53 protein-coding genes (2 of these 53 cut by a window edge) are annotated in these 57,671 nt (G+C 36.6%); 25 read left to right on the top strand and 28 right to left on the bottom strand.

Features of this window, described 5'->3' with window-relative positions; all coding sequences use genetic code 11:
• The 8 genes from B045_RS0100785 to B045_RS0100750 form a co-directional block, all read left to right on the top strand.
• Window positions 1–72, top strand: partial view of a hypothetical protein gene (locus tag B045_RS0100785; RefSeq protein ID WP_018462359.1) — the 3' end only. Its footprint begins 276 nt before the window's first position; 72 of the gene's 348 nt are visible here — the last part of the coding sequence; its start codon lies off the left edge, out of view; its stop codon occupies window positions 70–72.
• 2 nt (window positions 73–74) lie between these two features.
• Window positions 75–653, top strand: a complete 579-nt coding sequence (locus B045_RS0100780) for an ABC-three component system protein (RefSeq protein WP_018462358.1) — start codon at window positions 75–77, stop codon at window positions 651–653.
• Window positions 640–1,161, top strand: coding sequence for an ABC-three component system middle component 5 (locus B045_RS0100775; RefSeq protein ID WP_018462357.1), 522 nt, complete (start codon window positions 640–642; stop codon window positions 1,159–1,161). Before B045_RS0100780 ends, B045_RS0100775 begins: the two co-directional genes overlap by 14 nt.
• Window positions 1,148–3,064 (top strand): AAA family ATPase, encoded by a 1,917-nt coding sequence (locus tag B045_RS0100770; RefSeq protein WP_018462356.1) that lies wholly within the window; start codon window positions 1,148–1,150, stop codon window positions 3,062–3,064. The genes B045_RS0100775 and B045_RS0100770 overlap by 14 nt, the downstream gene beginning before the upstream one ends.
• A 120-nt stretch (window positions 3,065–3,184) precedes the next feature.
• Window positions 3,185–4,255, top strand: coding sequence for a DUF3800 domain-containing protein (locus B045_RS0100765; protein WP_018462355.1), 1,071 nt, complete (start codon window positions 3,185–3,187; stop codon window positions 4,253–4,255).
• Window positions 4,256–4,264: 9 nt separating this feature from the next.
• Window positions 4,265–5,257: a putative phage abortive infection protein gene (locus B045_RS0100760; RefSeq protein WP_018462354.1), complete on the top strand. Its 993-nt coding sequence runs from the start codon at window positions 4,265–4,267 to the stop codon at window positions 5,255–5,257.
• Window positions 5,258–5,450: 193 nt separating this feature from the next.
• Window positions 5,451–6,203, top strand: coding sequence for an HNH endonuclease (locus B045_RS0100755; RefSeq protein WP_018462353.1), 753 nt, complete (start codon window positions 5,451–5,453; stop codon window positions 6,201–6,203).
• 332 nt (window positions 6,204–6,535) lie between these two features.
• Entirely contained in the window at window positions 6,536–7,057 is a 522-nt protein-coding gene (locus B045_RS0100750; RefSeq protein ID WP_018462352.1) for a hypothetical protein, read from the top strand.
• Between the two features lie 239 nt (window positions 7,058–7,296).
• On the opposite strand, the gene B045_RS0100740 is transcribed toward B045_RS0100750, so the two are convergent.
• Window positions 7,297–7,740, bottom strand: a complete 444-nt coding sequence (locus B045_RS0100740) for a hypothetical protein (RefSeq protein WP_018462350.1) — start codon at window positions 7,738–7,740, stop codon at window positions 7,297–7,299.
• Between the two features lie 279 nt (window positions 7,741–8,019).
• Here B045_RS0100740 and B045_RS0100735 point away from each other — a divergent pair, with 279 nt between their 5' ends.
• The 5 genes from B045_RS0100735 to B045_RS0100720 all read left to right on the top strand — a co-directional run bounded on the left by B045_RS0100735 (window position 8,020) and on the right by B045_RS0100720 (window position 13,599).
• Complete coding sequence (locus B045_RS0100735) at window positions 8,020–8,352, top strand: nucleotide pyrophosphohydrolase (RefSeq protein ID WP_025882953.1); 333 nt, start codon at window positions 8,020–8,022, stop codon at window positions 8,350–8,352.
• 6 nt (window positions 8,353–8,358) lie between these two features.
• Window positions 8,359–10,878 (top strand): DNA/RNA helicase domain-containing protein, encoded by a 2,520-nt coding sequence (locus tag B045_RS14070; protein WP_025882951.1) that lies wholly within the window; start codon window positions 8,359–8,361, stop codon window positions 10,876–10,878.
• A gap of 129 nt (window positions 10,879–11,007) precedes the next feature.
• On the top strand, window positions 11,008–12,669 hold the full coding sequence (locus B045_RS15740) for a DNA/RNA helicase domain-containing protein (RefSeq protein WP_052328417.1): 1,662 nt from the start codon (window positions 11,008–11,010) through the stop codon (window positions 12,667–12,669).
• The gene (locus B045_RS15735) at window positions 12,629–13,192 is read left to right on the top strand and encodes a DNA/RNA helicase domain-containing protein (protein WP_202900284.1); all 564 of its coding nucleotides are present in this window, start codon (window positions 12,629–12,631) and stop codon (window positions 13,190–13,192) included. The genes B045_RS15740 and B045_RS15735 overlap by 41 nt, the downstream gene beginning before the upstream one ends.
• A gap of 17 nt (window positions 13,193–13,209) precedes the next feature.
• A complete protein-coding gene (locus tag B045_RS0100720) occupies window positions 13,210–13,599 on the top strand; it encodes a (deoxy)nucleoside triphosphate pyrophosphohydrolase (protein WP_025882949.1) in 390 nt (129 codons plus the stop codon).
• 80 nt (window positions 13,600–13,679) lie between these two features.
• Here the strand turns inward: B045_RS0100720 and B045_RS0100715 are convergent, their stop codons facing one another.
• Together B045_RS0100715 and B045_RS0100710 are read right to left on the bottom strand one after the other, a co-directional pair.
• Window positions 13,680–14,468, bottom strand: coding sequence for an MBL fold metallo-hydrolase (locus tag B045_RS0100715; RefSeq protein ID WP_025882947.1), 789 nt, complete (start codon window positions 14,466–14,468; stop codon window positions 13,680–13,682).
• 13 nt (window positions 14,469–14,481) lie between these two features.
• A complete protein-coding gene (locus B045_RS0100710; protein WP_025882944.1) occupies window positions 14,482–14,709 on the bottom strand; it encodes a hypothetical protein in 228 nt (75 codons plus the stop codon).
• Window positions 14,710–15,164: 455 nt separating this feature from the next.
• Here B045_RS0100710 and B045_RS0100705 point away from each other — a divergent pair, with 455 nt between their 5' ends.
• Window positions 15,165–15,725 carry a hypothetical protein gene (locus tag B045_RS0100705; protein ID WP_018462344.1) on the top strand — a complete coding sequence of 187 codons (561 nt, stop codon included), beginning with the start codon at window positions 15,165–15,167 and terminating at the stop codon, window positions 15,723–15,725.
• Window positions 15,726–15,873: 148 nt separating this feature from the next.
• On the opposite strand, the gene mnmE is transcribed toward B045_RS0100705, so the two are convergent.
• The 8 genes from mnmE to kdpA form a co-directional block, all read right to left on the bottom strand.
• On the bottom strand, window positions 15,874–17,247 hold the full coding sequence (mnmE, locus tag B045_RS0100700) for a tRNA uridine-5-carboxymethylaminomethyl(34) synthesis GTPase MnmE (protein WP_018462343.1): 1,374 nt from the start codon (window positions 17,245–17,247) through the stop codon (window positions 15,874–15,876).
• Entirely contained in the window at window positions 17,248–18,126 is an 879-nt protein-coding gene (locus B045_RS0100695; protein WP_018462342.1) for a nucleoside phosphorylase, read from the bottom strand.
• A 10-nt stretch (window positions 18,127–18,136) separates the two neighbouring features.
• A complete protein-coding gene (locus B045_RS0100690; protein ID WP_025882942.1) occupies window positions 18,137–19,294 on the bottom strand; it encodes a hypothetical protein in 1,158 nt (385 codons plus the stop codon).
• A 128-nt stretch (window positions 19,295–19,422) separates the two neighbouring features.
• Window positions 19,423–20,901, bottom strand: coding sequence for a sensor histidine kinase (locus B045_RS0100685; protein WP_018462340.1), 1,479 nt, complete (start codon window positions 20,899–20,901; stop codon window positions 19,423–19,425).
• Window positions 20,902–20,923: 22 nt separating this feature from the next.
• Window positions 20,924–22,057: a hypothetical protein gene (locus tag B045_RS0100680; protein ID WP_018462339.1), complete on the bottom strand. Its 1,134-nt coding sequence runs from the start codon at window positions 22,055–22,057 to the stop codon at window positions 20,924–20,926.
• Between the two features lie 10 nt (window positions 22,058–22,067).
• Window positions 22,068–22,655 (bottom strand): potassium-transporting ATPase subunit C, encoded by a 588-nt coding sequence (locus B045_RS0100675; RefSeq protein WP_154650070.1) that lies wholly within the window; start codon window positions 22,653–22,655, stop codon window positions 22,068–22,070.
• A gap of 50 nt (window positions 22,656–22,705) precedes the next feature.
• Window positions 22,706–24,748, bottom strand: a complete 2,043-nt coding sequence (kdpB, locus tag B045_RS0100670) for a potassium-transporting ATPase subunit KdpB (protein ID WP_018462337.1) — start codon at window positions 24,746–24,748, stop codon at window positions 22,706–22,708.
• Window positions 24,749–24,759: 11 nt separating this feature from the next.
• Window positions 24,760–26,466, bottom strand: coding sequence for a potassium-transporting ATPase subunit KdpA (gene kdpA, locus B045_RS0100665; protein WP_018462336.1), 1,707 nt, complete (start codon window positions 26,464–26,466; stop codon window positions 24,760–24,762).
• A 462-nt stretch (window positions 26,467–26,928) separates the two neighbouring features.
• Here kdpA and B045_RS0100655 point away from each other — a divergent pair, with 462 nt between their 5' ends.
• Entirely contained in the window at window positions 26,929–28,320 is a 1,392-nt protein-coding gene (locus B045_RS0100655) for a sigma-54-dependent transcriptional regulator (protein WP_018462334.1), read from the top strand.
• 15 nt (window positions 28,321–28,335) lie between these two features.
• On the opposite strand, the gene B045_RS0100650 is transcribed toward B045_RS0100655, so the two are convergent.
• From B045_RS0100650 to B045_RS0100610, 9 genes are all read right to left on the bottom strand, one after another.
• The gene (locus B045_RS0100650) at window positions 28,336–28,704 is read right to left on the bottom strand and encodes a DMT family protein (RefSeq protein ID WP_025882939.1); all 369 of its coding nucleotides are present in this window, start codon (window positions 28,702–28,704) and stop codon (window positions 28,336–28,338) included.
• Complete coding sequence (locus B045_RS0100645; RefSeq protein ID WP_018462332.1) at window positions 28,705–31,047, bottom strand: bifunctional dihydroorotate dehydrogenase B NAD binding subunit/NADPH-dependent glutamate synthase; 2,343 nt, start codon at window positions 31,045–31,047, stop codon at window positions 28,705–28,707. It lies immediately after the preceding gene.
• A 101-nt stretch (window positions 31,048–31,148) separates the two neighbouring features.
• Window positions 31,149–32,441: a serine--tRNA ligase gene (serS, locus tag B045_RS0100640; RefSeq protein WP_018462331.1), complete on the bottom strand. Its 1,293-nt coding sequence runs from the start codon at window positions 32,439–32,441 to the stop codon at window positions 31,149–31,151.
• Window positions 32,442–32,522: 81 nt separating this feature from the next.
• Window positions 32,523–34,187, bottom strand: a complete 1,665-nt coding sequence (locus tag B045_RS0100635; RefSeq protein WP_018462330.1) for an AMP-binding protein — start codon at window positions 34,185–34,187, stop codon at window positions 32,523–32,525.
• A 57-nt stretch (window positions 34,188–34,244) separates the two neighbouring features.
• Window positions 34,245–35,912 (bottom strand): AMP-binding protein, encoded by a 1,668-nt coding sequence (locus B045_RS0100630; protein WP_018462329.1) that lies wholly within the window; start codon window positions 35,910–35,912, stop codon window positions 34,245–34,247.
• A 168-nt stretch (window positions 35,913–36,080) separates the two neighbouring features.
• The gene (locus tag B045_RS0100625; protein WP_018462328.1) at window positions 36,081–37,328 is read right to left on the bottom strand and encodes an ABC transporter permease; all 1,248 of its coding nucleotides are present in this window, start codon (window positions 37,326–37,328) and stop codon (window positions 36,081–36,083) included.
• Window positions 37,329–37,332: 4 nt separating this feature from the next.
• Window positions 37,333–38,538: a pyridoxal phosphate-dependent aminotransferase gene (locus B045_RS0100620; RefSeq protein WP_018462327.1), complete on the bottom strand. Its 1,206-nt coding sequence runs from the start codon at window positions 38,536–38,538 to the stop codon at window positions 37,333–37,335.
• A gap of 96 nt (window positions 38,539–38,634) precedes the next feature.
• A complete protein-coding gene (locus B045_RS0100615; protein ID WP_018462326.1) occupies window positions 38,635–39,309 on the bottom strand; it encodes a YggS family pyridoxal phosphate-dependent enzyme in 675 nt (224 codons plus the stop codon).
• A gap of 10 nt (window positions 39,310–39,319) precedes the next feature.
• On the bottom strand, window positions 39,320–39,841 hold the full coding sequence (locus B045_RS0100610; RefSeq protein WP_018462325.1) for a DUF4494 domain-containing protein: 522 nt from the start codon (window positions 39,839–39,841) through the stop codon (window positions 39,320–39,322).
• Between the two features lie 238 nt (window positions 39,842–40,079).
• Between B045_RS0100610 and B045_RS0100605 the strand changes: the two genes are divergently transcribed.
• Window positions 40,080–40,457 (top strand): desulfoferrodoxin, encoded by a 378-nt coding sequence (locus tag B045_RS0100605; protein ID WP_018462324.1) that lies wholly within the window; start codon window positions 40,080–40,082, stop codon window positions 40,455–40,457.
• Between the two features lie 1,241 nt (window positions 40,458–41,698).
• Here the strand turns inward: B045_RS0100605 and B045_RS0100600 are convergent.
• The 4 genes from B045_RS0100600 to pyrB all read right to left on the bottom strand — a co-directional run bounded on the left by B045_RS0100600 (window position 41,699) and on the right by pyrB (window position 45,461).
• Complete coding sequence (locus B045_RS0100600; protein ID WP_018462323.1) at window positions 41,699–42,478, bottom strand: SGNH/GDSL hydrolase family protein; 780 nt, start codon at window positions 42,476–42,478, stop codon at window positions 41,699–41,701.
• Between the two features lie 196 nt (window positions 42,479–42,674).
• Window positions 42,675–43,955, bottom strand: a complete 1,281-nt coding sequence (gene glyA, locus B045_RS0100595; protein ID WP_018462322.1) for a serine hydroxymethyltransferase — start codon at window positions 43,953–43,955, stop codon at window positions 42,675–42,677.
• A 91-nt stretch (window positions 43,956–44,046) separates the two neighbouring features.
• A complete protein-coding gene (gene pyrI / locus B045_RS0100590) occupies window positions 44,047–44,502 on the bottom strand; it encodes an aspartate carbamoyltransferase regulatory subunit (RefSeq protein WP_018462321.1) in 456 nt (151 codons plus the stop codon).
• A 2-nt stretch (window positions 44,503–44,504) separates the two neighbouring features.
• On the bottom strand, window positions 44,505–45,461 hold the full coding sequence (pyrB, locus tag B045_RS0100585; RefSeq protein ID WP_018462320.1) for an aspartate carbamoyltransferase: 957 nt from the start codon (window positions 45,459–45,461) through the stop codon (window positions 44,505–44,507).
• Between the two features lie 108 nt (window positions 45,462–45,569).
• Here pyrB and B045_RS0100580 point away from each other — a divergent pair, with 108 nt between their 5' ends.
• Genes B045_RS0100580 through B045_RS0100570 form a run of 3 tightly spaced genes read left to right on the top strand, consistent with a single transcriptional unit; the run spans window position 45,570 to window position 49,466 of the window.
• Entirely contained in the window at window positions 45,570–47,882 is a 2,313-nt protein-coding gene (locus tag B045_RS0100580; RefSeq protein ID WP_018462319.1) for a penicillin-binding protein 1A, read from the top strand.
• On the top strand, window positions 47,875–48,558 hold the full coding sequence (locus tag B045_RS0100575) for a tetratricopeptide repeat protein (RefSeq protein WP_018462318.1): 684 nt from the start codon (window positions 47,875–47,877) through the stop codon (window positions 48,556–48,558). The genes B045_RS0100580 and B045_RS0100575 overlap by 8 nt, the downstream gene beginning before the upstream one ends.
• A gap of 23 nt (window positions 48,559–48,581) precedes the next feature.
• A complete protein-coding gene (locus B045_RS0100570) occupies window positions 48,582–49,466 on the top strand; it encodes an FAD-dependent thymidylate synthase (protein WP_018462317.1) in 885 nt (294 codons plus the stop codon).
• A 60-nt stretch (window positions 49,467–49,526) separates the two neighbouring features.
• On the opposite strand, the gene B045_RS0100565 is transcribed toward B045_RS0100570, so the two are convergent.
• Together B045_RS0100565 and B045_RS0100560 are read right to left on the bottom strand one after the other, a co-directional pair.
• Entirely contained in the window at window positions 49,527–49,991 is a 465-nt protein-coding gene (locus tag B045_RS0100565; protein ID WP_018462316.1) for a MaoC family dehydratase, read from the bottom strand.
• 7 nt (window positions 49,992–49,998) lie between these two features.
• The gene (locus B045_RS0100560; RefSeq protein WP_018462315.1) at window positions 49,999–51,747 is read right to left on the bottom strand and encodes a phospho-sugar mutase; all 1,749 of its coding nucleotides are present in this window, start codon (window positions 51,745–51,747) and stop codon (window positions 49,999–50,001) included.
• Between the two features lie 161 nt (window positions 51,748–51,908).
• Here B045_RS0100560 and B045_RS0100555 point away from each other — a divergent pair, with 161 nt between their 5' ends.
• Entirely contained in the window at window positions 51,909–52,193 is a 285-nt protein-coding gene (locus B045_RS0100555) for a DUF4491 family protein (RefSeq protein WP_018462314.1), read from the top strand.
• Window positions 52,190–52,660 carry a 23S rRNA (pseudouridine(1915)-N(3))-methyltransferase RlmH gene (gene rlmH, locus B045_RS0100550; RefSeq protein WP_018462313.1) on the top strand — a complete coding sequence of 157 codons (471 nt, stop codon included), beginning with the start codon at window positions 52,190–52,192 and terminating at the stop codon, window positions 52,658–52,660. Before B045_RS0100555 ends, rlmH begins: the two co-directional genes overlap by 4 nt.
• Before the next feature lie 20 nt (window positions 52,661–52,680).
• Here rlmH and B045_RS0100545 read toward each other — a convergent pair whose 3' ends face one another.
• Window positions 52,681–53,751, bottom strand: a complete 1,071-nt coding sequence (locus tag B045_RS0100545; protein WP_018462312.1) for a hypothetical protein — start codon at window positions 53,749–53,751, stop codon at window positions 52,681–52,683.
• Window positions 53,751–54,545, bottom strand: a complete 795-nt coding sequence (locus B045_RS0100540) for a tRNA threonylcarbamoyladenosine dehydratase (RefSeq protein ID WP_018462311.1) — start codon at window positions 54,543–54,545, stop codon at window positions 53,751–53,753. Before B045_RS0100540 ends, B045_RS0100545 begins: the two co-directional genes overlap by 1 nt.
• Window positions 54,546–54,875: 330 nt before the next feature.
• Here B045_RS0100540 and ftsY point away from each other — a divergent pair, with 330 nt between their 5' ends.
• The 4 genes in view from ftsY to B045_RS0100520 are tightly spaced (at most 10 nt apart) and all read left to right on the top strand, a layout consistent with a single transcriptional unit that may run on beyond the window.
• The gene (gene ftsY / locus B045_RS0100535) at window positions 54,876–55,826 is read left to right on the top strand and encodes a signal recognition particle-docking protein FtsY (protein WP_018462310.1); all 951 of its coding nucleotides are present in this window, start codon (window positions 54,876–54,878) and stop codon (window positions 55,824–55,826) included.
• A 10-nt stretch (window positions 55,827–55,836) separates the two neighbouring features.
• A complete protein-coding gene (gene rimO, locus B045_RS0100530; protein WP_018462309.1) occupies window positions 55,837–57,135 on the top strand; it encodes a 30S ribosomal protein S12 methylthiotransferase RimO in 1,299 nt (432 codons plus the stop codon).
• Window positions 57,136–57,141: 6 nt separating this feature from the next.
• A complete protein-coding gene (locus B045_RS0100525; RefSeq protein ID WP_018462308.1) occupies window positions 57,142–57,435 on the top strand; it encodes an HU family DNA-binding protein in 294 nt (97 codons plus the stop codon).
• Window positions 57,428–57,671: the beginning of an HU family DNA-binding protein gene (locus B045_RS0100520; protein WP_238311970.1), read on the top strand. Its footprint extends 1,073 nt past the window's final position; the window shows 244 of its 1,317 coding nt (coding positions 1–244); its start codon is at window positions 57,428–57,430; the stop codon falls past the right edge of the window. Before B045_RS0100525 ends, B045_RS0100520 begins: the two co-directional genes overlap by 8 nt.

Here is a 57,671-nt window from a genome sequence, read left to right as displayed (position 1 = left end):
ACTGTTATGAACAATGCAGATGTTGGCAAGCAAGTGAATCTTAAAGATAATTATGGTACCATCAATTTATAAATATGAGCACAGTTGAAAATCATAATAAAGTTGAAACTCAGGTAAATATTCAAAATAATTATGGCCCTGTTAATAATAGTATAGTTGGCCCGTCTCGTATATCTTCTTATTTTGAGGGATTATGTAATGAAATCGCAAATAATACAACTGAAGAAATTATAGATGACCTTCGTGAATATCATACTGTACTTGATGGCACAAAAGGGCTGGAAGGTAAATTACAAGATGGATGTTTTCCTCAATCAATGATTAATGTTGCCCAAAGGCAAAAAGAAGCGTATGCCAAAAAAGCCACTAAATTTGAGTGTTACCCATCAACTCAGAAAATAAATCTTTTATTATTTGCAAAAATTAAAAACGAGTTTAATACTTATTTATTCCCGATGATACAATGCAATGAACCTATTGATGTAATTATGCAAAAGCTTTATGAGACGATAGTCAAACCTATAATGGATAAGTTAGATGTTGCGGGTTGCCATGATGAGTACCTTAACTATACATCTGATCACATTTATGGTATGATATACTATCTTACAGGTATGTGCCATCTTAATTGGAAAGATTATGATAACGTATAATCCAGCTTTCGATTTATATCATTGCATTTATCGTATGACGCATATAATTGAGCGTTTAGATGATGGTGAATGTTTTGAGATTGATAAGATTCGCATATGGGACTTTTACTTATTATTCCCATCAATGCTATACAACTTGTCGTTGAAACAGACAGAAAAAGAAGTCAAAGAGGCTCGCAAACAGTTAGATATACCTAAAAATAGCCCCTATGATTACAGTGGAGACAATAGAAAACTTTTTGAATGGATAAGACCTTTTCAGATTTCAGCTCTTAACTGCCTTGTATCATGTGGCATTATCAATAAAGATGAGTACTTAAATAATCGTGTTTGCATTGCAAGTCGTCAGGCACTGAATGATTTTGTTGATCAAGCTGGACATTTTTCGCCCTCTGAGAATAATACACTTTCTTTTATGAGTATCTTTTCACGCCACATGTCTTTGTCTGGGATAAATGGTCTTAAAGCAAGAACTAAATTACTAGAGTTTAAATATGATGCAGAATAATCTATTTCTTCGTCGCATGGTTATTTTCACTGAACAAGAGAATGTTGCCTACGATGAGAAGTTTCACCGAGGAGTAAACATCATCCGCGGTAAAAATAGTAGTGGTAAATCCACTATAATTCGCTTTATTTTCTATATCCTTGGTGGATGTTATGGAGACTTCGTCCCAGAAGCTCTTCATTGTAAATTTGTGATGGCAGAGGTGGAGATAAACGGGCAGATACTTACCTTAAAGCGATATTTGGAAAAGACAGAAGATAGTAGTAAAGTGAATAAAAAAACGCCGTTGTATATTTACTATGGCAGTATGGAGGAATGTAAAAATGATAGAAAGCCAGAAAAATGGCAAAAATATGGTTACAATACCACAGCTGACCGTCGCAGTTTTTCCAATGTGTTGTTCGAAATTATGGACTTGCCTGAGTTTAAGGCTGACAGCAATATTACTATGCACCAGATATTGCGACTCATATACCTAGACCAAGAATCTCCTTTATCTTCTTTGTTCTTCTTCGAGATATTTGACAAGGAGATTATTCGAGAAACTGTTGCAGAATTGTTGATGGGACTTTACAATGAAAAATTGAGCAATGCTAAGCTTACCCAGATACAAATCAATAAGAGGATCGAGGAGATAAAACAGTCAATCAAAGTTTCTCGTGAGTTTTTGCCTGATCCTACCCAGTTATCTCCTGCTTTAATTCTGAGCGTTATCTCAGATTTGACAGATGAAATTCAGAGAATTACGAAAGATGTTAGCAATCTCCGTAAGGGAGGCGTGACTAATCTTAAAGATAACTCTCTTGAATATGAGCGCTTGCAAGTGCAAGTGGCAAAATTACGCACTAATTGTGCTCAAATTGATGATAAAATAGCTCTCCTTAAAGCAGATGTTGAGGACTCCAAGTATTTTGTCACAACACTTGAAAAGAAAATATCCGCTCTTGATCGTTCTATTGCTACTCGCGATTATTTTGATAAAATTCATTTAGAGTACTGCCCAGAATGTCTTTCCAAAATTGAGGATAACGTCGAAGAAGGCCATTGCCGTCTATGCAAATCATCAATCGACAATTCCAAGGGTAAATCACAAGCAATGCGTATCAAATTAGAGTTGAAATTCCAAATCAGTGAGTCTCGGTCGCTCTTGAAGATTAACCGCACAACCTTGCAAGAATTGACAATCAAACGTAATATGCTTCAAGGCAAATTAAATGTAGCTCAGAAGCAATATGATATTGCTGTCAGCAATGTTAGAAGCACCTGCGATGAACAAATTGACAAGCTTATTCAGAACAAGGGTTATAAAGAGGGTGAGATTCTACAATACCAGACTATGCTAGAGCAAGCAGAACAGTACGATAGACTTGTCAAAGAATTTAAAGAGCTAAAGTTAAAGAAGGACAAGTTAGATCATTGTGTTCAGGTAGCGGAATTTAAAATTAAGAAGCAACGTTCTCTGATTGAAAATGCTATTACAGAGAATGGGGTTTATCTACTAAAGAATGATAAGGATCGTCAGGCTGAATTTCACAATGCTACAAGTTTTAAAATGGACTTTGGGCAGAATGTGGCATATATGACAGATCAGCATGTTAAGTTATCTGCATCATCTAGTTTCTATTTGAAGATGACAGCTCGCTTTGCGTTGTTTCTAGCATCAGTACAGACAGATACGATGAAGTATCCTCGTCTAATCTTTTCTGACAATATGGAAGACAAAGGTATGGAAGAAGATCGCTCTCGCAACTTTCAGAGCATATTGATTAAGCGTTTAGCTGATATTGGTAATCCTGATTATCAGGTTATTTTTGCAACATCAAGCATTGCAAAGGAGTTAGATAATCCGGAATATACTATAGGTGAAAACTATACTGAAGAAAATAAGAGCCTGAAGATATAATATCAATATAAAGTTTCTTGCTTAGTAGGAACTTTTGTATTTTGACTTGCACTTTCAATAATTATTAGTACTTTTGCAACATAGTATTATTATAACAACTAAAATTAATGTTAACACTGTATGTTATATTTTGATGAGTCTGGATACACAGGTCCTGATTTAACTAACTTAGAGCAGCCATATTTTACATTAGCATCTATAAGGCTTACAGATGTTGAGGCTGCTGTGATGAAGAAAGAAATTAGATATGAAGAATGGGGAAAAGAGTTCCATTTCTTAGGTATGTATAAAAATCCCCAAGGAAGACATATGCTAAATCGGGTTTTTAATTATCCCTTTATGGACATTCATCACGTGATGCCTTCATATGCTTATAAACGTTATTGTATTTATGCTAATATTGTAAACATGTTGGTAGAGACTCGCTACTATCATAATGGCATTAATCTCTACCAAGGTGCCAAGAATTTGATTTTAGCTAATGGTCTTTATTACTTTGCCGAATTGCATCCAAACAAAGAATTAATAGCTGAGTTTGAAAGTCATTTCGTAAAAATGGTAAGAGAACCATCTGATGAATCAATTGAAAATTTTTATAGGACTACTGATAAGTTAAGATATAATAAAGAAACAATGGACGGCTTTTTTGACATGTTATCGGAGTTACCACCTACTATAATATATATCAAAGAGGCTTTATCTGATCAGAAATTCTATATAGATTTGACGGTACCATTGTTTTCATTTTCTATACAGGAATGGTATAAAAAAACGGGAGTCAAGGATGATGTATTGTTTGATTCTTCAGAGCCATTCTTTGCTAACAAGGATTTTTTGGAGAGCCTTAGAGATATGAGGGTACCAGAAACAGCAGTGGGATATGGTGTGGGAAACGGAAAACATGTATATCCTCTGCCTATTGGTAAGATGGAGCTAGCCAAGTCTCATAATGAATTTGGAATACAGCTTGCTGACATATACGCTAGTGCGTTAAATTTTGCACTTACTCCACGTGCTGATAAATATGTTAAATATCAAAACGAACTTAAAAAACTTCCAATTTTCCAAAACATACTAAATTTAGCACCATCAACAAATGAATATATACAGCAGAGAATGAAGGAAACGGCAGATATTGATCCGCTTGATTTCCTTTGTGATCATGAGGATGATATTAACCATAAAATGTAATATGTCTATATGGGCGCCAAAGTGTTAAAATTTTTATCAATTATTCTATTTGTTGTTATATTCGTTTTCCTTTGTGGATTATGCGAAGTACTTTTAACTCATGGGTACGATTATGTTTCCCCAGGTGAAGAAGGTGCGACAATTGACATGCAAAGCACAAGTCAGATTGGAGGCTATGTTGGTGGCGTTGTTGGAACTTTGCTATCATTTGTTTCTATCATCTTGCTACTTGCTACTTTGTTGGATCAACAAAAGTCCAATAAAATTCAGAGTTTTGAGGCAATTCTGAATTCGATGATATCAAGATATATGAGTATAGTCGAAGGTACCTCTTATGAGGGTAAAACCGCTAAAGAGGCATTATCATTATTATTGGATCATTACGAGATGATATATGACAGAACCGAGAATTGCTTTAAAGAGTATCAATCTAGTTTAGGCAATAACGATAAAATAAAGGAGTTAATACTTCACCACCCGAAGGTTGTACATGAACTAGCTTTCGGATATTTAATGTATGGATATGATAATTTTTATTTTAGTATAAAGAGGGGCTCAATACTAAATGAGATCAGCTTAAAGATTCATACTCTATTGCAAAAAGAAGTGCCACATGATGAACTTCGATTGTTTAAGATGGATAGAAATAATATACTGGGACATTATTTTAGATGTTTGTTTAGTATAGTGAAATATATTTCATCACAGAAAATTTTAAACGAAAAAGAAAAATATCAGTATGTAAAACAACTGAGATCATTACTTTCTGATAAAGAGCAAATCTTGCTCTATTATGATTCCCTTTCAGATTGGGGTATTCCATGGCTGGAAGGTCTTGGAGCATTTAAATTTAGCAAGATGTGTTATATGGCGAGATTCCGCATGATCAAGAATATTCCATATTATTATGAGTATAAAGGAATAATCCCTACTACATTTTTCAAGAATGAAATTAAAGCTTTCAATAAAAAAAAGATCAAATTCTTTGAATTTAATCTTTGAAAATTTGAATAATAAGGAAGATATTAATTATGAAACAACACTAAATAATTGAACGTTTATAAGCACAATGATAATGTTATGTGTTTATTTTAGTTCTATGATTCTATTTAAACTTCAGATTAGAAAATTATAGCATTAATTTCGTATTGGTTCTTTTCAATTTGTATTGAGCTATGAAAGAAAATAATAACGTATGTATATAAAAACTGGAAAATGTATATGGTGTGGGATGGGGACTCCTGAAGTAACATTTGATAATCAACCTCACATTGTACCAAGAAAACTCGGTGGAAGAGAAATCGGATTTGATATCTGTGACGAATGTAATCATGCATTTGGTGCAGCTAAACAAGGAAAGCCTGCTGTTGATCTGGCGTTCAAAGAGGTGTTCCAAGCCTTTATAAAACTTGGCCATAATCTTAATGCAAATACTTATAAAAGTTTCAGTTCTATATTTTTTAGTTATCATCATAGTAAGCACACGATTAAGATACGATCAAATTTCAGAAGTGATTCTGTAACACGACAATTTAAGCGTGGACTTTATGAGGTTTTTCTTCAGAAATACCATAAAGAAACAGGTAATGGTAATCATCCAATGTTTGACGTAGTTCGTAAATTTGCTCGTTATGACATTGGTGATTTGCATGTGTTCTATGCTTTCAATAATATACTGTTGGTACCACAAGAAGATGAGATGCTAAAGATACCAATGGGGAATGATATAACAGAAAAAATGTTGGAAAGTGGCATGTATGAATTTTGGATGGCAGGCCATATCTTCTTTTTAGAAGTATTTCCGATTGCCTTCATGTCAAGGGGATATGCTTATCTCCAAAAAGCTGCAAGCAATTATTTAATAAATGTGAATGGTAACGAAAGAATCTTTGAAATCAATAATATATTGGATGTGGATATCTTTATGCAAAGGTTTAATTCTAAGTAGAAATATAAATTAATTAACCGCATACTATAGGCGGATGTACTTTCATTGTATGAGAAATCCATATACAAATAACCGCAGACGATTTGTATCAAGTGTGACTAATAAAAACACTTGTACAAATATGGCATGGAATTTTTTGTAATAGTCTTAAATGGCACTATGTTCTAATATAGAAATGTACGAAGATGTTACCTAAGACCTTATTCTGAGTTATTTGCCCACCTATGCTCAGGCAACGATTCAATATATACAAGCTAATTTTCACCAGTCGTAAATTTATTTTACACATATAATTAATCTAACTTACGTTCGATTAATCAAATACAGAACATATGGCACAAGCCTCTAAAAAACAAAAAATCATAGCAATATGTATCTGTCTGATCGTCATCGGAATATGCTCTTATGTTTTTTATGACCTTCTTCCTTCTGATAAAGCTCTTATTTTTTCATGGGGGATTGTTGGTGGAACCATACCATTGAGTATTTTAGTCTATGATACGATACATGAGCGGAAAAGAAAACCAAACATTAAATATCAAACTGCTCCAGTACAGATAAAACCTCGCATAACTGTATTTCTTGAACGTAATGAGGTATGTGCAGGTGATAGCCCTCAGTGTGATACTACGCTGAAAGTCGAGGATTTTGACGACTTAATATATCATCTTAAATACCATTATCTACCTGTTGTGTTGGGCGATGTTAGATGGTTTGCGCATTTATACTCTCTCAATGGTCCTGTGATATTCCGCTTAGATATCCCACTTGTTGGTGAATGTAAAGTGTATGATGTGGCTTCCGATAGTTGGCTGACAGATGGAGAAAGTATTTATATGGAATACGATTTCTAGAGAAGGGAAAAATAGGTTATATCTTTACTGTTCAGTATTGATATCATAGAGCATTGATTGCAACCATTCATTCCTATACATGATGAGAGACAGAAGTGGGAGAACGTAGTTACTATTCATCTTGTTGCAAAGATGATGATAGAATATCAAAAGTTATACAAAGCAGACTCCCGACAATTCAATGATGAAATGCCGGGAGGTAGACTTTATATGTTGTGTTTTGTAAGTTAGCGTGCTTTTTATCGAGTTGAAGCAACAGCCATTGCCTCGAAGATGATACCTGCAGCGGTAACGACTGGGTTAAATTCATATCCTTCATAAACATAGTATGTGTGATGATCGCGATAGACTCTGCGTGCTCCACGTGGCATTTCGCTGATGCGATAGCCGATGAATGGATGTGCGTGATGTGCAAACCTTGCACGGGGCGGCTCATGGCGTACCATGTAGCAATCTCTGTCACGTCTACCATAATTATTGATGATCACCACTTTGTCGCCTCTGTGGTGTCTGCCACCGTTATAAACTCTGTCACCATCGTTATGACGATCATAGTCATTATTCATCATTGCAACATTGTCATTATTGTGACGACCATTATTATCATCATGCTTTGAAGAAGCGTTTGCTGTAATAGTGCTTGCTGCAATTAAGATTGCGAGTGTTGCCATCATCTTTTTCATAACTTATTCCTTTCTTTAATGCTCTTTCGAGCGGTTAATATTTCTTTGTTATGATGCAAAGATACTGTGAAAGACAAGCATTTCAAAAGGATAAATCCTAAAGGATGAATCAGTTTTCCCTATTGGTTTGAGGGAAATCCATACGTATTCATCGTTTGATAATTCTTCTTGATGCTATTTCTTTCTTATAAAATAGAGCATCCAAATTTGTATTTTCTGTCAAATAGTATTATCTTTGTGCTTAATATTACACATAGTTTAATTAACACGAAGCACAAAATGACAAGCGATATACAGGAAATAATAGAAACCCTCCGCAAATTTAATGATGATCGTGATTGGGAGCAATTTCATAATGCGAAAGACTTGGCGATAGCTCTTTCTATAGAAGCTGCCGAATTGAGTGAGGCGTATCTCTGGAAAACAGCTAAGGATGCAAAGATAGAGAAGGTGAGGGAAGAACTTGCCGACATATTTAACTACGCCTTCATGATAGCCGATAAATACAATCTTGATGTTAGGGACATTTGCCTTAGCAAGATAGCACGCAATGCAGAGAAATACCCAGTAGAAAAGGCTAAAGGTAATGCCAAGAAATACAACGAACTATAAAACAAGATGGAGTTTAACTCAAGAATCATATACAGCGCACCGCAATCCCAGTTCTTTAAGGATGTAATGCTCAACAAGGTGGTAGGAAAAATGGTGGAATCTTCTGCCAAAATTAACCTTTCACCAGGTAAGCCTGAGCTAAACTCATGGAATAATAATGTTCGACACGTCAAGGATCTTATTGAGCTGTCAGAAGTTAATGATACTTATGTAACTTTTGAATACTTTATTCCTTATAGTCGCAAACGTATTGATTGTGTGCTTTATGGTCAAGATAAGGACAATAAGAAAAATGTTGTTCACATAGAACTAAAGCAATGGAGCAATACAGGCGTTAAAGAAAGTGATACTGAGGGAAACTTCATGACAAGCGACGAAGAGCCAACTTATACTGTGAATGCATTTACAGGTGGTGCTTATCGTATAGTACCTCATCCTTCGCAGCAGGTTAAAGGCTATCAAGGTTATTTGACTAACTTTGTAGAAACAGTTAGTAGCCATGAGGTATCGCTAACTGGTATGGCATATTGCTATAACTATTTCCGTGATTCAACACTCTCAACTCTGCTGTTTGATGATAAATACAAGCCCTTGTTGAATGAATTTCCAACATATGCTGCTGATGATGTAGAGGCATTAGCGAAGGATTTATATCGACTGTTAGGCAACGGACAAGGTTTGTCTGTTTTTAATAAGATGATGTCGAGTCCTATTCGCCCATCGAAGAAGCTGCTTGAAGAGGTTTCTACAATGATTGAAAATGCTGATCCTTCAGCTTTTTCATTGATAGAGGACCAGATTGTTGCGCGAAATATCATTCGTGATAAGATAAAATTGCTTAGTAAAAATAAGAATCAGAAGAGTGTTATCTTGGTGAAAGGAGGTCCTGGTACGGGCAAGACGGTGATAGCATTGCATCTGATTGCCGAAATGGCTAAGTCGAACCTCAATGTACATTATGCTACAAAGTCTAAACCTTTACTCGAAGGTGTGCGTACGCAGCTGAAGCCTAATAGTAGAGTGCTTTTCTCAAATGTAGGGAGCTTTATTCCTTACAGCACTGAAGAGAATAGTATTGATGTTCTTTTTGTTGACGAAGCGCATCGTATTCTGAAAAGCGCAAACACTCAATTTACAAAGGCGGTTGCAAGAACTGACTTGTCGCAGATTGATACGCTAGTTCGTTCAGCAAAAGTATCTGTGTTTTTCATAGACGATCGTCAAGCTATTCGTGGTGTGGAAATTGGTTCTTCTGAACTTATACGTGAATGTGCTGCACGGTGGAATGCAAAGGTTGATGAAGTAGAACTCGTTTCTCAATTCCGTTGTAATGGTTCTGACAATTATTTAAACTGGATTGAGCAAGTTTTGTATAATCAAGAGATTAAATCAGTATTTGATAAGACAGAATATGATTTTCAAGTATTTGATGATCCACAGAAAATGTACGATGCTCTTTGCGTTAAAAATGCCGAACAAGGAGTTACGGCTCGTCTTACAGCTGGATTTTGTTGGCCTTGGACGAATCATCTAGTTGATGGAAAGTTGGTCTCGGATGTGCAAATTGGTGACTTTGCGATGCCTTGGGAAACTCATGAAAAAATAACTTCTATACCTAAGGGGTATGTGCGGTGGTATGAATGGGCTTATAAACCTGAAGGCATTAAACAGGTGGGATGTATCTATACTGCTCAAGGTTTTGAATTTGACTACGTTGGTGTCATTATAGGAGACGATTTCCGTTATAACGAAATAACTAAGCAAATATTCACAGACAAATCGGCATGTCAAGATCGTGTGTTGCGCCAAAATCGACAAGGATCAACGATGACATTTGATGACTATGTACGCAATATTTATCGTGTACTGATGTCAAGAGGTATGAAAGGATGTTATGTTTATTGCTGTGACCCTGCATTGAGTAGACATCTTAAGTCGCTTATAGACGAAATGCCTACATTTGAAATAAAAGCTGCAGAACTACTTCCAGAGCATACTGAAGAGCCAATGATTGCTGCTGAGGAAATTTATGAAGAAAAGGAGTTAATTGTTGCAGAAGTAGAGCCAGAAAAACAATATACAGAATATCTTCCATTATATTCAATTCGAGCCGCTTGTGGTCGCTTTGGTGATGGCGAACCTGTGGAAATACAGGGATGGGTAAAAGCTGAAGGAGTAGGGCGTTTGAATCTAAATATGTATGTCGTGAAGGCTGTAGGTCACTCAATGGAGCCATTTATCCATGATGGTGAATATTGTGTGTTCAGAACTTACACTGGTGGTTCACGTCAGGGAATGGTTGTACTTGCACAGCATCATAGTTTTTATGATTCAGAGAACCAAGGTGCATATTCAATAAAGGAGTATCAAAGTGTGAAGCATTATAATCCTGACGGTACATGGGAGCATGATGAAATTCTTCTTATGCCACGTAATCCTGAATATACACCAATACGAATTAGCGTTGAAGATAGTGATGACTTCCGCATTGTTGGTGAGTTTGTTGCCAAGCTTGAAGAATCATAAAAAGATAAGGAGGCTTGAGAAGTACTAGGGCAATCCTAATAATCCTTATCTTATTTTATTTAAATAATATTTCCCCTGGTAGTCCCAGGGGATTTTTGTATCTTTGCGGTTAGATATAAATTTAATGGTGTGAATAATATAATAAACCAAAATAATACTTTTGAAGCAAACAATGGAAATGCAACGAAGCACCCTAGATGTTTGTACGATTCATCATTGGATGATTTCCTTAATGCTAACGGTGATGAAGTTTTTGGACGCATAGTCAAGGCTTATCATGGTGTAGATCTAACTAATACCAATGAGGCATGGGAACACGAAATTGTTATTCTACAAAACGCTCTTTTGGCTTGGAAAAGCGAGAATGCACACATAGCCTTTGAATATGATATTCCTCGTTTGGGAAAGCGTATTGATGTTGTTCTGATGCTAAGAGGCATAATCTTTTGTTTGGAATTTAAAGTGGGTAAGAATATTGCTTTGCAGGCAGATGTGGAGCAGGTGCTTGATTATGCTTTAGATTTGAAGAACTTTCATTATTATAGTAAAGATAGGGTTATTGTGCCTATTCTAATTCCTACTACTTATAATAAAACTACAGAGGTATTGCAACAATCGGTTTATGATGATAGAATCTATAATCCATTGGTGACAGGTATAGATAGTTTGCCATCTTTGATTGAAAGTGTTATAAGGAATGAAAATGCCTCGCCAGATAAAGTGGATTGGGCAAAAGATTGGTTGATAAGTCCATACAAGCCAACTCCTACAATCGTAGAAGCTGCTCGAACGTTATATGAAAATCACTCTGTAGAAGATATAACGCGCCATGAGGCTGATGATGTTTCAACAGATCAAACCATTGATTATATTTTGAACGTTATCAAAGAAAGTAAAGAAAAGCGAGAAAAAAGCATTTGTTTCGTGACTGGCGTACCTGGAGCAGGAAAAACTCTTGTAGGCTTGGATGTTGCAATCAAACAATCGTATAAGGATGGTGAGAAGGATAGAGAGAATGGTGCTGTATATTTGTCAGGTAATGGTCCTTTAGTTGCTGTGTTGACCGAAGCTCTTGCTATTGACAATAAGAAGAAATGTAACGAAAGGGGTGAGAAAAAGAATTTGTCTGATAGCCGTAGAGAGGTTGGTGAATTCTTGCAGATTATTCACCGCTATCGTGATAATATGCTTGCTAAAATAAAGAATCCTGTTGAAAATGGAAAGTTGGAAATTGATCCTGATAAGGCTATTAAGATGGGTGAAACGGGATATGGTGAGGTAGAACATGTCGCTATTTTTGACGAAGCTCAACGCTCGTGGACTCATAAGCGACTGGCAGATTATTTGAAGCGCGGTGGTACTTATGGAAATAAGCTCAAGGTTCCAAATTTTCCTGTTTCAGAGGCCTCGTTCTTAATATGGTCGTTGGATCAACGTGAAGATTGGGCCGTAATAGTTTGTCTTGTTGGTGGAGGTCAGGAGATTAATACAGGTGAAGCTGGTATTTCTGAATGGATAGAAGCCTTGAATACAGATTATAAGCATTGGAATGTTTATATATCAAATAAGCTAAATGCAATAGAATATGCAGAAGGAAAAGTAAACGAACTTTTGCTAGGAAATAAAAGGGTTACATATTCTGATAGTTTGCATTTGGCTGTGAGTTTGCGCTCGTTCAGAGCAGAAACATTGTCAGCCTTTGTTCATTCCTTGTTGACTTTTAGTAATGATGCCCCTTTGCTATATAAAGATGTTGACCAAAAGGGGGTATCCTGTGTTTTTGACGCGTGATATAAATAAGGCTCGTGCTTGGTTGCGCAAGAATGCAAGAGGTTCTCAACAAACAGGTGTTCTTGTTACAAAAGTTGCCGCTCGGTTTAAACCTCAAGCTGTACATGTTTTGGGACAAGGAGACGAGAATGCTGTTCACTGGTTTTTAGAAGACAAGACAGATATTCGCTCTTCTAATTATCTAGAGGATGCAGCGACAGAGATTCAAGTTCAGGGATTGGAACTTGATTATGCTTGTGTCCTCTGGGATGCAGATATGCGTTATGAGGATAATGGTTGGGGATATTACAAGTTTAATGGTAAGGTAAAGTGGAATCCTGAGAAAAATGAGGAGAGTAAGAAGTATATGTTGAATGCATATCGAGTGTTGCTTACTCGTGCTCGTCAGGGGTTTGTAATTTGTGTACCAGAAGGAAATAGTCGTCTGAATGCAGAAGGATTTCCAGAAGACCAAACTCGCTTACCTGAGTTTTATGATGGTACTTATAACTATTTGAAAAGTTTAGGTATCAATGAGCTATAACACCGAAAATGGAGGTTATGAAAAAGATAGAAGTTGTTGCTGCAGTAATCTGCAGTGGAGATAAGATCTTTGTAACGCAAAGAGGTTATGGTGAGTTTAAAGATTGGTGGGAGTTTCCGGGTGGAAAAATTGAAGTAGGTGAAAGTACTCTGGATGCACTTCATCGAGAGATTCTAGAGGAGTTGAACACGAAAATAAAGATTCGTGATTTCATTCAAACTGTAGAAATTGATTATCCAAACTTCCACCTCATTATGCATTGTTATTTGTGTGAAGTAACCAAAGGCAATCTTACTCTTCTTGAACATGAAGCTGCCCGATGGATAAGTCTATCGGAATGGAATACTATCCAATGGCTCCCTGCCGATGATGCAATCTATGAGCGTGTTAAGGAATTGATAGGATAAGTTTTTTCACCACCCTAACATGCAAAGAAACTGACATCTGATTTAAGGGGGGCTTACAACAATATGTCAAGTAATACAGTTTATTCCTTCTCTATGTTAATCGGCTGACCATCTCTCTCAATGCTCCAAAAAGGAATGTTGTATTCGTCGGTAAACTCTTTCATGCGCCATGCACTCTTAAAACCACTAACAACGAAATGCATTGGTATAAACAATCCAACTTTGAATTGCTCTATGAATTGTCTGGCTCCACGAGTATATCCGTTACCAATACGACCATCTACGGGGAACATAACAACATCGAATGAGTCCGTTATCTTTTTGATGTCTTTCAACTCTCCTAGGAATTGTTTCTCATCTTTTATCGGATCAATAACACCAAATGCTTCACTATCAATAGTGCCTCCATTGTAGTCATCAGTAAGAAAGCGGGCATACCAATTATTTAAATCTCCAGCATGGAAAAAGCGTTTAATTGTAGCTTGATTTTTAGCATCCTTTACGTCAACTATCCATGAAACGCCACTATCATTACTACCTGTGGCATAGACATTTATAATATCGTTACTCCATACAGAACCTTTTGCCATCCATACGTCAGCATCTTCCTTGTCAGCTCTTCGGCGTTTCATAATATCCTTAGAAAGAATGTAGGTGATAGAAAGAGTAGGGTTATCAGTTCTCCACTTCAGAATATCCTTAGTGAAATGGTCTTCGTGGAAATGACTCGCAAATACATAAATGGGCTTATTAGTAGTGGATAGTATTCTTGGAATGACTCCTGCTGGGTCCATCCAGCAATCAAAGATGAGCACACAACTTTCTGTCTCAATTGCAAAACCACTATGATATATATATGTCAGTTTCATTGCTAGATACATCTTAAATCATTTCACAGATTCTATCTTCTCTGATAATCTTGGGCGTAGCTTTGCCAGCCAACACCAGCACTTTCTTGCCATTACGGTATATATGCAGTTGGCGTGAGCGAACAACTGCAGTAAGCTCGTTATCATCCTGCATAGCTATCCAAATATGATGGTAAACGCCATCTTCTTCAAATAGCTTCTTCTGCAAGTGTGAGCACATGTTGGTTGTATCTATTGAAATCATTTATTTTAAGGGCTTAATATTATATGTTAACTTTTAGCTATCATTTGATTATCAACGCTAAAAGACAATTGTAGATTAAACTTTATTTTGCGTTCCTATTACTTGTTTGCTAAGTAGAACTGTACTAGTTCTTTTCATTGGAAACAAAGGTACAAAATAAAATCATATGGTAAGTGATGCGTAAGAGAAAATATACTTTGCTAAGGTAAAAACGTAAAATAATCGTCTGAGAATCAAAAGTTACTAAAGAATACTTGTTTGATTCAAATTAATAGTTTATTTTTGCGATGTTATACTTCAATAAAGTACTATATGTGCTTCCCCAAAAAAATGGAGTAGTTGATGAATGGATAGGTAGGTAGAGAAAACCATAATCGAATATCTGAAAGAATGTACTGAGTTTGGGGTAAAATATTATCTAATTCTTTAACTAATAATTAATTGATAAAACAATGAAATATGATGAATTAACCATCATTGGGCTCCCAAAGAGTTTCAAAATTTACAAGGCTATAGATTATCTATATCCAAATGGAGAGCCTGATAATCCTGAGGATGTTCTATATGACGAATATTTTGTAGAATGTGACGAAGGAGAAGATGCAAGTATTGTGTTTAAGTATAACGAATCGGCAACAGGTGTATATGTAGTTTATAATTCTACAGTAAACGCTATGAACCTATGGCTCTCTCCATGGGCAGTTGAAGCCGACGTTTTGTTGTATGTTGCATTCATTAATGCTATTTTGAAGAAGCATCCTCGTACAAAGTTGTATGATAAATATGATATTATCAAGAATCTGACCGATATTGAACTTAATCGGATGCTGGCAGATAGAAGAAAGTATTTGAAGCGTTTGCTTCAGACCAAAGATGGTTTCACAATGGAGGGGATAAATGATGATTTCATTCTTCAAGTTGCTCATCTTCGAAAAGCCACTTCAATTGATATGCAGGTAACAGAACTGCAACAAGTATTCACAAAAATGCAATGGGAAGAAGATGAAGTATAATTGGATTAGTCTTAATGCAAGAACACGACCTATGATAAAATGGTATAATATTGTTCCACACGATTATATAATTTCCTATTAAAAAAAGAAACGGTCTCAAATTAAATCATCTTCTCATCAATTAACAATTTAACAAACTCACATTTATTTACTTTCCAATGCAGAAGTGCTGGAAGATGTTGCCTAAAACCTCATTTGGAGTGATTTGTCCACCAGTGATTTCAGACAACTGTTCAAGACATATACGCAGGTCTTCGCTAATTAGGTCACCGCTTAAATCAGCTTCCATTGCATCTATTACACGAGTTATGCTTTCGTTGGCATGTGTCAGAGCCTCATAATGGCGGGCACTAGTTACGATTACAGAATTCTCGTTAATCTCTGGTATGTTGGCTGCTGTGTATAGGGCTTGCTCCAACTGTGATATGTTTGTACCCAACTTTGCCGATATTTCCAAATGTTGCAAGGTTGGTGTAGCTGTTGTAAGTTGGTTGATGATATTGTTAGCAGAAGAATCGTTGCTATCAATTTTGTTAATAACAATTATCAGTTTCTTATCAGCGCAACGTTCCTGAATATTCTTTATTTCTTCTAAAGATGGGATAGCGTCTATTAGCCATAAAATTAAGGTGGCTTCGTCTATCTTCTTGAATGTACGTTCTATTCCAAGCTGCTCAACCTTATCTTCTGTCTGACGAATTCCAGCAGTATCGATAAACCGGAATGTGATTCCGTTTATCTCAGTTGTATCTTCGATGACATCACGAGTTGTTCCGTGGATATCACTAACGATAGCTTTGTCTTCGTGAAGAAGTTGATTGAGTAGGGTACTCTTGCCGACATTTGTTTTACCGATAATTGCTACAGGAATTCCTTCTTTCAACGCATTACCAGTTTCAAATGATTTTGCTAATGACGTTATTCGCTCATGAATCTTCTTGGCAAGTTGCATTAGTTCGCTACGATCAGCAAACTCTAACTCCTCATGATCAGAGAAATCAAGCTCAAGTTCCAATAATGATGTTATCTTCAGCAACTGGTCTCTAAGGATAGACAACTCACTACTGAAATGTCCCTTGAGCTGACTGAGCGCCATCTTATGGGACGCACGGTTGGTTGCAGAAACAAGATCAGCAACAGCCTCAGCCTGACTAAGGTCCATCTTACCATTTAGATAGGCACGCTTTGTATATTCGCCAGGTTCTGCCTGACGACAGCCTGCATCAATGAGAGTGTGAACCACCTTATTGAGTATGTAGGCTGAACCATGACAAGATATCTCTGCACTGTCTTCACCAGTATAACTATGAGGAGCACGATATACAGAAACTAGTACATCATCAATAGTTGAACCTTCTTTATCAATGATCTCACCATAGTGTACTGTATTTGGTTTAACCAAAGATATATCCTTGCTGAATATACTATTGGTGATACTAATTGCTTCAGGTCCTGATACTCTTACTATTCCGATTGCACCTCCGGTAGGTGTAGCCAGTGCACAGATATTGTCGTTATTCATTTAAATTCTTTCAAGTACAAGTTTTATTAATCCATCAATGGTATTCTTATAGCCGGTGTTTGCTTGTTTAGCGCGACGGTTGGCTATGACCATACAGCATGTAAGTGCTTTATGTCCCATCAATGCAGAAAGACCAGCAACAGCAGAACTTTCCATTTCGAAGTTTGTGATGTTCAAACCATTGTATTCAAAGCTTTCAACCATCTCATTCTGATCAGGATCTGCTAAAGGAATGCGTAACTCTCTGCCCTGTGGACCGAAGAAGCCACCGCATGCGATCGTTACACCTCTTACCATGTCTGTACCAGCAACACGATCAAGTAGTTCGTTGTCAGCATCAATTACGTAAGGTGCACACAGTAAAGGATTCCAATCCATGTGTTTCTTGAATGCTTCTTCAAGTTTGAGATCGCAAACTTCATTACGTCCTGCATAGAAGTTGAGCAATCCGTCAAATCCAATACTTTTTACACTTGCAATATATGTTCCTGTAGGAGTGTTCTCCTGAAGACCTCCACAAGTACCAATACGTACAAATGTTAGCGTACGATGTTCAGGCTTTTCGTGACGTGTTTTGAAGTCGATGTTTGCCAAGGCGTCCATTTCGTTTAAAACAATGTCTATATTGTCACATCCTATACCTGTGCTTTGTACTGTTATGCGTTTTCCCTTATATGTACCTGTTATAGAGTGAAATTCACGACTTTGAACCTCACATTCCTGCTCTTCAAAGTGTGATGCAACGAGGCTTACGCGTCCAGGATCACCAACTAGGATTACTTTATCAGCAAGCTGTTCTGGTTTAAGGTGCAAGTGAAAGACACTACCGTCTTCATTGAGAATCAGTTCTGATTCTGCAAAATATTTTTTCTCATCCATAGTTAATAAATTATTTGATGTTTTCGTTATTTCTTATTTCTTTTTCAAGTTTTGATATCTCATCACATAGCTGTTCATTAGACTTTTCTGCCTTGATAATCTTATCGTATAATGACTTTTTGGTGTTAACATTTGATATCGCATATTTATCACGCATTAAATCCAATTGATGCGCATCTTGTTCCTGTTCAGAAATCATTTGTATAAGTTTGCTATATTTCTGTCTGTTGCTAGGTGAGAATTCAGAAATACTGTGATATGTTGTGTTGTCGTTTATAACAAAGTTTATATCTCCATTATTTTTTGCTGTAGCATTATTACGGTTAATCATGGCTTTCAGTCTGGCTAAGGCTACATTGCGGTCGCCAAACTTCCATGTCTCTGATATAGAATGTATTGTAGCCATTCTATTTAACTGCTTCTCGTTAAGATTATCACCTGTGAAGTTAAGTCTTTCTTTTGTAGGTACAAAAGTGTAAATACAGACTTTTCCTTCTGGTTGGTTACGGTCTGTAACTAGCCATCCCAATTGGTCGAAGTCGTCTATAGCAAGCAGATAGTCGTTGGCTGTAGAGTTGAAAGGAAGTCCGTAATTTTCAGGAGGAAAGAACGAATTGTTATTGCTGTTATATCTTGTTAGGAAGATATCGTATCCTCCAATACTGTTTTTACCTTTAGCAGCGAAGAATAATGTAACTCCGTCACTTTGTAAAAATGGATATAGCGGCATATCATAATTCTTGTCGATAGAGTTTATGCTCGTTGGAGTCGACCATTTATCGCCAATCTTATCTATTGTGCAGATATTCGTCTGCAATGAATCGCCATCAGCGAAAATGGCTCTGTTGCCAAATCCGTTGATGTAAACAGTATTGTTATTACTTGTTTTCTTATCGAAGAATTTATTTGAGTATTCTAATCTGCCAGATTCTTTGTTTAGTGGAATGTGGCTTAAAAAATCGTTTTTACTTACTACGGTGCTGTCAATAAACATAATCTTGGCTGTAGCAGGCATCAACTGTTTCATCAAATCAAGATTTATTACTTTCTTATCAGATGTGATGCTTATGGCAGCTTTAGCCTTGACAACACGCTTTGCTGTTTGCGCATTTACAGTTAATGTGGCTAGCATTGACGCTGCTAAAAGATATTTTGCTTTACTTTGCATTTTGTTTATTCCTTTATAATATAAGAGAAGTCTTTATCCTTCACACTTACAAAATTACAAAATAAATTTCAAAACGCCATAATAATTGTATAAATTGTTGTTTGAATTGTCTATTCCTACAAATGATGTTATACCTCAAGTGTTACAGTGAAAGTACTACCGCTGCCTATTTGACTATCAACGGTGAGAGTGCCTCCATGTGCTTCTACGAAATCTTTTGAGATAGAAAGTCCAAGTCCACTTCCTTGTACCTTTGTACCCGGAACGCGAAAATAATGATCGAATATACTTTGGTGATATCTCGGATCAATACCTTTTCCAAAGTCACTTACATATATTTGTACGTGGGAGTTGTCTTGTTGCAGCGCACCTATTATTACGCGTGCATTTTCTTGAGAGTAGCGTATTGCGTTCGACAATAGATTCGTCACTACCCATGCTATTTTCTCGCTGTCAACAAACAATTTTGATATGTTATTATCTTTGGGGTATTCAACTTCTATAGAGATATTGAATTTCTCTGCTTGAACTCTATTTGCTTTTATAGCATAATCGATTAATTCAATAGGTCGTGTTATGCGTGGTTTCAGTTGCAATTTACCAGACTCAACTTGAGTCATGTTTAGCAGTTCGCTGGTGATGCTAAGCAATCTTTCACTATTCTGTTTGATATCATCAGTTAGCTCAGCCTGTTCGTTGTTTAGTATTCCAATGCGTGAGTCCTCAAGTAATTTTAGACTCATCATAATGGCAGCGATAGGAGTCTTTAGTTCATGTGATATAGTAGAAATAAAAGTGGTCTTTGCAGAATCACGTTCCTTAAATTCGGTCACGTTCTTAAGCATAATCATGTGACTCCTTTCATCTTTTTCGTTATGGCCTTTTTTATTTACTATTGTGATATACTTAACTTGGAAATAACTTTCTTTTTCATCAGAATAAATCTTGAGAGGTATTTCGTTTGTCTGCTTATTCAGAGATGTGGAATTGTCAATATTACTTTCCTTTTTATCTAAGTCTCTTATTAATTGTCTGAGTAAGTCATTACTTATAGACAGTTGATTTGCTGAATGTCCAATAGCATCATCCCGTGAAATATTAAGTATAGAAAGTGCAGCGTCATTAATGAAAATGATATTTTTGTTATTGTCTAGGGTTATTATTGGTTCTGTAATGCTATTGACGAGTGTTTCCATATATTTTTTAGCAGCAATAAGCTGAGAAATAGAACTTGCGTGATATGCTGCAAGCCTTTCTGCCATAATGTTGAAATTGCGAGAAACATCGTCAAATTCTTTTGTACCATATAATTGTAACCTTCTTTCATAATGCTGAGATGCAATATCTTGAATAGCATTCAATAGTTCTTTTATAGGACGAGCTATAGAAGAGGGGAATGATATCCATATTCCAATACCAGTGAAAATACATATAGCGCCAAGCATGGTTATCCAGAATAGGGCACGCTCCATACCAGGACCTGCTGCCGGACTTTCTGGGTCGGTAGCGGTGAGTATTTGCACATTTATTACAGATACGACGACAAGAGCGAATGTCATCATCACAAGTAATCCTATTACAAGTGTGAGTTTTGTCTTAATATTCATAATGCTGTATTTTTTTGTTTTACTATGCAAGTATAATCAAATCTATTCTTTTTTTAGCAAGAAATTGTAGAAATTTGCGATATTTCCTTATTTTCATTATTGTAGAAGGCATATTAAAAGATGGTCGTCCAATACAAACTGTTGTTATATTTCGTTGTATGCACAATGCTTCTATTTCTTTGATTACATCACTGGATGAAGCTTGTATTACTTCTCCACCAAGTTCTATCGTAAGTTGAAAATGATTTAATACATGTCGTTGTGATGCTAAGCTCACTCTGTCGGGACTTTCAGAAGGACGGCGTACGTAGAGTGTACAGAATGTTGAATTATGCTGGGCTGCAATTCTTGCTGCACGACGTATGATATGACGTGGCGTCAAAGCATTGCTGCTTATGCATGCTAGTATAGAATGTGATTCTACATTAGTTTTTGATAAATCATTTTGCGCCTTGTTAGCAACTCTAAGTGCAACTTCTCCAAGTGCAAGGGAACGTAGTTTTAGTATATTCTCTGTACTGAAAAAGTGATTTAGCGCAGTTTCTACTTTAGCCTTGCCATATATTTTTCCTTCACATAACCGTTGTCTTAGTTCTTCGGCAGTAAGGTCAATATTTACTATTTCCTCTGCTTCACTGAGAATACTATCAGGAACAAGTTCTCGAATCTCTACACCTGTAATTTTTCCAGCTTCCTCACTAATGCTTTCAATGTGCTGGATATTTACGGCTGTTATAACATTTATACCAACATTTAGCAGCTGTTCAACATCCTGCCAGCGTTTTGTATTTTTACTTCCTGGTAAATTGGTATGAGCCAATTCATCAACAATAACGACCTCGGGATGTTGCATTATGACATTGTCAAGATCCATTTCTTCAAGTTGCTTTCCTTTATAGAAAAGCTTCCTGCGTGGTATAACAGTAAGCCCGTTGAGCAAATTTTCCGTTTCACGTCTTTTGTGAGTTTCAACAAATGCTATTTGCACGTCAATTCCTTGTTGCTGCATGTGATGGGCATCTTTAAGCATGCGAAAAGTTTTACCTACACCGGCAATCATGCCGATGTAGATTTTTAACTTTCCACGTCTTTGCTTTCTTATGATGTCAAGAAAGTGTTGTGCAGCCTTGTCGTTATCGTAATAAGTATCGTTCATAATATCAATGCTATTTGTTATCTAACATGATGTTCAACTTTAATACATTTATCTTCTCAGGTCCAAATATACCGAGCAAAGGGTGTTGTACACATTTATCTACAATTTGTTTTACATATTTTTCAGATATTCCACGTGCCTTGGCAACTCGTCTGATTTCTAAGTAGGCACTTTGTAATGAGATATCTGGGTCAAGACCAGAACCACTGGCAGTAACCATTTCAGCTGGAACATCATTATGTTTGATGTATGGATGAGCTTTAAGAAATATTTCACGTCGTTGTTCTACCTTTTTCAGATACTCAATATTTGATGGTCCTGCATTACTTCCTGCAGAAGAAGATGCATCATAACCATTTCCTGCACTTGAAGGTCTGCCCCAAAAATATTTGTTGCTATGAAACTCCTGTCCAATGTTTGCAGCACCTACAATTTTATGTGACTGATCTTTATTTTCTGCTTTAGAATATACAACTTCAGCTTTGCCATTGTTAGGTGAGGCTATTCGTGAAAACGTCCAAAGTACCAATACATATCCTATGCCTAGCAAAAGGCAAAAGGCTATTGTGAGCCTAAATGATTTTATTAAGCCATTTATGATGCTCTTTATATAAACGATCTTCATAATCTTATTTATTAATTATTACCCTATAAACAAAGTCCTACAATCATATCAATAATCTTAATACCTACAAAAGGCGCTACAATTCCACCGAATCCATATACTAATAGATTTCTTCGTAGTAATGCCGAGGCTCCGATAGGTCTATATTTAACACCTCGCAATGCTAAAGGAATAAGTAACGGGATAATGATTGCATTAAATATCACAGCAGATAAAATAGCACTTTCGGCACTGTGTAATCCCATTATATTGAGAGTTGACAATTGTGGAATAGCAACCATGAACAGTGCAGGCACGATAGCGAAGTATTTTGCAACGTCATTAGCTATAGAGAATGTGGTGAGTGTGCCTCGTGTCATTAATAACTGTTTACCTATTTCCACTATTTCTATAAGTTTTGTAGGATCGTTATCCAAGTCTACCATATTACCAGCTTCCTTAGCAGCCTGTGTTCCGCTGTTCATTGCAACACCAACGTCAGCTTGAGCCAATGCCGGTGCATCATTAGTTCCGTCGCCCATCATTGCCACCAGTTTACCTTGTTGTTGCTCATTGCGAATATATCTCATCTTGTCTTCGGGTCTAGCTTCGGCAATAAAATCATCAACGCCAGCACGTTCAGCTATGAAAGCAGCTGTGAGAGCATTGTCTCCAGTAACCATAACTGTTTTGACACCCATTTTGCGTAGTCTATCAAATCTGTCTTTTATGCCCGGTTTGATGATGTCTTGTAATTCTATGACTCCGGCAATCTTCTTATTTATGCTTACTACAAGTGGAGTACCACCCATCTTCGTGATAGTTTCAATAACAGTCTGTGCTGTATTTGGGAAAATGCCACCAGCGTTTTCTGTTATTTGTCTCATTGTGTCAAAAGCTCCTTTACGGATTTCATTGCCATCAGGCAGATTAATACCTGAGCAGCGTGTTTCTGCAGTAAAAGGAATCATCTTGGCATGGATGATTTGTTTTTGATCAATGCTTATTCCCATTTTCTGCCCCAATTCAACAATAGATTTTCCTTCAGGAGTATCATCACTTGCCGATGAGAGGACGCAAAGATTTCCAAATTCTTTATCACTGAATCCTTCTACTGGGTAGAAATGCGTAGCTCTTCTGTTGCCAATAGTTATAGTGCCGGTCTTATCAAGTAATAGTGTGTCAATGTCACCAGCCGTTTCAACAGCTCGTCCAGATTTTGTTATTACATTTGCTCTCAGTGCTCGGTCCATTCCAGCAATACCGATAGCTGAAAGTAAACCTCCGATTGTTGTTGGTATGAGGCATACAAATAATGATATTATAGCTGCAATACCTATTGTAGTGCCAGAGTACCAAGACATTGGAACAAGTGATATACACACAATTATAAACACAAGAGAGAAGGTTGATAATAATATTGTAAGGGCAATCTCATTAGGTGTTTTTTGTCTTGATGCACCTTCAACTAGTCCAATCATTTTATCAAGAAAACTTTCTCCAGGACGTGTTGTTACTTTTACACGTATGTGGTCACTGAGTACAATGGTTCCACCTGTAACAGAACTGCGATCACCTCCAGACTCTCGTATTACAGGAGCTGATTCACCAGTTATTGCACTTTCATCTATTGAAGCCATACCTTCAACAATTTCTCCATCAGAAGGTATAATGTCACCGGCTTCGCAAACAAACTCATCTCCAAGTTTTAACAGAGAGCTGCTTATAGTTCTATATGTGTTACCTTCAATTAATTTTGCAGGTGTTTCCTCTCTGGTCTTTCTTAGACTGTCAGCTTGTGCTTTACCTCTAGCTTCGGCTATGGCTTCGGCAAAGTTGGCGAACAGCAGTGTCATGAATAGTATTATAAATACAGCTATATTATATCCTGCATTTCCAAGAACTACAGAGTCGTTTGTCATGGCTGAAGTAACTGTTACTACAGCCATTATAGCAGTGCATATTTCAACAAGAAACATTACAGGATTCTTGATCATAGTTTTTGGATCAAGTTTCTTTATGGCTTGCCAAACACTATTTTTTACCATCTCCTTATTGAAAAGGGAGGTCTTATTCTTATCTTTCATATTTTAGTCTTTTATATACTTAAATATTCAGCTATCGTACTTAATGCATGAGCAGGAAAGAAAGCTAAAGCGGCAATAATGAATATAATAACAAAAGTCATTATTCCAAAAGTTAATGTGTCTGTACGAAGAGTTCCGGCACTTTCTGGAATGTATTTCTTTTTTGCAAGCAAACCTGCTATTGCTACCTGTCCTATTATTGGAATGTATCTTCCCAAAATCATAACTAAGCCACACAAAATGTTCCAAAACCAGGTGTTGTCTTTCAGTCCTTCGAATCCAGAACCATTGTTAGCAGATGATGATGTAAACTCGTATAACATTTCGCTCAGTCCGTGATAGCCTTGATTGCCTAGCCATCCTCCTTCTCTTGATACAAATTCTGGTGCTTTTACAGCGAGCCATGCAGCCAAACCAGTTCCTGCTAAAATCAAGAAAGGATGGAGTAGTGCCATAAGAGAAGCTATTTTCATCTCTCTAGCCTCTACTTTTTTACATAAGAATTCAGGAGTACGCCCGACCATGAGTCCACTTATGAATACAGCTATGATTATGAATGTGAAATAGTTCATCCAACCAACGCCGACACCGCCGAACCATGAATTTATCTGCATGTTAAGCATTTCTACCATACCTGATAGAGGCATCATGCTGTCGTGCATTCCATTAACGGAACCATTTGATGTTGTGGTTGTAGAAACACTCCATAATGCAGTTGCTACAGACCCCAATCTCACTTCTTTACCTTCCATAGCTCCAGTATGCTGGCTTATTCCCAAAGAGGTCAGTCTTGGATTGCCTTGCATTTCCTGATGAACATTTATGAATACACCTACAAGGTAAGCAAATAGCATTACACCAAAAATGCTAAATCCTAATTTGCGCTTCTTTACATAAAAGCCGAAGGCAAAGACCATTGCCATAGGGATAAGCATTATAGCGATACATTCTACTGTATTAGTAAGATATGTAGGATTTTCTAAAGGATGTGCAGAGTTTGCTCCAAAGAATCCACCTCCGTTTGTTCCGACTTGTTTTATTGCCACAATAGCAGCTGTTGGTCCTTGTGACACATTCTGAACTTTACCTTCAAGAGTATTTACTTCCATTTTCCCGTCAAAAGTCATAGGAACTCCTTGTAGTATAAGGATAAATCCTATTATTAATGACAATGGTAGTAAGATGCGCGTTACGCTCTTGACAAGGAAATTCCAAAAATTGCCTATTGTGTTAGTTGTCTTGGCTGCTAAAGCTTTCATTATTCCTGCCATACAAGCCATACCTGTTGCTGCTGTGACAAATTGGAATAACATTACAACGGCTAATTGAGTGAAATAAGTTAGTCCGCTTTCACCGCTATAGTGCTGTAGATTACAGTTTACAAGAAAACTTATAGCTGTATTGAAGGCCTGATGTATTGTTTGACCACCATTCCCATCTGGATTTAATGGTAGATATCCTTGGGCGACAAGTAGTATTAAAGCCCAGACAAACCAGAATAGGTTGATTGTAAGCATTGCCCTAAGAAATGTCTTCCAGTTCATTTCTTTGTCTGGATTTATACCGCCGACTTTATAAATCAACCTTTCTACAGGTTTTAAAAAGTCGAGGTAAGTCTTTTCGCCTTTATATACTCGCGCAATATATTTACCTAATGGATAAGCTAAACTTATCATTATTACTATTTGTAATATCGCACCCCAAATTTCTGTTCCCATATTTTAGAGTTTTAAAATTTTTCTGGTTTTATCAGTACATATATCATATAACAGAACATTATGATGCTGATGATAAACATAATTAAATACATAGTCTTTTCTTTTTTTAATTAAATCTTTTCAAACCATTCAATACATTTATAAAATACGCCAAAGCACGTTATTCCGCAGAGGAGACATGCAAGTAATTCAAAAATAAGTGTAGTCATTTTATTATTATTTTAAATTATTTATTATTCTTAATTACGAAAACTGTGCCATAATTATTTTTATTTTTGTAATTATCTGTATTATAGAGCTTTATATGTATATAGTTAAATATAAACATTAATTTTATACCTTTCCAAAATGAAAGACTTGCCATACCAAAATGAAAAGCTATATACATTAGATGTGATAATGTTTTTATGTTTGTAAAATTATTCCTACTTTTGCAATGATACAATAAATAAACCAGACTATATGAATACATTACTGATAATAGACGATGAACCTATTATTCGCAAACTTCTTTCGCGAATGATGGAATTGGAAGGTTATGAAGTGTGGCAAGCTGTTGACTGTACTCAAGGATTGAGACAGGTTAAGTTGCATAAACCACAAGTCGTGCTTTGTGATGTATTTTTGCCAGATGGCAACGGTGTTGATATGGTTAAAAAAATCAAGCAGGAGACTCCTCTCATCGAGGTAATTCTGCTTACTGCTCATGGAAATATAGAAGATGGCGTTCAGGCAATTAAGAATGGGGCATTTGACTACATAACAAAAGGTGATGATAATAATAAAATTATCCCTATTATCAGCAGAGCTATGGATCAAGTCAACAGTCAGCATAATTTAAATAATGACTTGCCTAAGATTGATAAAAAACTATTACAGGTTAATTCTTTTGATACAATAATAGGCAATTCAAAAACATTACTTAGTGTAGAGGAATTGGCGCGTAAGGTTGCTGATACAGATATTCCGGTATTACTTACAGGTGAAACAGGAACCGGTAAGGAGGTGTTTGCACAGGCTATACATAACGCTAGTTCGCGTAGTCAGTTTCCTATAGTTGCTATTAACTGTTCAGCATTTAGTCGTGATTTATTGGAAAGTGAGCTATTTGGCTATCGTGCCGGTTCATTTACTGGAGCGATGAAAGATAAAAAGGGATTGATAGAAGTAGCTAACCATGGTACGCTATTCCTAGATGAAATAGGAGAGATGGCATATCAACTTCAAGCCAAACTATTGCGTGTGCTAGAATCTGGTGAGTATATAAAAATAGGGGATACTTCTCCTTCACAAGTTGATGTGAGAATTATTTCAGCAACAAATCGTGATTTAAAAAATGAGATAATAGCCGGTAATTTTAGGGAGGATTTATTTTATCGTCTTTCAGTTTTCCAAATACATTTACCTGCATTACGTGAGCGTCGTGAAGATATACCTTTGTTGGCAAAGTCATTCCTTGTACGATATTCTGAAAAGCTTGGTAAACATATAGACGGGATGTCCTCTGAATTTGTGAATGCTATCACTAATGCTGAATGGCATGGAAATGTTCGTGAGTTGAAAAATGCTATTGAACGTAGTGCTATTGTTTGTGATTCAAGCCTTACTCTGCAAGATTTACCACTTGATTTGCAAGCCCCATATTCCACTTATAATGCGCCATCTTTAAATGCAGATGTGCAAAATTCAGATGATGCTAAATCTTTTGATTTTGAATTAGCAGAAATTGAACGCCGACATATTGTAAGAGTTCTTCAACACACCAACGGAAACAAAACAGAAGCTGCAAGACTATTGAAAATAGGTCTTACAACTCTTTATCGAAAAATAGACGAATATAAGCTTAATAAATGATATTTGTTAAATGAATTACTTCATGAATACAAAATATACTGCAGCTATCAAACAGATAAATGCAGCTAAATGATTCCAATGAAGTCCTTGACCTTGAAACATTACATTAGCTATAAGTGCGAATACTATAAGGGATATAACCTCTTGAATTACTTTTAGCTGAATGAGCGTAAAAGGGCCGCCATTATCAACAAATCCTATTCTGTTTGCTGGTACTTGACAGCAGTATTCGAAGAATGCTATCGCCCAACAAAATACTATAACACCAATTAGGGGCCAACTGCTGCTGACCCCTGTTTGTTGTAATTTTAAATGTCCATACCAAGCGAATGTCATGAAGACATTACTGCATATTAATAGTAAAATGGTATATATTGCGTTCATTTATCCTTTTAATTCTTTTGCCATGTTGGCAGCGGCTCTTCGTCCGTCACCCATTGCCAATATTACTGTGGCACCACCGCGAACGATATCGCCACCTGCATAAATATTATTTCTACTTGATTTCATATTATCGTCAACGACAATAGTATTCTTGCGACCTAGTTCCAGTCCTTCAATACTCTTAGGTACTAGTGGGTTAGGAGAGACACCAACAGCAACAATAACCTGATCACATTCTAATGTAATAGTTTGTCCAGTAGTCTCAGGACGACAACGACCGCTTTGGTCAGGTTCGCCTAATTTCATTACATCAAGTGTGGCTGCCTTGACAGCACCATTCTCATCAGCGATATATTCTTTTGGATTGTGTAATGTCATGAAATTAATGCCTTCTTCCTTAGCATGCTTTACCTCTTCCAATCTAGCTGGCATTTCAGCTTCGCTTCTTCTGTATACAAGTGTTACGTCTGCACCAAGTCGTTTTGCAGTACGACATGAGTCCATAGCTGTGTTTCCACCACCAACAACGATAACGTGCTTACCGATATTGATTGGAGTATCAGTATGTGGATTAGCTGCGTCCATAAGGTTAATTCGTGTCAGGTATTCATTACTAGACATGATGTTAAGTGCATTTTCTCCAGGTATATCCATGAAATTAGGAAGTCCTGCACCGGAACCAACGAATATTCCTTTAAAGTTTTTATCTTCAAGATCCTTTACGCTAATCGTTTTTCCGATAATACAATCAGTTTGAAAATGGACACCCATTTTCTTAAGATTTTCTATTTCGACATCGACAATCTTGTTAGGTAATCTGAATTCAGGAATACCATATTTCAAGACACCACCGATTTCATGTAAAGCCTCAAATACATATACGTCAAAGCCCATTTTTGCCATATCTCCAGCAAAGCTTAGTCCAGAAGGGCCAGAACCGACAACTGCAACCTTAATTCCGTTTAAAGGAGCCATTTCTGGTACAGTAGCCATTCCGCTTTCACGTTCGTAGTCTGCTGCAAATCTTTCAAGGTATCCAATAGCAACAGCTTTTTCACCCATTTTAAGATGAACACATTTGCTTTCGCATTGCTTCTCTTGAGGGCAAACTCTACCACATACGGCTGGTAGGGCAGAAGTGCTTTTCAGAACTTTAGCTGCTCCAAGGAAATTCTCTCGTTCAATATTTTTTATAAATGATGGAATATTAATGCTTACAGGACATCCTTCTACACAAGATGGTTTAGCGCAATCAAGGCAACGATGAGATTCAAGTACAGCCATTTCTTTAGTAAGACCAATATTGACTTCTTCTAATCTTGTCTTTGCACGATATTCTGGATCAAGTTCTGGCATCATGACGCGTTCAATAGAAGTACGTTCTTTAGGCTTCATTCCCTTGCGTAGTTCCAAACGCCAATTAGAATTTCGGTCAGTCAAGCTTTCAATACTCTCAGTTACATCATTGTGAATATCATTGTTTGCTTTGCAGGGTTCACATACAGGCTCGTTAGTTGAAGCAATATGTTCTGTATAGTGCTCCATTTCTTCCTTTTCTGCGTTCTTGAATGTTCCCATTCGCTTGAACATTTCGTCCCAGTCAACCAGTGCTCCATCAAATTCAGGACCATCAATACACACGAATTTGGTTTTACCTCCAATTGTAAGTCGACATGCACCGCACATTCCTGTTCCGTCAACCATAATAGTATTAAGAGAAACGTCGGTAGAAATGTTATATTTTTGGGTGAGCATACAACAGAATTTCATCATGATAGGAGGACCTATAGCAAAAACTTTGTCAATATTCTCTTGTTGAATCAATTTCTCGATGCCTACAGTGACTACACCTTTTTCTCCATAACTTCCATCATCGGTCATTATGATGGTCTCGTCAGATGAAGCTCTAACTTCATCTTCCATTATGATGAGGTCACGGTTTCTTCCTGCAAGTACAGATAATACTCTGTTGCCTGCTTTTTTCAATGCACGAATAATAGGTAGCATTGGCGCAACACCAACTCCACCACCAGCACATATTACTGTACCAAAATTCTCAATATGAGTAGGATTACCAAGAGGCCCAACGACATCAGCAATAAAATCACCTTCGTTGAGATTACATAGTTTTGTAGAGGAAAGTCCAACCTTTTGCACAACTAATTTTATTGTACCATTCTCAATATTTGAGTCTGCTATTGTAAGCGGCATACGCTCACTATTGTTGTCTACTCTGATTATGACAAAGTTTCCAGCCTTTCTGCTTTTAGCAATTAAAGGGGCTTCAATGTCAAAGCTAAATACTTTCTCTGAAAACTGTTTCTTGCAAATAATCTTATTCATTGGGTATCAGTTAATATGAATTGATAATAAGTTATAGTTTTATAAAAGATAAATTCAGTATCGTTGATGGTATATCAATCAATACTGAATTTAGTTATTTTTTAGTCAAAGTTTTTGTCATCTAAGTACTCGAAGCCACAGTATGGTACAAGAACCTTTGGAACTTTTATTCCATCTGGAGTTTGGTTGTTCTCAATTATGGCAGCAACTATTCTTGGAAGAGCAAGAGCAGAACCATTGAGTGTGTGGCAAAGTTCTGGTTTCTTAGTATCAGAACGGCGGAAACGGCACTTCAATCTGTTTGCCTGATAGCTTTCAAAGTTAGATACTGAAGAAACTTCCAACCAACGCTTTTGGGCTGCACTCCATACCTCGAAGTCGTAGCATATTGCTGAGGTGAAACTCATATCACCACCGCAAAGTCTTAAGATATGATATGGCAATTCAAGTTTCTGTACCAAACCTTCAACATGAGCTAACATCTCTTTCAGAGAATCGTAAGAATGCTCAGGTTTGTCGATACGTACAATTTCCACTTTGTCAAATTGATGCAAGCGGTTAAGACCACGAACATCCTTACCATAAGAACCAGCCTCACGACGGAAGCAAGCTGAATAAGCACAACGCTTAATTGGAAGTTGACTCTCTTCAAGGATTACATCACGGAAAATATTTGTTACAGGAACCTCTGCAGTAGGGATTAGGTACAAGTTATCCAAGTTTGCGTGATACATTTGTCCCTCTTTGTCAGGTAACTGACCTGTACCATATCCTGAAGCCTCGTTAACTACATAAGGTGGTTGAACCTCTAGGTATCCAGATTTGCGTGCTTCGTCAAGGAAGAAAGCTTCAAGAGCACGTTGGAAACGTGCCATCTTGCCTAGATATATAGGGAAACCTGCACCTGTAATTTTTACACCAAGGTCAAAATCAACAAGATTGTATTTCTTAAGAAGATCCCAATGACAAGGTGCATCTTCTGGAAGATTTGGCTTTATTCCACCTTCCTTTACAACGACATTATCATTAGCATCTTTTCCTTCTGGAACATCATTATTAGGAATATTAGGAATACTTAGAAGAACTTCTGTCATATCGCTTTGAGCTTTATCCATAATTTCGTTCAAAGCCTTGTCTGCTGCTTTCAGATCAGCAACCTTATTCTTTATATCTTCAGCTTCTTCTTTCTTGCCATCTTTCATAAGACTTCCGATTTGCTTGGCAAGCTGATTTTGCTGTTGCTTGTTGCTGTCAAGCTTCTGCTGAGCCTCACGACGTAGTCTGTCGTATTCTAAAACTTTCTCTATGGCCTCACGTGCACCTGTGAAGTGCTTCTTCTCAAGACCCTTAATAACACGTTCAGTTTCCTCACTGATGAGTTTAAGTGTAAGCATAGCTTGTTATATTTTATTTATTGTTTACTATTATGACCGCAAAGATACAAATTTTTCGTCAATAACAAAAGCAAAAACGTTCTATTTCTGGTAGAGGTAACGCTTAATACTTTTTTTAGGAGTTTTTTCAAACTCTTCTTCGTAAATTCTTATTGCAGCAAGTCTACAGTATGATGGTTGCATCTGATTGAGTTCATTACGGTTCTGTTCCATAATGTTTTCCAAATCTTCTTTTGAAAATCCCATATTCTTAGCCTCATCATAGTCTGGATGTACAAGTCCTATCAACTTATCTCCTTCCTGTATAACAACACTCTCATTAACCAAAGCTAATGAGTTTAGTTTGTCCTCAATCTCTTCTGGATAAATGTTTTGTCCACTTGCTCCAAGCAGCATATTTTTAGAACGCCCCTTGATGAATACATTTCCGTCTGCATCCATGGTTCCAAGGTCTCCAGTATGATACCAACCATCCTTATCAATTGTTTGGCGTGTTACTTCCTCATTTTTATAGTAACCAAGCATGACGTTCATACCTTTTGCTAAAATTTCTCCTGGGATATTTTCAGGATCAGAACTATCAATTCGCACTTTCATGTTTACAACAGAACGTCCACAGCTTCCTGGTACATAGTCCTTGTAATCAGCATAGCAAATTATAGGTGCGCATTCAGTAGCACCGTAACCAACCGTGTATCTAAATCCAATCTGGTGCATAAAACTTTCCATTTCTTGATTGAATGCAGCTCCACCAACAATAATTTCATAGAATTCGCCACCAAAAGCATTTGAAACTTGTTCGCATATCTTATCACGCACTTTCTTTGCAATGACAGGCATATGAAGGAGCATTCTCATGCGGTTGTTTTGTATCTTAGGGAATACTTTTTTCTTTATTATCTTTTCAATAACAAGCGGTACGCTTATAATGATTTTTGGTTTAACTTCGCTAAAAGCCTGTGCGATAATTGCAGGACTTGGTATACGTGTCAAATAGAATATATGGCAACCCTTTAGAAACTCGAACAAAAATTCGAAAGACATTCCGTACATGTGAGCCATAGGTAGAATGCTGATTACATTGTCGCCACATTTTACTGCTTTTCCAACAACTTGCTCAGCAAAGTATGCATTACTCCAAATAGCACGATAAGGAATCATTACACCTTTTGAAAATCCCGTAGTTCCACTGGTGTAATTTATAAGTGCAAGTTCGTTAGGATCCTGTTCTATATAATAGTTCACGTGCTCTTTTCGGAAATATTTTGGGTATTTCTTTCCGAACATCTCATTAAGATGCTCACGAGCATAGGTAAGTTTGTCTGTACGCGATAATACTAGGGAATAGTCTGGAATATATATTATTCCTTCTAGTTCAGGCATTTTAGTTGCATCAATCTGGGTCGCAACAACATCCCCAACAAACAAGAGTTTTGCTTCACTATGATTAACAATGTTATGCATTTGATCAGGAGTGAACTCATGGAGTATTGGAACGGCAACGGCTCCGTATGTTAAAGTAGCAAGAAATGCAACTGCCCAGTTAGCGCTATTGCGACCTGCTAATGCAATCTTGTCACCTTTTTTAACTCCACAGTTTTCAAACATGATGTGGAGTTTTTCTATTTTTCTTGCTACATCGTGATATTGCAGTGTAGAACCTTTAAAGTCCGTCAATGCATCTTTTTCCCAATTGTCAATAATTGACTTTTGTATTAGATTGTTGAAACTAGGTATTTGTTCCATAATATTGTTTTTTTCGTTTGTTTCAAGTTCTATATATTACTATAAAGAACGCTATATTTAAATAGCGTCCTGATAGAGATATCTTTTTATGCTCTTTTTAGGAGTCTTTGCAAATTCTTCATCAAGTAGTTTTATTGCAGAGATTTTTGCAAAAGATGGCAACATTGCGTTGAGTTCTTTTCTGTTTTGTTCCATTATATTCTCTAGGTCTTCCATTGAGAACCCCATAGAATTAGCTTCGTCAAAGTCTGGATGTATCAAACCAACAAGACGGTCTTCCCGTTGAACAATAAGGCTTTCATTAACCATCGCCATTGAATTCAACTTGTTTTCAATTTCTTCTGGATAAATATTTTGTCCATTAGATCCAAGTAACATGTTCTTTTTTCTACCTCGTATAAAAATATGTCCTTCAGCATTCATTGTTGCCAAGTCACCAGTGTGAAACCATCCGTTTTCATCAATGACAGCGTTTGTTGCTTCTTGATTTTTATAGTAACCTGTCATAATATTAAGTCCACGAGTGACAATTTCACCAGCGATATTTTGAGGGTCTTCACTTAAAATTTTTACCTCCATGTTTTTGACTGCAGTCCCGCAACTTCCACCAGCGAAGTCATTCCAGTCACTGAAAGTAATCATAGGAGCAGTTTCTGTAGTTCCATATCCCACTGTGATAGGAAAACCTATGCTTAATAAGAAATCTTCTATTTCTTTGTTAAGTCCAGCTCCACCGACAATCACTTCATACAGATTACCACCAAATTCAGCTTTCACCAATTCAAGAATCTTTTCTTTTACCTTCTTATTAATTACAGGCATATTGATAAGAAGCTTCATTATGTTTGTCTGAATTTTTGGGAATACATTTTTCCTTATTATTTTCTCAACTATCAATGGTACAGAAACAATTACTGCAGGATGTATATCCGCAAAAGCTTCTTGTATAACAGTTGGACTTGGAAGTCGTGTTAGAAAATATATGTGATTGCCAAGGCAAAATTCCAATATAAACTCGCATGATAAACCATACATGTGTGCCATTGGCAAAATAGCCATAACATCACAATTAGGTTTTAGTTTTGAGCCAATGACATCTGAAAGGAAATCATAGTTGCTTGATAATGCACGATAGGGTAGCATAACACCTTTTGAAAATCCTGTTGTGCCACTAGTGTAATTTATCATAGCTAATTCCTCTGGAGAATCTTCATGATAATTAATATGTTCCTTTCTGAAAAATTTAGGATACTTATGTCCGAAAATCTCATTAAGATGTTCACGCGCATAAGTTAACTTTTCTGAGCGAGATAATATAAGAGAATTATCTGGAAGATAGATGACACCTTCAAGATTAGGCATCTCTTCATTATCAATCTGTGTGGCTACAACGTCACCAACAAATAATAACTTTGATTCGCTATGATTAACTATATTATATATTTGCTCAGGTTTAAATTCGTTTTGAATTGGAACTGCTACAGCTCCATAGGTGAGTGTCGCAAGAAATGCTACAGCCCAATTTGAACTATTACGTCCGCATAAAGCTATTTTATCCCCAGTTTTAACACCACTGTTCTCAAACATAATGTGTAACTTTTCGATCTTCCTTGCCACATCATGAAATTGAAGAGTTGTCCCTTTATAGTCTGTCAAAGCATCCTTCTCCCAATTGTTGACGATGCTCTGTTCTATATACTTATTAAATTTAGGTACTGAATTCATTGCACAATTTTCAATTTTGTGTGCAAAGATAGCTACTTATCTGCACAATTCAAAACTTATTGTGCACTTTTTGTTTTCTCAAGCTTGTTTTTTTGCATAAAATTAAAATGCAAAATTTTTGGATAAAAAGAATGTCCTATTTCTCGGATAAATAGTATTATTTTTGACTTACTCGTATCTCATTGATTTTGCTGGATGTATGTGTGATATCAAGTAACTAGGTGCTATAAGCACAAAAATACTAATTAATAGTGTGGCGACATTTAGAACAATAAACATAGGAATATTAAATTCAACAGGTACCGTACTAACGTAGTATGTCTGTGCATCTAGTTTTATTAATCCCGTGAAATATTGTAATGAAATAAGTCCTAAACCAATACAGTTTCCTATAACCATGCCTTTTCCAATTATAAACACGGCAAACCACATGAAAGTATGTCTAATTGTTTTGTTTCTAGCTCCGAGTGCTTTAAGAATACCTATCATAACAGTTCTTTCAAGAATTATTATCAAAAGTCCTGAAATCATTGTCACTCCTGCTACTGCAACCATCAAACCAAGTATAATCCATACATTTAGATCAAGAAGATCTAGCCATGAAAATATCTGAGGGCTTATATCTCGGATGGTCTTAGAACTATATGTCTCACCATATTTATCAGTAGTTTTATTTACTTTATTAATAAATTGGTTTTCTACTTCGTCTACTTTATTAAAATCGTTAACTGTAATCTCTGCACCTGTAGCCTGATCATCTTTCCATCCGTTTAGCTTCACAGCAGTATACAAATCTGTAAAGCAAATAACGTTATCATATTGTGACAAATTTGTTTCGTATATTCCCTGAATAGTGAAGCGTCTTGTGCGTACGCCGTTACCATCAATGAAATATGCAAATATTTTTTGTCCTATTTTCAGATTTAGTTTGTCTGCAATACTTCTTGATATAAGAAGTTTATTGCTACTTGCTGCGTCACTGAATTTAGGGATACGACCTTCTTTAAGGTTGCTGTGTATGAAAGTTGTATCATATTCAGGTCCAACACCTTTGAATAATACACCTAAGAAGTCTTTATCAGTTTTTAAAATACCTTGTTTCATGGCATAGCGTTGAACATGCTTTACACCCGACGTTGATTTCAATACGTTCAGCATTGAATCACCCATTTGAATAGGGTAGGAATCCGATGTTTGAAGAGTCCTAAAATCAGCAACTTGTATGTTGCTGCCAAATCCTATGACTTTATCACGTATTGTATGTTTGAAACCAAGTACAACACTTACCGAAATTAGCATAACGGCAAGTCCTATAGCTACACCAGCTGTGGCTATGCTTATGGCAGGGCGTGAAACCTTCTGTTTCTCGCCTTTGTCGCCATATATTTTTTTTGCAATGAAAAGAGGTAAATTCACTTTTCTATTCTTCTGTTGTTCGTCCTGGATAATTTTCCAAGGCTTTTCTTAATACTAAAAGTGCACGTTCTAGATCAGGCTTTTTAAGTACGTAAGCAATGCGCACTTGATTAATTCCTGCTCCAGGAGTTGTGTAAAAACCTGCAGCGGGAGCCATCATAACCGTTTCGCCTTCGTAATTAAATTTTTCTAGACACCATTTGCAGAATTTCTCACTATCATCAACAGGTAGTTTCGCAACTGTGTAAAAGGCACCCATTGGTATAGGAGAGTAAACTCCATGAATTCTGTTTAGTCCGTCGATTAGACATTTACGTCTTTCAACATATTCGTCATATACATCACGATAGTATTCTTCAGGTGCATCAAGTGATGCTTCTGCCACAATTTGACCTATTAAAGGAGGTGACAGGCGTGCCTGACAAAATTTCATAACAGCTTTTCTTACTTCTGCATTCTTAGTTATCAGGGCTCCTATACGAATTCCGCATTCAGAGTATCTTTTAGATACAGAGTCAATGAGGATTACGTTATCTTCAATGCCTTCCAAATGGCAAGCACTAATATATGGTGAACCTGTGTATATGTATTCTCGATAAACTTCATCAGAGAAAAGATACAAATCGTATTTCTTAACAAGATCACGAATTTGGTTCATTTCCCTTCTCGTATAAAGATAACCAGTAGGGTTGTTTGGATTACAAATCATAATGGCACGTGTGTGCTCATTTATGAGTTCTTCAAACTTTTCTACCTTTGGAAGAGAAAATCCTTCTTCTATTGTTGTTGCTATAGTTCTGATTTTTGCACCAGCGCTTATGGCAAAAGCCATGTAATTAGCGTATGCTGGCTCTGGTACAATAATCTCATCTCCAGGATTCAGACAGCTCATGAATGCAAAGAGTACAGCCTCGCTACCACCAGATGTTATAATGATGTCATCAGCAGTTACGTTGATGTCATATTTTTTGTAATAATTTACGAGCTTCTGTCTGTAAGTCAGATTGCCCTGGCTTGGTGAATATTCCAATACCTTGCGGTCTATTGTCTTTAATGCGTCAAGACCGCATTGAGGTGTAGGTAAATCAGGCTGACCAATGTTCAGATGATATACCTTTATACCGCGATTTTTAGCAGCGGCTGCAAGTGGTGCCAATTTTCTGATTGGCGACTCTGGCATTTCTAATCCGCGAACTGATATTTCTGGCATTTTCTTCTTTTAATTGTGATGGCTTAATTGCCATTTGTTCTATTTCAAGGTGCAAAGATAATAATTTATTTTAAACTAATGTAGTTTTGTTATAAATTAATAAACTCGTGGCCCGAAAATTGTAGTACCGACACGCACCATTGTAGACCCATGTTTGATAGCTATCTTATAGTCATGACTCATACCCCAAGAACGCTCTTTAAATTCTGGGTCGTCTGCAAAGAATTTAGCTTTTATCTCATCAAAGAAACTAGTTGCGGTGTCGAATTCTTTTTCTATTAGTGATGTTTCTGTTGTATTGCTGGCCATCATCATTAAGCCGCATATTTGAACATTTCCCAGATCTTTCCATTCTCCTTTTTCTAACATGTCTCGACAGTCATCAAGCGTTAGTCCGTATTTGGTCTCTTCTTCAGCAATATGCATTTCTAGCAACACTTTAATGATACGGTCGTTTTTAGCTGCCTGCTTGTTTATTTCCTTTAATAATTTATAGCTATCTACAGCTTCAATCATGGAAATATAAGGAGCAATGTATTTTACTTTGTTAGTTTGTAAATGACCAATAAAATGCCATTCTATGTCTTTGGGAAGTGTTTCTTGTTTTTGCGCTAACTCTTGCTCATGACTTTCCCCGAATATCCTTTGACCTTCATTATATGCGGTCTCAAGATATTCGTTGGGATGATATTTGCTGATGGCAACCAATCTTACTTCTTTAGGCAGGTTGCCCAGTACTTCATGTAAATTTTTTGCTACATCAACATTCATATTCTTTATTTTATTCAGTCATTGTTTCTTCAGCAGCAGGAGTCTGCTCATACTCAGGAACGTCATTTCTCTCTTCTTGCTTTTTTGCAGCATTGTGTTCGAATACATCCATTATCTGAGTTTCCTGTATTGAAGTCATAACATAGTCTATCATTGTTCCGCCCATAACTTCATCTATGTGCTTAACAGCGCCAGGTAAGCTACCTGCCTGAACAAGGTAAGTTACAGTAGAGCGCTTTTCTTTTTCAGTCTTTTCGTCAATAGTAATAAACTGCAATTTTGATTTATACCATTTGTCGTCAGAGTCTGATTCACTGAAGAAAATTTCTCCGTAAGCAGCCTGTTTGATATCAGTGATTTTAAATTCACCACTTAGATATACTCTCATTTCGTTGATGATAGTGCTTTCTGCCTCTGTAAAACTCAGAGCGTCAACTACATATTGTTCTGTAGTTTTCTTCTGCATACCATCTTCCATTGTCTTTTCGTAACGTATTTTGGTTTCAAACCAAACTGCGGTTCTACTTCTCATATTTTTTATTTTTAGTTTTGTTGAGCAAAAGTAGTAATTAAATCTGAAACCAACAAATTAATATTATGTCTATTTGCATAAAGAAATTCAAATAATTGTGTGTTAACTATTTTTTCACAGTTTGGAGTGCTAATATTAATAATTAATGATTATATTTGCAGTATTGATATTCTGCATTGATTATATTCAATGTAGATATTATAATAGTTATTATGTTTAACTTTAATATTAAGTAATTATGACAGAACAAAAGCAAATTTATCGTTGTAATGTCTGTGGAAATATCGTTGAAGTGGTAAAACCTGCAGGTGGAACCTTGACTTGTTGCGGACAGCCAATGGAGTTGTTGAAAGAAAATTCAATAGATGCAGCATTGGAGAAACATGTTCCTGTTATCGAAAAAATTGAGGGTGGCTACAAAGTTACTGTTGGTGCAGTTGCTCATCCTATGCTTGAGGAACATTATATAATGTGGATAGAACTTCTTGCAGACGACAAGGTTATGCGTAAGTATCTGAAACCTGGTGACAAGCCTGAAGCTGTATTTATGACTGATGCAAAGAAAGTGGTAGCTCGAGAGTATTGTAATTTACATGGCTTGTGGAAAGCTGAGTAGTATACACAACATATCCAAATATAAGCAAGGCAAACAAATACTCAAAAGTTGTTTGCCTTGTTTTTTTTGTTTACATTTATCTTTTGGTAAAATTTGCATGGTTGAAAGTATATGTCGAATAAGTTACTAATATCATTGACTTTGCTTATTTTCCGTAACAAAATCTGTACTTCATGACGGAGTTACTTTCCCTACGTTTTTTATTATATTAGCTACGTAACTACGTTTATGCTTGAAAGCTCCTTACTTAAATAGATTGCTGAAAACAAAACATAAAATTATAGCTCTGGTTAGCTACGTACTAGCTACGTAATCAATAGGCGTTATAACGACAAAACGTAAAATTGAATAAAATTCGAGGTGATTTTTCATTGTTGTAATCCAAGCATCCTTTAATTAGAACATTTTGATTCGTATAATAGCGATTTTCCATATAGAAACGGAAACTTTATATCGTAGTAATAGAAACGTTTGATCGTAGAAACGCAAACTTTATGTCGTAGAAACGCAAACATTTTATCGTAGAAATGAATTCATTGATTTTCAAATGCTTTTTGGTTATAGTAAAAATGAGATATTAAGCATCATTATGCCGTAAATTCAGATAGCTTATAGTTTTTAGTCCATTATAATGTATTGCTGATTAACATAATTTTCCCTCCTATAGTTTTTGAAAATAAATAGTGTCAAAGTGTCTAGTGGCTGTATGTCAGTTAGTTAGACTGCTTTTGGGAATGAAAATAGTATCATGCAAATGACGTGATTTTATGCGTTATATCGATGAAACGCAAAATACGGCATGAATCAAAGGCGATTTTACTATGCAAAAATATGCATTTTTTGATAGAAAATTGATGAAAATGATTAAAAAGCTGATTTTGTTTTTCAATAAAACTGTTGATATATAAAACGACACTTCATTTTCTGAAAAATCACATCTAAATCACTGATAGTCAGTTTGTCGTTAGTTCGACGCTGGTATTTTGAAAACCCTTCGGTGCGCGCGCATGGGCGCGTACATTATATAAGAAAATATTGTATGTTCCTATAGTTTGCATTTTGCGTGTTATAAAAATGCCATAGCCAAGTGTTTAACAATAAGTATATAATATTCTGTAAATCAATGAAATATAGTGCTTACGTGGCTTCGTAGTAAGGAGTAATTATCTTACTATGAAGCTCACGTATATGAATTTGCACTTATTTAATTCTGTAAATGAATTATGCTTATAATATTATGTTTATTTTTCAAAAGTACATGGAAGGCTCAGTAGTTGATAGAATAAAGTTTTGGCTATTCTTATATGCCCAGCATCATTTGGATGTAGCCTATCAGTATTTTGATCATGGAAATATTGTGAAAACTCATCAAGTACAGGATAAAGACCGCAGGTAGAATTTAGATCTATGACAGGTAGTGCCCATATATTTCCAGCTTCTTTTACAGAGTTTATATAGCGATCAAGATATTCACCACACTCATTTTGGTATTCTTCGGTTGGTTGTATATTTTTGTCGTTAAAATTAGCGATAGCTCTATGAATAGGGGTTAGCATGACTATCTGTTTAGTAGGGAACATCTTCTTAAGTGTGCTTAGTGCGATGTTTATACGTCCGCGATAAGTACTATCATTCATTACCATAGTTCGTTTCATTCGTGTGACCATAGCTTTTGGTTTATGTATAGCAGCCAACACTTTTGTGCTGTCTTCTGTAAACCATTTTCCAATAGGGACGCCTGCATTATAGTCATTAGTACCAATAAAAATTATAATTGCGTCAAAGTCATTACCGTGTTCTTTTTTCAATTGCTCTGCTTGTCTAGGAATGTCATTCCATTGTCTTCCACTTACAGCATACACATACGGTGTTATGCCTAGCATTTCTTGTAAATAAGCCCAATAATGCTTTTTAGCACCTTTATTTTTAGGGTCAGTGATAGAGTCTCCAAGATATGCAACTCGTTTACCCTGCCATGGATGTTGAACTTTTGTTGCTGTGATACCAGGTATGGTAACCATTAAACATAGAAAAAAGCAAAATATTTTCTTAATCATAATTTCTTGATAGGTTTGATTTTATATCTTTATAGATATTGATAGTTTGTTTTTAATGTTCGATAAAAAAGATAGATTTCTGTCTTAAGTATGGCAATTGAAATCTTTTTCATATTGCCAAGACAGAAATCTATCTTATAAGTAGACGTTTATTTTGAGATTAATATGCGAACAAAGGATAATCCTTCATTGTAGCATTAACCTTTTCTCGAACTCTAGCTATAACTTTATCGTTTTCAGGATCGTTGAGAACCTCTTCGATAAGTTCTGCAATGAGATGCATCATGTCTTCTTTTGCACCACGTGTTGTCATGGCTGCTGAACCGAGACGAATACCTGATGTCAGGAAAGCTGATCTAGAATCAAATGGCACCATATTTTTGTTTGCTGTGATGTCTGCTGCAACAAGCGCATTCTCTGCAACCTTACCTGTAAGATCTGGATATTTAGAACGCAAGTCAACAAGCATAGAGTGGTTGTCTGTACCACCACTTACAATGCCGAAGCCGCGTTGTATCAAGTCATCAGCAAGGGTTGCTGCATTTTTCTTAACCTGTATGGCATAATCTTTCCATGAAGGTTGAAGGTTCTCAGCGAAGGCAACAGCTTTGGCTGCGATAACATGCTCAAGAGGACCACCTTGTGTTCCAGGGAATACGGCAGAATTAAGAAGCATACTCATCTTCTTCAATTCACCTTTCTTATTTGTTAGTCCCCAAGGATTATCAAAATCTTTACCCATTAAAATGATACCACCACGAGGACCACGAAGAGTCTTGTGAGTAGTACTTGTTACGATATGAGCATATTTGACAGGGTTTTCAAGTATTCCGGCAGCTATAAGACCTGCAGGATGCGCCATGTCAATCATTAATAATGCGCCAACTTCATCAGCTATTTTGCGCATGCGTGCGTAATCCCATTCGCGACTATATGCAGAACCACCACCAATAATCAATTTTGGCTTGTTCTCAATAGCCAGCTTTTCCATTTCATCATAATCAACACGACCTGTTTCCTTGTTAAGATTATAACCGATAGGATTATAAAGAATGCCTGAAGTATTTACATGACTACCATGTGATAAGTGGCCGCCGTGATCAAGGTTCAAACCCATAAATGTGTCACCAGGTTTCAAAACAGCCAACAGAACGGCAGCGTTGGCTTGTGCTCCAGAATGTGGCTGAACATTAGCAAATTCAGCTCCAAATATTTTCTTTACGCGCTCACGTGCCAGATCTTCAACCTGGTCGACGATTTGACAACCACCATAATAGCGTTTGCCAGGTAGTCCTTCTGCATACTTGTTAGTCAGGTATGATCCCATAGCTGCCATAACTTCGTCACTGACAAAGTTTTCAGATGCTATAAGCTCCATACCTTTCAGCTGACGCTGATGTTCTTTCTCAATAAGGCTGAAAATCTCCAGATCTCTTTCCATCGTGTTAAAATGTTATATTGTAGTTAATAATCTTTTTATCTTAATAATACGTGCAAAATTACGCAATTTTCTTTTAATTGCAAAGTTTTTGCTAGCAAAGTTTTACATTAGCAATATCTTGCTCCTTATCGCAATAATGACATTTCAACACTCCATGCTCTTTATCAACCACGTTGAAGTAGGTCTGCATAGGTTCGTTGTTTGTGATGCATTTTGGATTATTACATTTCACAATACCATGAAGTTCGTCAGGAGTCTCAACGGTTTTTTTCTCAACTACTTCATAATCTTTGATAACATTTAATACGATTTTAGGAGCTACAACGCTAAGTCTACTAATTTCTTCATTACTGAAAAATTTATTAGTAATCTTAATTATACCTTTTCGTCCAATTTTTTTAGACGGTAGATTATAACCAATAGTGACAGGGGTGTCGGATTCTCTTAAACCAAGAAGGTCAACAACCTGATAAGTTTTTTCGGCGGGAATATGATCTATCACTGTTCCATTTTCAATTGCCGAAACCAGCATTTCTTTTTTTCCCATAATTAATACTTGGATTTGATAATGGTTTTGTCGTTTAAAATATCATCAAGTGTAATTCCCAGACAATAGCTGAAAATAGCCTCGCGTGCATACAGTCCGTTTTGGGCTTGCTGAATATAATATGCGTGTGGATTGTCATCGACATCGTATGCAATTTCATTTACACGTGGGAGTGGATGAAGAATTTTCATGTTTTCCTTAGCCATTCCTAGCATATCATTTTGTAGAATATAAACGTCTTTAACATGTTCATATTCCATAAGATCAGAAAATCTTTCTTTTTGTACGCGTGTCATATATAATATGTCTGCGTCTGCAATGACCTTCTCATTGAAATCCGTATGCTCCTGAAATTTTATGCCATATTGGTTGCAATACAATTTGTATTCCTGTGGCATAGCAAGTTCAGCTGGTGCAATAAAATGAAAAGTGGGATTGAAATGGCGCATAGCCATGATTAAAGAATGAACAGTACGACCGTATTTTAAGTCGCCTACAAGATAAATATTTAGATTTTCTAGTGTTCCTTGTGTTTTATAGATAGAGTAGAGGTCAAGTAGACATTGTGAAGGATGCATATGAGCACCGTCTCCTGCGTTGATAATAGGTACTGGGGCTATTTCTGATGCATATTGTGCCGCGCCCTCAATGTAATGCCGCATCGCTATAACGTCTGCATAATTACTTACCATAAGAATGGTGTCTTTTAACGTCTCGCCTTTGGAGACACTCGAGGCTTTTGCGTCACTAAAGCCAATCACTCGTGCTCCAAGTCTATTGGCAGCGGTTTCAAAACTAAGTCTTGTTCGAGTTGAAGGTTCGTAGAAAAGAGTGGCAACTACCTTTCCCTTCAGCAAATCCCGGTTAGGATGTTTTTCGAACTCTTGCGCCATTTGAATAAGATACATTATTTCATCTTTATTCAAATCGGCAATCGTTACAAAATTATGCTTTTTCATCTATAATTTGATTGATTGATCCGAATTCGTGTTCAAAGTTAATCATAAATTCTGATTTATGTGTTATATTTGCTAGAAAAGTTGTATTTTTGCTGAAAATTAAACATAATGAGAAAGTCTTTCATTCATTTCTTATGGGCGGTTCTTATATTCTTAATTATGGGAACTGCACTTGGATTTACAGCTATTTGGAATGGCTGGATTGGTTATATGCCTCCTGTTGAGGACCTTCAAAATCCTATAAACCGTTTTGCGACACAGGTGTATTCATCTGATGGTAAGGTTATGGGTACATATAATTTCAATAAAGAGAATCGTATAGTTATCCCTTATAGTAAGATATCGAAACATCTTGTAGATGCACTCGTAGCAACAGAGGATTCACGTTTTTATGATCATAGTGGTATTGATTTTTTTGCTTTAGGAAGAGCTATAATAAAAAGAGGAATGTTCGGTCAGGCATCTGCCGGAGGTGGTTCTACGATAACACAGCAATTAGCAAAACAACTTTATTCAGAGCAGGCTCACAATTCACTTGAGCGTGTGTTTCAAAAACCTATAGAGTGGGTAATTGCGGTTAAGTTGGAACGTAATTATACAAAGGAAGAGATCATTGCTTTATATCTTAATTATTTTGACTTTTTGCATAATGCAGTAGGTATTAAGACTGCTGCTAATACATATTTTAATAAAGAGGCTAAAAATCTTGATGTTGATGAGTCGGCAATGTTGATTGGTCTTTGTAAGAATCCATCATTGTTCAATCCTGTGCGTTATCCTGAAAGAGCAAAGGAACGCAGAAATGTAGTATTAGGACAGATGGAAAAAGCGGGTTATCTGACCCATTCTGAATATGAGCAATATTGTGATACACCATTGACTTTAAATTTCCATCGTACTGATCATAAGGACGGAGAGGCTACTTATTTCAGGGAATTTCTTCGCCAATATATGATGGCTACCAAACCTGAGATATCAAATTATCCTTCATGGAAAAAGGCGCAATATACGATTGATTCTATTACTTGGGTTTCAGATCCATTGTATGGATGGTGTAACAAAAACTTTAAAAAAGACGGTAAGCCATATAATATATATACTGATGGCTTGAAAGTATACACAACGGTAGACAGTAGAATGCAGAGATATGCTGAAGAGGCTGTGTATGGTCATGTGGCTAAATTCCTGCAACCAGCATTCAACAAAGAAAATAGAAGTAAGCGCAATGCTCCGTTTACAGAAGACTTAACATACGATCAACTTCGTTCGATCCTTACAAGAAACATTCGTCAAAGTGAGCGCTATCGCAGTATGCGTGCCAGTGGTATGAATGATTCTGAAATTAGAAAAGCTTTTAACAGACCTGTTGACATGACAATCTTCACTTATCATGGAGATATTGATACCGTTATGACTCCAATGGACTCTATAAAGTATTATAAGAGTTTCCTTCGTGCTGGTTTTATGAGTATGGAGCCAAAGACAGGTGCCGTGAAAGCCTATGTTGGTGGACTTGACTATAATCATTTCATGTATGATATGGTTACAGGCGGTAGAAGACAGGTTGGTTCTACTATAAAACCATTCCTTTATGCGTTGGCTATGGAAAATGGTTTTTCTCCATGTGATAAGGCACCTAACAGACAACAGACGTATATTGTTGCTGGTCAACCGTGGACTCCTCGTAATGCATCACATGCACGATATGGACAGATGGTAACGTTGAAATGGGGACTTGCACAAAGTAACAACTGGATTTCAGCTTACCTTATGAGTAAATTAAATCCTAGTCAATTTGTTTCTACTTTGCATGAATTTGGTATAAACAATCCTGATATACATCCATCAATGTCTTTATGCTTAGGTCCATGTGATGTTAGCGTTGAGGAAATGGTTAGTGCATATACTACTTTTGCCAATCATGGTATAAGGACCTCACCAATGTTTGTAACAAAGATAGAAGACAATGAGGGTAATGTGATATCTACGTTCCAACCTCGTATGAATGAGGTAATTAGTGCTGAGAGTGCTAATAAGATGTTAGTACTTCTACAGGGAGTAATTGATGGAGGTACTGGTGGTCGCATCCGCTATAAATATCATATGGAAGGCGAAATAGGTGGAAAGACAGGTACAACAAATAAAAATAGTGATGCTTGGTTTATGGGATTTACCCCACAACTTGTATCAGGTGTTTGGGTAGGAGGTGAAGACCGTGATATCCACTTTGATAATATGTCTATGGGACAAGGTGCAACTATGGCTTTGCCAATTTGGGCATATTTTATGAGAAAGGTTTATCATGACGTATCTCTTGGTTATAGTGATAAGGCAACATTTGGATTGCCTGCTAATTTTGACCCTTGTCTAAAAGAGGACAATGGTTATGGTGATGATCAAATAGACGAAGTATATGAATAAAATAATTTTTGCAGTTTGTTTTTTTCTCTGCAGTAATAGTGTTTCTGCACAGAATACGGATAATCCATTGCGTGATAGTTTGCGCATTGCATCACAAGACTTGAGTTTCCATCCTGACAGTGTGGATTTGAGATTGAAAAAAGCCTCATGGAATATTCAGTTACATGAATGGAATTATGCAAAGGATGAGTATGATATCATACTGAAATTCAATCCAAGGAATCTTTCAGCTTTACTATATAGGGCTTATGTTAATGTACAACTGCTAAGATATAATTTTGCCAGACTTGATTATCAGAATTTATTAAGTATAGTTCCTGGTAATTTTGAGGCACAGTTGGGATTGGCTTTACTGAATGAAAAAGACAAGCATTATACAGAGGCTTATGATGGTATGAATCATCTCATCAGTCAATACCCAGACAGCGCTGTTGCTTATGCAGCACGTGCTAATATCGAATTTGAGCGTAAAATGTATGATTTAGCTGGGGATGATTATTCTAAAGCTATTAGTCTTGATAATGATAATAAAGATTATTTGCTTAATCGTGCAAATATTTATATTCTAAAAAAGAAAAAGGATTTAGCTATTGCTGATTTGGACAGAATGGTACGTCTTGGTACTCCACGAGCATCAATTAAAGACTATTATCTTAAGGCATATAAAATTAAATAGAATACAAATAATATAATAAGGTTATGAAAATATTGAATCCATCTTTTGAGATATGGCAACAAAGAAACGGACTTGCCGGTGTCTATAAATTGATTGAACAGGCGGGAAGAGTCTGTTATAAAAGTGAAAAGAATACTACTGAGACTTCTGCTAAACCTTTTGTTGATCGTATGATTGCGTCTCAGCATACTGCAATGCTAGAACATGGGACTATATATCTTACAGCTCCAAAAGATATAATTTATAATAAGTATAACTACAACAGATTTTCTATTGTGGCAACTGATGATAAGAGTGATTATGTGACAACAAATCTTCGTGTCATTGTTGAAAATGAATGGTTGGATGATTTGAAATACATCTCAGATCCGACTCAAAATCACGAAATGCGTATCACGGTTCATTTTACTACACAGGTAGCAATTACGCGTGAGTTTAATCGCCATCGTGCTAATTCAATGGCAGAGCAGTCTACACGTTATTGCAATTATACCAAAGATAAATTTGGAAGTGAAATATCTGTGAATGTCCCTAAATGGATTAAGGATGATTCTGATTTTGATAATGTTCCTTCACAGGTGGATATGGAACTTTTCAAGCAACTTTGTAATGAGATAGTTACAGAGAACGATAAGTCATGGAATGCAATCAATAATTGGTTGTTTGCCAATCTTGCTGCTGAATTCTCTTACATGAATCTTATCGCGATGGGAAAGAAGCCGCAGGAGGCTAGGGTGGTATTACCATTAGATACAAATACCGAACTTGTTCATACAGCTTTCTTGAAAGATTGGAAACATTTCTTTGATTTGCGTGCTATTGGTACAACTGGTGAACCTCATCCTGATGCTAAAGCGATAGCGATGCCGCTATATGAGGAATTTAAGAAACTTGGTCTTATTAAGTAATAAATAAAAAATGGGAAACATTAAAGATGTCTCCCATTTTTTTATAATATATTATTCTTATTACTCGAAGTAATAAAGGAATGTAGCCTCACCCTCAAGGGCTGGCTTTTTTTCACCTTCTATCTCAATTTTAAATCCAATCTGAGTCTTGCATATGCCTCTTAGATTCTCAATTGCGTCAAGTTTTGTTACAAGTCTTACTTTGCTTCCTGTGATTACAGGTTTTCCAAAGCGCATCTTGTCCATACCGTAGTTTACCATCATCTTAAGATTGTTAACCTCCATGATCTGGTTCCACATGTATGGTAGCAATGACAATGTAAGATATCCATGGGCGATAGTGCTCTTGTATGGACTTTCTTCTTTGGCACGCTCTGTGTCAACATGAATCCATTGATGATCCAATGTTGCGTCTGCAAATTTATTTATGCGGTCCTGATCAACCAATAACCACTCTGATATACCAAGCTGCTCACCTAGATGAGACGCAAACTCGTCATATGAATTAACTACTAATTTTGCCATTTCTTTATTAATCTAGATTTAAACTCTTCTTTATAGCAGCAACTTTCTCTGCGCTCTTTGCATCAAGAGCATCATATTCTGATGCTGATGTCATAGTGCCTTTAATTTCAAGATAGAACTTTATCTTAGGTTCAGTTCCTGAAGGACGAACGCTAACCTTTGTGTCATCGTCACAGAACCACTGAAGTACATTACTTGTATCAGGCATATCAAGTTTTGCTTTTGTGCCGTCCGCTGTTGTTGCCTCTAATGTCTGGTAATCCTTTACAAGTACAACTTTGCTACCACCCAATTCCTTAGGAGGATTATTGCGGAAATCAGTCATCATCTGTTTGATTTCGTCAGCACCTGTCTTTCCAGGGCGCACAACATTAACAGTGAATTCTTTAGAGAAACCATATTCCAAATAGATATCCATCAATATGTTGTAAAGAGTCTTGCCTTGATTTTTAGCCCAAGCGCAAATCTCTGCCAACAAACTCATGGCAGATACAGCATCCTTATCACGAACAAAGTCTTGAGCAAGGAATCCGTAGCTTTCTTCACCACCACCGATATATTTCTGTTTGCCTTCTGAAATACGAATTTCACGAGCAATCCATTTAAATCCAGTATAGCAGTCACGCATTTCTATATCAGCCTTGTCTGCAACCTTCTTTATAACTTCTGTCGTAACGATTGTCTTTACAATGAAATCAGTAGGCTTTAGCAAACCTTTAGCTTTGCGGTTTGTTATAATATAATAAAGGAACAAAAGACATGTTTGGTTGCCATTGATTAGTACCCATTCACCCTTGTCGTTTTTGCAAGCCATACCTACACGGTCTGCGTCAGGATCACTTGCCATAACGATATCAGCATCAATTTCCTTTGCATCACGAAGAGCTAAAGTAAGGGCCTCGCCATTTTCAGGGTTAGGACTAACTACAGTTGGGAAATTACCATCTTTAACCATTTGCTCTTTCACGCAATGTACGTTGTCAAAGCCCCATAATTTCAACGAACGTGGTATAGACATCATACCAGTACCGTGAAGTGGAGTGTAGACAATCTTCAAGTCGTGCTGTTTCTTGATAACTTCAGGATCAATACTAAGAGTATGAATCTCGTCAAGATAAAGCTTATCAATGTCTTCGCCGATAATCTGAATAAGTTGTTTGTTGCCAGTGAATTTTACATCTTCAACCTTAACATTATTAACCTCATCAATAATACCTGTGTCATGTGGTGCCAAAACCTGAGCTCCATCTTCCCAGTAAGCCTTGTATCCGTTGTATTCCTTAGGGTTGTGACTTGCAGTGATGTTAACACCAGCCTGGCATCCAAGATGGCGGATTGCATAAGAACATTCTGGTGTTGGGCGCATGTCATCAAAAAGATATACTTTTATGTCATTTGCAGAGAATATATCAGCAACAGTTTCTGCGAATTTGCGGCTGTTGTTACGACAGTCGTGACATACAACAACAGCAATGTCGTTCTTTCCTTTGAAATTTTTCTTCAGATAGTTGGCAAAACCTTGTGTTGCCATACCTACAGTATAAATGTTCATACGGTTTGAACCGGCTCCCATGATACCACGTAGACCGCCTGTTCCAAATTCCAAATCCTTGTAAAAACTTTCTATAAGTTCGGTTTTGTCCTCGGCTGCAAGTTTTGATTCAACTTCCTTGCGTGTCTCTTCGTCAAAGGATGGTGTTAACCATTGTTTAGCCTTTGTTTCACATTGTGAAATTAGTTGTGCGTTATTTGCCATAAGTTATATATAAGTTGTTTATATCTATATGCAAAGATACTGCAATTCGAAGACAATACAAAATAAATTTATTTATTTTTATGGTTCAGGTACAGCTTATCTTATTTTTTATTTTTTTTATTGTAACTTTGCACCCAGAGAACAATTCAATAAATTAAATTATGTATTTTACAGGTATTATCATAGCTTTGATTACTTTCGTAATAATAGGAATATTTCATCCTATTGTAATCAAGACCGAATATTATTTTGGAACTCGCCCATGGTGGTTGTTTCTTGCCTTTGGTATCTTGTCTATTATAGTCTCTCTTTGTGTTGATAACGTGATCTTGTCATCAATATTCGGTGTACTTGGAGCTACGCTTTTGTGGAGTATTGGTGAACTCTTTGATCAGAAGAAAAGGGTTGAGAAGGGATGGTTTCCAAAAAATCCTAAAAAGAAATGAAGACTACATTGATATTGATAGGAAAGACTGTCAACAAGCATTTTATTGCTAATATTAATGATTATAGTGAGCGTATTTCTCATTATATGCCCTTTGATATTAATGTTATCCCGGAAATTAAGAACACGAAGAACCTTACAGAGCAACAACAGAAAGAGCGTGAAGGAGAAATGATATTAAAGTCTATAAGTATTTCAGATACAGTTGTTATTCTTGATGAGCATGGAGATGATTTCCGTTCTGTTGAGTTTGCAGGCTGGTTGCAGAAGAAGCAAAATACAGCTCGTAGACTTGTTTTTGTTGTTGGTGGACCTTACGGCTTTTCGCAAGCTGTTTATAAGCGTGCAAATGAAAAGATATCACTTTCAAAAATGACATTTAGTCACCAAATGGTGCGTGTGATTTTTACAGAACAGATTTATCGTGCTTGTACGATTATAAAAGGAGAACCCTATCATCATGAATAGGATTCTTGTTGGAGTGTTTTTCAATTCTTTATTTTTAGTGAATAATGCCCAGCATTGAATTCCATTCGCATCACACGTTTTTCTGTCATCTTGTGGGTAAGATCTAATGCTACATGGCCCATCGTTCTTCTCAGATTTAGTTCAACGCATGGATGTATCTTGCCGCCATTCACAATCATCATGTCAATGCCGAATGGCCCAGAATAGATACCTCTTAATTTGCCATTCATTATTGATGCAATCGCATTCCTTATTTCAACAAGGATTTCCGTATTAACATATCTAGAAAGTAATTCTTCCTTATCTTCTTCAGTTGTAAGAATGTTGCCCATGTAAGCACCGTTTGAGGTGCTGAATACTGATAGCCCGAGATATTCTATTTCGCCATTTTTATGGGCAGTGAACTCCATCCCGAAATCACGTATTTTGTTATAATAAGGTTCAATCATGACTAATCCTTGTTTCCTTATTACATTTTTTATCCATCCTTGTAGGTGTTCGTTAATTCCTTCATTTTGAAGGTCTACGTACCTTAATCCGCGACCACTACTGCTCCAAGGAGCTTTTAGTACGTATTGGTAAGCAAGTCCGTTATCTGCTTTATCTAATACATTCATAAACTTTTCGTAGTCATTCACAGCTACAGATTCACCTACACATGTTTTGTCACAGTCAAGTAAATTGGTCAATAAGTTTTGTGATGCCCAGTTTCTGCCACTTATTTCTCTTATTTTTTCAAGTTGAATAGTGTCTGGCATGCAGCTATCCAACTTCCCTTCAGAGGCAATATTTAACTTATATCTTATCGTCTTGTCCCATCCCCAAGGAGATACTTCAAGTTCTTCTTTATCAATATTTTGTAAATCATTCCAATTAATATACCTAACATTGTTTAAATAAGGTTTACAGCCGTTGTTAGGAATTGTGTTATTTGTGTCATCTACAAGTATATAATCAGAATTATTTGCCCATAAAGCAGGGATAAATCCTAGATCTATTTGCATCTGCCTTACGGCATGCGGAGCCGTCATCTTTTCATTGTCACCAGCTAGAGCTATATCATGCCCTGGATTGAATATGTGTAATTTCATTATATTCTATTTTCATCACCATTCAGGCGCAATGTTCCAGCCCTTTTAATGATGTCCTTTACTACTTCTCCGCCTATAATCAGACCTGCTGCTGCTGGAACCCATGCATTGCTTGCTGGGATAGTTCTTCTTTCTGTGCATTTTCTCATATCCTTGTTAGGACATATGCAATGAAATCTACAACTGATGTCTTGATCATCTATTGGCGTTAAAGGCTGCTCCTCACTGTATACAACTTTTAGCTTTGGTATATTCAGTTTTTTGAGCTTCTTTCTGATGACTTTAGCCAGCGGATCCATTTTTGTCTTATTGATATCTGCTATTTTAAAAGCTGTTGCATCAAGTTTATTTGCTGCACCCATACATGATATGATAGGCACTTTTAATTCATGGCAACGCTTTATAAGTTCTAGTTTAGCACTTACAGTGTCAATGCAGTCAACAACATAATCAAACTGACTTAAATCTATTTTATCTGCGTTTTCAGGTAGATAAAACATTTGGTACTTGTTTACGACGCATTTCTTATTAATATCATGAATGCGCTCTTCTGCGATGTCAACTTTGTATTTTCCCACAGTTGATAGTACTGCGTAGATTTGTCGGTTTACATTTGTTAAGCATACCCTGTCATCGTCAATAAGATCTAATTGTCCGACACCGCTGCGTGCTAGTACCTCTACAGTGTATCCACCAACACCACCTATTCCAAATACAGCGACACGTGATTCTTTAAGTGTTTCTATCGCTTCTTTTCCCAACAATAGTTGGGTACGTGAAAATTGATTTTGCATTTATACTAAATATCTACTTTTCCAAAATTTCTGCAAAGGTAACTATTTTCGCAAATTAACCCCATATTTTTTGTGTTTTTTAGTTTTAAAACCAAAAAGTATGGCCGTGAAAACAAATGAATCCCATTTAACTTGCCTATAGTCAATCAATTGCCAATTTGATACTTATATCTCAAAAAGTCTATATGCTCACATAATAGTGTGTAAGTTTATTAATGAATGCAATATTATTATTATAAGATAGGCTGTACTTCTAAAAACAAAGAAAAAAATGATTTTCCTTTGCTTTTCCACTCGTTTGCACTATCTTTGCAAAAGAATTACGTAATTATGGGAATTTTCGGACTTTTCAATAAAAAGAAAAAAGAGACTCTTGATAAGGGACTCGAGAAAACTAAAGAGAGTGTTTTTAGTAAGCTGACTCGTGCTGTAGCCGGTAAATCTAAGGTTGATGATGAAGTACTTGATAATTTGGAAGAAGTACTGATTACTAGTGATGTAGGTGTTGATACAACATTGAAAATCATTGGGCGAATAGAAGAAAGGGTTGCGCGGGATAAATATGTTTCAACTTCTGAACTCAATGATATATTGCGTGAAGAGATTGCGGCTTTATTAGCTGAAAATAATACTGACGATAATGACAGCTGGGATTTACCGGCTGATCATAAACCATACGTGATACTTGTTGTTGGTGTAAACGGAGTGGGTAAGACAACTACTATAGGCAAGTTGGCTTATCAATTTAAAAATGCAGGAAAGAAGGTTTATCTTGGAGCTGCTGATACTTTCCGTGCCGCTGCAGTTGAACAAATATCAATATGGGGTGAACGTGCTGGTGTTCCTGTAATTAAGCAACAAATGGGATCTGATCCAGCTAGTGTGGCTTTTGATACTCTTCAAAGCGCAAAGGCTAATGGAGCTGATGTCGTAATTATTGATACTGCCGGTCGTCTACATAATAAATTAGGACTAATGAACGAGTTGAAGAAGATAAAGGATGTGATGAAGAAAGTCCTTCCTGAAGCTCCAGATGAAGTTATGCTCGTTTTGGATGGCAGTACAGGACAGAATGCTTTTGAACAGGCAAAACAATTCTCAGCAGTTACGAATATTACAAGTCTTGCAATTACAAAACTTGACGGTACTGCAAAGGGTGGTGTCGTTATCGGTATCAGCGATCAGTTGAAAGTACCGGTTAAATATATCGGACTTGGCGAACAGATGGAAGACTTGCAGTTGTTTAACCGTAAGGAATTTGTAGACTCATTGTTTGCCTAAAAACATTCATATGAAGAAAAATCAGATAGATATAATTACTATGGGCTGTTCTAAGAATCTCGTTGATAGCGAACTTCTTATGAAACAGTTTGAAGCAAATGGTTATCATTGTGTTCATGATAGCAAACGCCCAGAAGGTGAAATAGCTGTTATTAACACATGCGGATTTATTGAAACAGCTAAAGAAGAAAGTATCAATACGATACTTGAATTTGTTAAAGCAAAAGATGAAGGTAGATTAAACAAACTTTATGTCATGGGATGCTTGTCTCAGAGATATAAGGACGAACTGGAAACAGAAATCCCTGAGGTTGATAAATTCTATGGTAAGTTTAATTATAAACAATTATTGTCAGATCTTGGGAAAGCCGAAGTTCCTTCTTGTAGTGGTAAACGTCATCTTACAACTCCACATCATTATGCTTATCTTAAGATAGCAGAAGGTTGTGATAGACATTGCGCATATTGTGCTATTCCTATTATTACTGGCAAGCATGTTAGCCGTCCTAAAGATGAGATATTACAGGAGGTTAAGGAAATGGTAGCCAGTGGGGTAAAAGAATTTCAGATTATAGCTCAAGAACTGACTTATTATGGTGTAGATATTGACGGACATAGACATATTGCTGACTTGATAAGCGATATTGCAGATATAAATGGCGTAAAATGGGTTCGTCTACATTATGCGTATCCTAATCAGTTCCCTTTGGACTTGTTGGATGTAATTCGTGAGAAGCCAAACGTATGTAAGTATCTTGATATAGCTTTGCAGCATATTTCCAATAACGTGCTAGATGCAATGCATCGTAATGTAAGTAAGGAGGAAACAATGGAACTGATCACTAAGATACGTGAGTCAGTACCAGGTATTCACATCCGTACAACTTTAATGGTTGGATTTCCAGGAGAGACAGAAGAGGACTTCGATCAATTGGTAGATTTTGTGAAATGGGCTCGTTTTGAACGTATGGGTGCTTTCGCCTATTCAGAGGAGGAAGGCACATATAGTGCAGAACATTATGAGGACAATATCCCAGAAGATGAAAAACAACGTCGTCTTGATACTCTTATGGCTGTTCAGCAGGATATAAGTGCAGAGATTGAAGCAGAAAAAGTTGGTAAGGTGATGAAAGTAATCATTGATCGCAAGGAAGGTGAATACTATATTGGTAGAACAGAGTATTGTTCCCCAGAAGTTGATCCTGAAGTGCTCATAAAAGTTGCTGACAAGAAACTGCGTGTAGGATGTTTCTATAATGCCAAGATAACGTCAAGTGAAGAATTCGACCTTTATGGAGAAATAGTATAAATTAACATGAACAACAAGGAATTTATTTCAGAATTAGCGCAACGCAGCGGTTACACACAGGCTGATACCCAAAGGCTTGTTAACACGGTAATTGCGAGTATGGGTGATGCCTTTGAAGGAGGAGAAAACGTCGCATTGTCAGGTTTTGGTTCCTTTGAAGTGAAGAAACGTATGGAACGAGTCGTTATTAATCCTGTTACAGGACTTAAAATGTTAGTTCCACCAAAGTTAGTGCTTGGGTTTAAACCTATTGCGGCTATAAAGGAAAAACTTAAAAATGGAGGAGAGGCACATGAGTAACGTAAAAGATTTATCTCGTATCCTCGCTGATAAGCAAAAGTTGGATTTGGCAGATGCCGAGAAATTCTTATCATTGATGATTGATGTTGTCAATGATGGACTTTTGGATAATAAACTCGTTAAAATAAAAGGACTTGGTACGTTTAAAGTTACTAGCGTAAGTCCTCGTGAAAGTGTTGATGTAAACACAGGAGAGCGAATACTTATAGAAGGTAGAGATAAAATTTCTTTCTCGC

It is taken from the genome of Segatella paludivivens DSM 17968 = JCM 13650 (assembly GCF_000373185.1).
Taxonomy (GTDB): Bacteria; Bacteroidota; Bacteroidia; order Bacteroidales; family Bacteroidaceae; genus Prevotella; species Prevotella paludivivens.
The sequence above is the reverse complement of the archived record's forward strand: the minus strand, read 5'-3'. Positions and strand labels throughout refer to the sequence as shown.

Coding starts and splice junctions, on each gene's coding strand:
- B045_RS0100720 (WP_025882949.1), top strand. CDS start 13,210: ATGAAAAAGATAGAAGTTGTTGCTGCAGTAATCTGCAGTGGAGATAAG.
- B045_RS0100565 (WP_018462316.1), bottom strand. CDS start 49,991: ATGGCAAAATTAGTAGTTAATTCATATGACGAGTTTGCGTCTCATCTA.
- B045_RS0100615 (WP_018462326.1), bottom strand. CDS start 39,309: ATGAATGTTGATGTAGCAAAAAATTTACATGAAGTACTGGGCAACCTG.
- rlmH (WP_018462313.1), top strand. CDS start 52,190: ATGAAGACTACATTGATATTGATAGGAAAGACTGTCAACAAGCATTTT.
- B045_RS0100580 (WP_018462319.1), top strand. CDS start 45,570: ATGAGAAAGTCTTTCATTCATTTCTTATGGGCGGTTCTTATATTCTTA.
- B045_RS0100655 (WP_018462334.1), top strand. CDS start 26,929: ATGAATACATTACTGATAATAGACGATGAACCTATTATTCGCAAACTT.
- serS (WP_018462331.1), bottom strand. CDS start 32,441: ATGCTTACACTTAAACTCATCAGTGAGGAAACTGAACGTGTTATTAAG.
- B045_RS0100685 (WP_018462340.1), bottom strand. CDS start 20,901: ATGAATATTAAGACAAAACTCACACTTGTAATAGGATTACTTGTGATG.
- glyA (WP_018462322.1), bottom strand. CDS start 43,955: ATGGAAAGAGATCTGGAGATTTTCAGCCTTATTGAGAAAGAACATCAG.
- B045_RS0100525 (WP_018462308.1), top strand. CDS start 57,142: ATGAACAACAAGGAATTTATTTCAGAATTAGCGCAACGCAGCGGTTAC.
- B045_RS14070 (WP_025882951.1), top strand. CDS start 8,359: ATGGAGTTTAACTCAAGAATCATATACAGCGCACCGCAATCCCAGTTC.
- B045_RS0100555 (WP_018462314.1), top strand. CDS start 51,909: ATGTATTTTACAGGTATTATCATAGCTTTGATTACTTTCGTAATAATA.
- B045_RS0100635 (WP_018462330.1), bottom strand. CDS start 34,187: ATGGAACAAATACCTAGTTTCAACAATCTAATACAAAAGTCAATTATT.
- kdpB (WP_018462337.1), bottom strand. CDS start 24,748: ATGAAAGATAAGAATAAGACCTCCCTTTTCAATAAGGAGATGGTAAAA.
- B045_RS0100705 (WP_018462344.1), top strand. CDS start 15,165: ATGAAATATGATGAATTAACCATCATTGGGCTCCCAAAGAGTTTCAAA.
- B045_RS0100605 (WP_018462324.1), top strand. CDS start 40,080: ATGACAGAACAAAAGCAAATTTATCGTTGTAATGTCTGTGGAAATATC.
- kdpA (WP_018462336.1), bottom strand. CDS start 26,466: ATGGGAACAGAAATTTGGGGTGCGATATTACAAATAGTAATAATGATA.
- B045_RS0100690 (WP_025882942.1), bottom strand. CDS start 19,294: ATGCAAAGTAAAGCAAAATATCTTTTAGCAGCGTCAATGCTAGCCACA.
- B045_RS0100600 (WP_018462323.1), bottom strand. CDS start 42,478: ATGGTTACCATACCTGGTATCACAGCAACAAAAGTTCAACATCCATGG.
- B045_RS0100775 (WP_018462357.1), top strand. CDS start 640: ATGATAACGTATAATCCAGCTTTCGATTTATATCATTGCATTTATCGT.
- B045_RS0100570 (WP_018462317.1), top strand. CDS start 48,582: ATGAAAATATTGAATCCATCTTTTGAGATATGGCAACAAAGAAACGGA.
- B045_RS15735 (WP_202900284.1), top strand. CDS start 12,629: ATGTTGACCAAAAGGGGGTATCCTGTGTTTTTGACGCGTGATATAAAT.
- B045_RS0100560 (WP_018462315.1), bottom strand. CDS start 51,747: ATGGCAAATAACGCACAACTAATTTCACAATGTGAAACAAAGGCTAAA.
- B045_RS0100575 (WP_018462318.1), top strand. CDS start 47,875: ATGAATAAAATAATTTTTGCAGTTTGTTTTTTTCTCTGCAGTAATAGT.
- rimO (WP_018462309.1), top strand. CDS start 55,837: ATGAAGAAAAATCAGATAGATATAATTACTATGGGCTGTTCTAAGAAT.
- B045_RS0100750 (WP_018462352.1), top strand. CDS start 6,536: ATGGCACAAGCCTCTAAAAAACAAAAAATCATAGCAATATGTATCTGT.
- B045_RS0100540 (WP_018462311.1), bottom strand. CDS start 54,545: ATGCAAAATCAATTTTCACGTACCCAACTATTGTTGGGAAAAGAAGCG.
- pyrB (WP_018462320.1), bottom strand. CDS start 45,461: ATGAAAAAGCATAATTTTGTAACGATTGCCGATTTGAATAAAGATGAA.
- B045_RS0100735 (WP_025882953.1), top strand. CDS start 8,020: ATGACAAGCGATATACAGGAAATAATAGAAACCCTCCGCAAATTTAAT.
- B045_RS0100770 (WP_018462356.1), top strand. CDS start 1,148: ATGATGCAGAATAATCTATTTCTTCGTCGCATGGTTATTTTCACTGAA.
- pyrI (WP_018462321.1), bottom strand. CDS start 44,502: ATGGGAAAAAAAGAAATGCTGGTTTCGGCAATTGAAAATGGAACAGTG.
- B045_RS0100650 (WP_025882939.1), bottom strand. CDS start 28,704: ATGAACGCAATATATACCATTTTACTATTAATATGCAGTAATGTCTTC.
- B045_RS0100765 (WP_018462355.1), top strand. CDS start 3,185: ATGTTATATTTTGATGAGTCTGGATACACAGGTCCTGATTTAACTAAC.
- B045_RS0100610 (WP_018462325.1), bottom strand. CDS start 39,841: ATGAGAAGTAGAACCGCAGTTTGGTTTGAAACCAAAATACGTTACGAA.
- B045_RS0100695 (WP_018462342.1), bottom strand. CDS start 18,126: ATGGATGAGAAAAAATATTTTGCAGAATCAGAACTGATTCTCAATGAA.
- B045_RS0100620 (WP_018462327.1), bottom strand. CDS start 38,538: ATGCCAGAAATATCAGTTCGCGGATTAGAAATGCCAGAGTCGCCAATC.
- B045_RS0100780 (WP_018462358.1), top strand. CDS start 75: ATGAGCACAGTTGAAAATCATAATAAAGTTGAAACTCAGGTAAATATT.
- B045_RS0100755 (WP_018462353.1), top strand. CDS start 5,451: ATGTATATAAAAACTGGAAAATGTATATGGTGTGGGATGGGGACTCCT.
- ftsY (WP_018462310.1), top strand. CDS start 54,876: ATGGGAATTTTCGGACTTTTCAATAAAAAGAAAAAAGAGACTCTTGAT.
- B045_RS0100760 (WP_018462354.1), top strand. CDS start 4,265: ATGGGCGCCAAAGTGTTAAAATTTTTATCAATTATTCTATTTGTTGTT.
- B045_RS0100715 (WP_025882947.1), bottom strand. CDS start 14,468: ATGAAACTGACATATATATATCATAGTGGTTTTGCAATTGAGACAGAA.
- B045_RS0100740 (WP_018462350.1), bottom strand. CDS start 7,740: ATGAAAAAGATGATGGCAACACTCGCAATCTTAATTGCAGCAAGCACT.
- B045_RS0100545 (WP_018462312.1), bottom strand. CDS start 53,751: ATGAAATTACACATATTCAATCCAGGGCATGATATAGCTCTAGCTGGT.
- B045_RS0100680 (WP_018462339.1), bottom strand. CDS start 22,057: ATGAACGATACTTATTACGATAACGACAAGGCTGCACAACACTTTCTT.
- mnmE (WP_018462343.1), bottom strand. CDS start 17,247: ATGAATAACGACAATATCTGTGCACTGGCTACACCTACCGGAGGTGCA.
- B045_RS0100630 (WP_018462329.1), bottom strand. CDS start 35,912: ATGAATTCAGTACCTAAATTTAATAAGTATATAGAACAGAGCATCGTC.
- B045_RS0100645 (WP_018462332.1), bottom strand. CDS start 31,047: ATGAATAAGATTATTTGCAAGAAACAGTTTTCAGAGAAAGTATTTAGC.